47 protein-coding genes and 1 pseudogene (1 of these 48 cut by a window edge) are annotated in these 56,815 nt (G+C 72.0%); 30 read left to right on the top strand and 18 right to left on the bottom strand.

Annotated features, from left to right (window positions below):
• Window positions 1-525, bottom strand: partial view of a Uma2 family endonuclease gene (locus QIY60_RS08485; RefSeq protein ID WP_283141855.1) — the 5' portion only. It extends 42 nt beyond the left edge of the window; 525 of the gene's 567 nt are visible here — the first part of the coding sequence; the start codon lies at window positions 523-525; the stop codon falls past the left edge of the window.
• A 181-nt stretch (window positions 526-706) separates the two neighbouring features.
• On the opposite strand from QIY60_RS08485, the gene QIY60_RS08480 reads away from it, so the two are divergent.
• Entirely contained in the window at window positions 707-2,707 is a 2,001-nt protein-coding gene (locus QIY60_RS08480) for a thioredoxin domain-containing protein (protein WP_283141854.1), read from the top strand.
• A 127-nt stretch (window positions 2,708-2,834) separates the two neighbouring features.
• On the opposite strand, the gene QIY60_RS08475 is transcribed toward QIY60_RS08480, so the two are convergent.
• Entirely contained in the window at window positions 2,835-3,221 is a 387-nt protein-coding gene (locus QIY60_RS08475; RefSeq protein ID WP_283141853.1) for a hypothetical protein, read from the bottom strand.
• A gap of 299 nt (window positions 3,222-3,520) precedes the next feature.
• Between QIY60_RS08475 and QIY60_RS08470 the strand changes: the two genes are divergently transcribed.
• Both QIY60_RS08470 and QIY60_RS08465 read left to right on the top strand, forming a co-directional pair.
• A complete protein-coding gene (locus QIY60_RS08470) occupies window positions 3,521-5,899 on the top strand; it encodes a glycoside hydrolase domain-containing protein (protein ID WP_283141852.1) in 2,379 nt (792 codons plus the stop codon).
• A 31-nt stretch (window positions 5,900-5,930) separates the two neighbouring features.
• Window positions 5,931-6,638, top strand: a complete 708-nt coding sequence (locus QIY60_RS08465) for a hypothetical protein (protein ID WP_283141851.1) — start codon at window positions 5,931-5,933, stop codon at window positions 6,636-6,638.
• Between the two features lie 196 nt (window positions 6,639-6,834).
• Here the strand turns inward: QIY60_RS08465 and QIY60_RS08460 are convergent, their stop codons facing one another.
• The 3 genes from QIY60_RS08460 to QIY60_RS08450 form a co-directional block, all read right to left on the bottom strand.
• Complete coding sequence (locus QIY60_RS08460; RefSeq protein WP_283145860.1) at window positions 6,835-7,425, bottom strand: TetR family transcriptional regulator; 591 nt, start codon at window positions 7,423-7,425, stop codon at window positions 6,835-6,837.
• A 61-nt stretch (window positions 7,426-7,486) separates the two neighbouring features.
• The gene (locus QIY60_RS08455; protein ID WP_283141850.1) at window positions 7,487-9,040 is read right to left on the bottom strand and encodes an MFS transporter; all 1,554 of its coding nucleotides are present in this window, start codon (window positions 9,038-9,040) and stop codon (window positions 7,487-7,489) included.
• A 58-nt stretch (window positions 9,041-9,098) separates the two neighbouring features.
• Window positions 9,099-9,779 carry a hemolysin III family protein gene (locus tag QIY60_RS08450; RefSeq protein WP_283141849.1) on the bottom strand — a complete coding sequence of 227 codons (681 nt, stop codon included), beginning with the start codon at window positions 9,777-9,779 and terminating at the stop codon, window positions 9,099-9,101.
• Between the two features lie 271 nt (window positions 9,780-10,050).
• On the opposite strand from QIY60_RS08450, the gene QIY60_RS08445 reads away from it, so the two are divergent.
• From QIY60_RS08445 to QIY60_RS08415, 7 genes are all read left to right on the top strand, one after another.
• On the top strand, window positions 10,051-11,874 hold the full coding sequence (locus QIY60_RS08445) for a phosphoenolpyruvate carboxykinase (GTP) (protein WP_283141848.1): 1,824 nt from the start codon (window positions 10,051-10,053) through the stop codon (window positions 11,872-11,874).
• A 221-nt stretch (window positions 11,875-12,095) separates the two neighbouring features.
• Window positions 12,096-13,091 (top strand): serine/threonine-protein kinase, encoded by a 996-nt coding sequence (locus QIY60_RS08440; protein WP_349253908.1) that lies wholly within the window; start codon window positions 12,096-12,098, stop codon window positions 13,089-13,091.
• Window positions 13,078-13,533 (top strand): hypothetical protein, encoded by a 456-nt coding sequence (locus tag QIY60_RS08435; protein WP_283141847.1) that lies wholly within the window; start codon window positions 13,078-13,080, stop codon window positions 13,531-13,533. The genes QIY60_RS08440 and QIY60_RS08435 overlap by 14 nt, the downstream gene beginning before the upstream one ends.
• A gap of 106 nt (window positions 13,534-13,639) precedes the next feature.
• A complete protein-coding gene (locus QIY60_RS08430; protein ID WP_283141846.1) occupies window positions 13,640-14,659 on the top strand; it encodes a hypothetical protein in 1,020 nt (339 codons plus the stop codon).
• Between the two features lie 36 nt (window positions 14,660-14,695).
• Window positions 14,696-15,460, top strand: a complete 765-nt coding sequence (locus tag QIY60_RS08425; RefSeq protein ID WP_283141845.1) for a hypothetical protein — start codon at window positions 14,696-14,698, stop codon at window positions 15,458-15,460.
• Window positions 15,461-15,497: 37 nt separating this feature from the next.
• Entirely contained in the window at window positions 15,498-16,262 is a 765-nt protein-coding gene (locus QIY60_RS08420) for a PP2C family serine/threonine-protein phosphatase (protein ID WP_349253906.1), read from the top strand.
• Window positions 16,259-17,422 carry a hypothetical protein gene (locus tag QIY60_RS08415; RefSeq protein WP_283141843.1) on the top strand — a complete coding sequence of 388 codons (1,164 nt, stop codon included), beginning with the start codon at window positions 16,259-16,261 and terminating at the stop codon, window positions 17,420-17,422. Before QIY60_RS08420 ends, QIY60_RS08415 begins: the two co-directional genes overlap by 4 nt.
• Before the next feature lie 326 nt (window positions 17,423-17,748).
• Here QIY60_RS08415 and QIY60_RS08410 read toward each other — a convergent pair whose 3' ends face one another.
• Window positions 17,749-18,126 carry a hypothetical protein gene (locus QIY60_RS08410; protein WP_283141842.1) on the bottom strand — a complete coding sequence of 126 codons (378 nt, stop codon included), beginning with the start codon at window positions 18,124-18,126 and terminating at the stop codon, window positions 17,749-17,751.
• 78 nt (window positions 18,127-18,204) lie between these two features.
• Window positions 18,205-19,416: a pyridoxal phosphate-dependent aminotransferase gene (locus QIY60_RS08405; protein WP_283141841.1), complete on the bottom strand. Its 1,212-nt coding sequence runs from the start codon at window positions 19,414-19,416 to the stop codon at window positions 18,205-18,207.
• A gap of 613 nt (window positions 19,417-20,029) precedes the next feature.
• Here QIY60_RS08405 and QIY60_RS08400 point away from each other — a divergent pair.
• Entirely contained in the window at window positions 20,030-21,913 is a 1,884-nt protein-coding gene (locus QIY60_RS08400; protein WP_283141840.1) for an alkyl sulfatase dimerization domain-containing protein, read from the top strand.
• Here QIY60_RS08400 and QIY60_RS08395 read toward each other — a convergent pair.
• Window positions 21,880-22,134, bottom strand: a complete 255-nt coding sequence (locus QIY60_RS08395; protein ID WP_283141839.1) for a DUF397 domain-containing protein — start codon at window positions 22,132-22,134, stop codon at window positions 21,880-21,882. The two genes, QIY60_RS08400 and QIY60_RS08395, sit on opposite strands and share 34 nt — an antisense overlap.
• Window positions 22,131-22,925: a helix-turn-helix transcriptional regulator gene (locus QIY60_RS08390; protein ID WP_283145859.1), complete on the bottom strand. Its 795-nt coding sequence runs from the start codon at window positions 22,923-22,925 to the stop codon at window positions 22,131-22,133. The genes QIY60_RS08395 and QIY60_RS08390 overlap by 4 nt, the downstream gene beginning before the upstream one ends.
• Window positions 22,926-23,040: 115 nt before the next feature.
• Here QIY60_RS08390 and QIY60_RS08385 point away from each other — a divergent pair, with 115 nt between their 5' ends.
• On the top strand, window positions 23,041-23,466 hold the full coding sequence (locus tag QIY60_RS08385; protein WP_283141838.1) for an ATP-binding protein: 426 nt from the start codon (window positions 23,041-23,043) through the stop codon (window positions 23,464-23,466).
• A 61-nt stretch (window positions 23,467-23,527) separates the two neighbouring features.
• Window positions 23,528-24,754 carry an FG-GAP-like repeat-containing protein gene (locus tag QIY60_RS08380; RefSeq protein ID WP_283141837.1) on the top strand — a complete coding sequence of 409 codons (1,227 nt, stop codon included), beginning with the start codon at window positions 23,528-23,530 and terminating at the stop codon, window positions 24,752-24,754.
• 7 nt (window positions 24,755-24,761) lie between these two features.
• Here the strand turns inward: QIY60_RS08380 and QIY60_RS08375 are convergent, their stop codons facing one another.
• Both QIY60_RS08375 and QIY60_RS08370 read right to left on the bottom strand, forming a co-directional pair.
• The gene (locus tag QIY60_RS08375) at window positions 24,762-26,390 is read right to left on the bottom strand and encodes a D-aminoacylase (RefSeq protein ID WP_283141836.1); all 1,629 of its coding nucleotides are present in this window, start codon (window positions 26,388-26,390) and stop codon (window positions 24,762-24,764) included.
• Window positions 26,391-26,621: 231 nt separating this feature from the next.
• Entirely contained in the window at window positions 26,622-27,893 is a 1,272-nt protein-coding gene (locus tag QIY60_RS08370) for an amino acid deaminase (RefSeq protein ID WP_283141835.1), read from the bottom strand.
• A 135-nt stretch (window positions 27,894-28,028) separates the two neighbouring features.
• Here QIY60_RS08370 and QIY60_RS08365 point away from each other — a divergent pair, with 135 nt between their 5' ends.
• From QIY60_RS08365 to QIY60_RS08350, 4 genes are all read left to right on the top strand, one after another.
• Window positions 28,029-29,174 (top strand): sugar kinase, encoded by a 1,146-nt coding sequence (locus QIY60_RS08365; RefSeq protein ID WP_283145858.1) that lies wholly within the window; start codon window positions 28,029-28,031, stop codon window positions 29,172-29,174.
• Window positions 29,171-29,935: an IclR family transcriptional regulator gene (locus QIY60_RS08360; RefSeq protein WP_283141834.1), complete on the top strand. Its 765-nt coding sequence runs from the start codon at window positions 29,171-29,173 to the stop codon at window positions 29,933-29,935. The genes QIY60_RS08365 and QIY60_RS08360 overlap by 4 nt, the downstream gene beginning before the upstream one ends.
• Window positions 29,932-30,372 (top strand): RidA family protein, encoded by a 441-nt coding sequence (locus QIY60_RS08355; protein WP_283141833.1) that lies wholly within the window; start codon window positions 29,932-29,934, stop codon window positions 30,370-30,372. The genes QIY60_RS08360 and QIY60_RS08355 overlap by 4 nt, the downstream gene beginning before the upstream one ends.
• Before the next feature lie 118 nt (window positions 30,373-30,490).
• Window positions 30,491-31,969 (top strand): gluconate:H+ symporter, encoded by a 1,479-nt coding sequence (locus QIY60_RS08350; protein ID WP_283141832.1) that lies wholly within the window; start codon window positions 30,491-30,493, stop codon window positions 31,967-31,969.
• A 423-nt stretch (window positions 31,970-32,392) separates the two neighbouring features.
• Here the strand turns inward: QIY60_RS08350 and QIY60_RS08345 are convergent, their stop codons facing one another.
• Window positions 32,393-33,745, bottom strand: coding sequence for a M14 family metallopeptidase (locus QIY60_RS08345; protein ID WP_283141831.1), 1,353 nt, complete (start codon window positions 33,743-33,745; stop codon window positions 32,393-32,395).
• Between the two features lie 289 nt (window positions 33,746-34,034).
• Here QIY60_RS08345 and QIY60_RS08340 point away from each other — a divergent pair, with 289 nt between their 5' ends.
• Genes QIY60_RS08340 through QIY60_RS08325 form a run of 4 tightly spaced genes read left to right on the top strand, consistent with a single transcriptional unit; the run spans window position 34,035 to window position 40,188 of the window.
• Window positions 34,035-35,141: a hypothetical protein gene (locus tag QIY60_RS08340; protein WP_283141830.1), complete on the top strand. Its 1,107-nt coding sequence runs from the start codon at window positions 34,035-34,037 to the stop codon at window positions 35,139-35,141.
• Entirely contained in the window at window positions 35,138-35,800 is a 663-nt protein-coding gene (locus QIY60_RS08335; protein ID WP_283141829.1) for a hypothetical protein, read from the top strand. The genes QIY60_RS08340 and QIY60_RS08335 overlap by 4 nt, the downstream gene beginning before the upstream one ends.
• Before the next feature lie 3 nt (window positions 35,801-35,803).
• Window positions 35,804-36,457, top strand: a complete 654-nt coding sequence (locus QIY60_RS08330) for an RES family NAD+ phosphorylase (protein WP_283141828.1) — start codon at window positions 35,804-35,806, stop codon at window positions 36,455-36,457.
• A 17-nt stretch (window positions 36,458-36,474) separates the two neighbouring features.
• A complete protein-coding gene (locus tag QIY60_RS08325) occupies window positions 36,475-40,188 on the top strand; it encodes a CHAT domain-containing protein (RefSeq protein ID WP_283141827.1) in 3,714 nt (1,237 codons plus the stop codon).
• On the opposite strand, the gene QIY60_RS08320 is transcribed toward QIY60_RS08325, so the two are convergent.
• Window positions 40,169-42,061, bottom strand: coding sequence for a caspase family protein (locus QIY60_RS08320; RefSeq protein ID WP_283141826.1), 1,893 nt, complete (start codon window positions 42,059-42,061; stop codon window positions 40,169-40,171). The two genes, QIY60_RS08325 and QIY60_RS08320, sit on opposite strands and share 20 nt — an antisense overlap.
• 158 nt (window positions 42,062-42,219) lie before the next feature.
• Between QIY60_RS08320 and QIY60_RS08315 the strand changes: the two genes are divergently transcribed.
• The 6 genes from QIY60_RS08315 to QIY60_RS08290 all read left to right on the top strand — a co-directional run bounded on the left by QIY60_RS08315 (window position 42,220) and on the right by QIY60_RS08290 (window position 48,151).
• Entirely contained in the window at window positions 42,220-42,744 is a 525-nt protein-coding gene (locus QIY60_RS08315) for a hypothetical protein (RefSeq protein WP_283141825.1), read from the top strand.
• A 61-nt stretch (window positions 42,745-42,805) separates the two neighbouring features.
• Window positions 42,806-44,578 carry a hypothetical protein gene (locus QIY60_RS08310; RefSeq protein WP_283141824.1) on the top strand — a complete coding sequence of 591 codons (1,773 nt, stop codon included), beginning with the start codon at window positions 42,806-42,808 and terminating at the stop codon, window positions 44,576-44,578.
• Complete coding sequence (locus QIY60_RS08305; RefSeq protein WP_283141823.1) at window positions 44,575-44,763, top strand: hypothetical protein; 189 nt, start codon at window positions 44,575-44,577, stop codon at window positions 44,761-44,763. Before QIY60_RS08310 ends, QIY60_RS08305 begins: the two co-directional genes overlap by 4 nt.
• Before the next feature lie 5 nt (window positions 44,764-44,768).
• Entirely contained in the window at window positions 44,769-45,317 is a 549-nt protein-coding gene (locus QIY60_RS08300) for a hypothetical protein (RefSeq protein WP_283145857.1), read from the top strand.
• A gap of 67 nt (window positions 45,318-45,384) precedes the next feature.
• Window positions 45,385-46,950, top strand: coding sequence for an AAA family ATPase (locus QIY60_RS08295; protein ID WP_283141822.1), 1,566 nt, complete (start codon window positions 45,385-45,387; stop codon window positions 46,948-46,950).
• A 154-nt stretch (window positions 46,951-47,104) separates the two neighbouring features.
• The gene (locus QIY60_RS08290; protein WP_283141821.1) at window positions 47,105-48,151 is read left to right on the top strand and encodes an RICIN domain-containing protein; all 1,047 of its coding nucleotides are present in this window, start codon (window positions 47,105-47,107) and stop codon (window positions 48,149-48,151) included.
• Window positions 48,152-48,410: 259 nt separating this feature from the next.
• Here QIY60_RS08290 and QIY60_RS08285 read toward each other — a convergent pair.
• From QIY60_RS08285 to QIY60_RS08270, 4 genes and pseudogenes are all read right to left on the bottom strand, one after another.
• Window positions 48,411-48,701: pseudogene (locus tag QIY60_RS08285) on the bottom strand (GNAT family N-acetyltransferase); the annotation flags it as partial.
• Between the two features lie 270 nt (window positions 48,702-48,971).
• Window positions 48,972-50,078, bottom strand: coding sequence for a hypothetical protein (locus QIY60_RS08280; protein WP_283141820.1), 1,107 nt, complete (start codon window positions 50,076-50,078; stop codon window positions 48,972-48,974).
• Window positions 50,075-50,989, bottom strand: a complete 915-nt coding sequence (locus QIY60_RS08275; RefSeq protein ID WP_283141819.1) for an NAD(P)-binding domain-containing protein — start codon at window positions 50,987-50,989, stop codon at window positions 50,075-50,077. The genes QIY60_RS08280 and QIY60_RS08275 overlap by 4 nt, the downstream gene beginning before the upstream one ends.
• A complete protein-coding gene (locus QIY60_RS08270; protein ID WP_283141818.1) occupies window positions 50,986-52,137 on the bottom strand; it encodes a phosphotransferase in 1,152 nt (383 codons plus the stop codon). The genes QIY60_RS08275 and QIY60_RS08270 overlap by 4 nt, the downstream gene beginning before the upstream one ends.
• A gap of 230 nt (window positions 52,138-52,367) precedes the next feature.
• Between QIY60_RS08270 and QIY60_RS08265 the strand changes: the two genes are divergently transcribed.
• The 3 genes from QIY60_RS08265 (at window position 52,368) to QIY60_RS08255 (ending at window position 54,981) form a co-directional block, all read left to right on the top strand.
• Window positions 52,368-53,693: a tetratricopeptide repeat protein gene (locus tag QIY60_RS08265; protein WP_283141817.1), complete on the top strand. Its 1,326-nt coding sequence runs from the start codon at window positions 52,368-52,370 to the stop codon at window positions 53,691-53,693.
• Window positions 53,690-54,028 carry an ASCH domain-containing protein gene (locus QIY60_RS08260; protein WP_283141816.1) on the top strand — a complete coding sequence of 113 codons (339 nt, stop codon included), beginning with the start codon at window positions 53,690-53,692 and terminating at the stop codon, window positions 54,026-54,028. Before QIY60_RS08265 ends, QIY60_RS08260 begins: the two co-directional genes overlap by 4 nt.
• A gap of 110 nt (window positions 54,029-54,138) precedes the next feature.
• Window positions 54,139-54,981 carry a serine protease gene (locus tag QIY60_RS08255; protein WP_283141815.1) on the top strand — a complete coding sequence of 281 codons (843 nt, stop codon included), beginning with the start codon at window positions 54,139-54,141 and terminating at the stop codon, window positions 54,979-54,981.
• Window positions 54,982-55,031: 50 nt separating this feature from the next.
• On the opposite strand, the gene QIY60_RS08250 is transcribed toward QIY60_RS08255, so the two are convergent.
• Window positions 55,032-56,723 carry a glycoside hydrolase family 18 protein gene (locus tag QIY60_RS08250; protein ID WP_349253905.1) on the bottom strand — a complete coding sequence of 564 codons (1,692 nt, stop codon included), beginning with the start codon at window positions 56,721-56,723 and terminating at the stop codon, window positions 55,032-55,034.
• Between the last annotated feature and the right edge of the window lie 92 nt (window positions 56,724-56,815).

The raw sequence follows: 56,815 nt of genomic DNA, 5'->3' as shown, positions 1-56,815 counted from the left end.
AGCCTTGATCGTGCCGGTGAACATCTCGCCGTCTCTGTAAGCCCTGGTGGCGGGGTCGAGAACGTAGGTGTAGATGATGGGGACGCCGGTGGCGGCCTGTTCGATCCGCCAGTAGAAGGGGATGCCGGCCTTCGCGTACTGGTCCACCTTCACGATCCGGTCGGTGGTCTCCGAGCCGGGCGACACGACCTCGACGACCAGGAGTACGTGTTCGGGGCGAGTGGGGGTGACGTCGATGCTCTCCGCCCGGTAGACGATGACGTCCGGACGGCGGTTGGTGAGCGGGACGTCCTGCAGGCGGACGTCGAAGTCCGTGTCGGCGTTCCAGTCCGGGCCCGCGGCGGCGTCCAGGGCATTGGCCAGAACCCGGGCCAGCCGGTTGTGCCGCTTGGACGCGCTCGGGCTCACGACGACCATCCCGTCCACGACCTCGATACCGGCGCACTGCTCATCGGACCAGGAGTCGTACTGCTCTGCGCTGATCTGCGTGTGCATCCACGCGGGCGCCACCATCTCGGCGGTCATGGTGTGCCTCCTTCGAGGGGCTTCCACATTCCAGCGCTGCTGGGCTCAGCCTATAGTCCGGTGGTCCCGAGGCCTCCGTCTTTGGTGGGGAGCGCTCTCTGTTTCCGTGCGGTTCGGCCGAGCGAGACGGTGTCCGTGCGGTTTCCGCGACAGGGATGGGCGCTGTGAGAGGCTGGGTCGTATGAACCGGTTGGCTGGTGTGACCTCGCCTTATCTGCTTCAGCACGCTGACAATCCGGTCGACTGGTGGCCCTGGACGCCGGAGGCTTTCGAGGAAGCGCGGCGGCGTGATGTGCCCGTTCTGCTGTCGGTCGGCTACTCGGCGTGCCACTGGTGCCACGTCATGGCCCACGAGTCCTTCGAGGACGAGGCGACGGCCGCGTACCTCAACGAGCACTTCGTCAACGTCAAGGTCGACCGCGAGGAGCGGCCGGACGTCGACGCCGTCTACATGGAGGCGGTGCAGGCGGCCACCGGGCAGGGCGGCTGGCCCATGACCGTCTTTCTGACCCCGGACGCCGAACCGTTCTACTTCGGCACCTACTTCCCGCCCGAGCCCCGGCACGGCATGCCGTCGTTCCCGCAGGTCCTGGAGGGGGTGCGGGCCGCCTGGACGGATCGGCGCGAGGAGGTGGGCGAGGTCGCGGCGAAGGTCGTACGGGACCTGTCCGAGCGCGAGCTGGTGTACGGCGGGGGCGCCGGTGTGCCCGGCGAGGAGGAGCTGGCGGGTGCGCTGCTCGGGCTGACCCGGGACTACGACGAGCGGCACGGCGGCTTCGGCGGCGCGCCCAAGTTCCCGCCGTCGATGACGCTGGAGTTCCTGCTGCGCCACCACGCCCGCACGGGCGCCGAGGGCGCGCTCCAGATGGCCGCCGACACCTGCGAGAAGATGGCGCGCGGCGGTGTCTACGACCAGCTGGGCGGCGGCTTCGCCCGCTACTCGGTGGACCGCGAGTGGGTGGTGCCCCACTTCGAGAAGATGCTCTACGACAACGCGCTGCTGTGCCGGGTGTACGCGCACCTGTGGCGGGCCACCGGCTCCGAGCTGGCGCGCCGGGTGGCCCTGGAGACCGCCGACTTCATGGTCCGCGAGCTGCGCACCAACGAGGGCGGCTACGCCTCGGCGCTGGACGCCGACAGCGACGACGGCAGCGGGCGCCACGTCGAGGGCGCGTTCTACGTGTGGACGCCCGCGCAGCTGGCCGAGGCGCTGGGCGAGAAGGACGGCGAGGCCGCCGCGCGCCACTACGGAGTGACCGAGGAGGGCACCTTCGAGGAGGGCGCCTCCGTCCTCCAACTCCCCTCGGACGGCGGCCCGGTGTCGGCGGACGTACGGGACCGGCTCTTCGCGGCGCGCGAGCGGCGCCCCCGCCCCGGCCGGGACGACAAGGTCGTCGCCGCCTGGAACGGCCTGGCGATCGCGGCCCTCGCGGAGACGGGCGCGTACTTCGACCGCCCCGACCTGATCGAGCGGGCGACCGAGGCGGCGGACCTGCTGGTCCGCGTCCACATGGACGACCGGGCCCGTCTGGCCCGTACCTCGAAGGACGGCCAAGTGGGCCAGAACGACGGCGTGTTGGAGGACTACGCCGACGTCGCCGAGGGCTTCCTGGTGCTCGCGGGGGTGACGGGGGAGGGGGCCTGGCTGGAGTTCGCCGGGTTCCTGCTCGACATCGTCCTGGACCAGTTCACCGCCGAGGGCGGGGTGCTCTACGACACCGCGCACGACGCCGAACGGCTGATCCGGCGTCCGCAGGACCCCACGGACAGCGCCACGCCGTCGGGCTGGACGGCGGCGGCCGGCGCGCTGCTCTCGTACGCGGCGCACACCGGCTCCTCCGCCCACCGGGCCGCCGCCGAGGGCGCGTTGGGCGTGGTGAAGGCCCTCGGCCCGCGTGCCCCGCGCTTCATCGGCTGGGGCCTGGCGACGGCCGAGGCCCTGCTCGACGGCCCCCGCGAGGTGGCCGTGGTGGGCCCGCCCGGAGGCGAACTCCACCGCGCGGCACTGCTGGGCCGCGCGCCCGGTGCGGTGGTGGCGGTGGGGGAGTCGGGCGGCGCCGAGTTCCCCCTGCTCGCGGACCGGCCGCTGGTCGACGGCGGCCCGGCGGCATACGTATGCCGCCACTTCACGTGCGAGGCACCGGTGACAGGCGTGGACGATTTGGCGAGGGCACTGTCCTGAGTACGTGACGGGGGCTGGGCGGGGTTGAACTTCCCGCCCAGCCCCGTGCGCTTTTAGGGGCGCGGGGAACTGCGCGACCAGCCACAGACGGCCCGCAGCCGACCGAACCGCCAAGCCGCAGAGGCGCTTAGTCGTTCTTGAAGATCCCGATGTAGTACCAGTCGCCCCGGTCCGGCGCCTGCCAGGCCGGGACCCACTCGTCCTGCGACCCCAGCCAAGACCCGCCGCTCTGGCCGCAGGTCTTGTCGGTCCACTTGCTGAAGTGCATGGAGTCGCGCCACCACCAGCCGCCGAAGCGGGTCTCGTAGCCCGGCGTGGCCAGGCACGCGTGGGCGGGGCGGCCCTTCTGGTCAAGACCGTCGATCTTGATGGACTCGACCTTGCGCGTGTCGTCGTGGATGACGATCTGCTGCCCGTCGGTGCCCGCGAACGCGGTCCCACTGGTCGCGGCGACACCGGCGACGGCGAGCGCCCCGGTCGCCGCGGCCATGGCGAACTTCTTGCCCGTACCCATGAGTTGTTCCCCCTTGGTGAAGCTCAAATGATCATGTGCGGGGAGATCGTACGACACGTCGGGGCATGCACGTACTCAGCCGTAACCGGGTGATCAGTCAGTTATGATCACCGCATCATCGGCAGTCGACGGGGGAAACCGACGCCGAGGTGATGCGGGGAACCAGCTTCCGGAGACCGGTCGGATCGCCATGCCCACCCGGGCCGCGGCCGACCGCGTGACCACGCCGGAACAACTCCTTCCGCCATCAGGATTCACGCACCCCCGAGTCCCGAGCCCCGCTCACCAGAGAGAGAAACATGGCGGACGAGAAGGTCCTTGCTGCCCAGAAGTGGGTCAACGCCACTTATTCGATGGTTCCCGGCTACACGAAGTGCCCCGAGGACGGGCGCACCGGCTGGTCGACGATGTTCTCGCTGACGATGGCGCTCCAGGCCGAGCTCGGCATGGCCCCGCTGGTGGCGAGCTTCGGCCCGGGGACGCTCGCCTCGCTCGCGAAGCGCCCCGACATCAACGCGGCCGAGCCGAACGTCAACATCAAGAAGATCGTCGAACACGCCCTGTTCTGCAAGGGGTACTGGGGCGGTGACGGAACCGGCTCGTACGGGCTCGCCACCGGCAAGTCGGTCATGGCGCTGAAGAACGACGCCGGTGTCGACGCCTCCAACGGCTTCGTGTCGCCCAAGGTCTTCAAGGCGCTGCTCAGCATGGACGCGTACATCTCGTCGCCCACCGGCGGTACCGACACGGTCCGCGCGGTCCAGCGCTGGCTCAACGGCCGCTACTTCAGCCGCTCTTCGTTCTTCATCGGCCCCGCCGACGGCGTGTACTCCCGCGATGTGCAGAAGTCGCTGATGAAGGCGATCCAGTACGAGCTGGGCATAGCCGACGACCAGGCCACCGGCGCGTTCGGCCCCGGCACCCAGGCGGGTCTGAAGAACCACACGGTGAAGGAGGGCGACTCGGGGATCTGGGCGCAGCTCTTCTCGGCGGCGTGCGTGTTCAACTCGCCGATCCCCGACCCCACGGGCGAGAGCAACGTCGAGACGACGTTCCGGAGCACCTTCGACTCGAAGCTCACGCAGTGGGTCAAGGCGTTCCAGGCCTTCTCGGAGCTGGACACGCGGGACGGCAGGGGCGACTACCTCACCTGGGCGCAGCTGCTGGTGTCCACGGGTGACCCCAACCGTTCCACCAGCGCCTGCGACACCCGCTTCCAGATCACCCGCCCGCGCGCCGACGCCCTCTACAAAGCGGGCTACCGCCAGGTCGGCCGCTACCTGTTCGACCCGCCGGGCAGCACACTGGACAAGCAGATCAAGACCGGTGAGCTGGACGACATCTTCGCCGCCGGGCTGAGCGTCTTCCCGATCTACCAGGACAACGCCCGCCGCCTCGCGGACTTCACGTACGAGCAGGGATTCCAGCACGCGCTGAACGCGCACGCGTGCGCCGAGGGCTACGGCTTCAACCGGGGCACCGTCATCTACTTCGCGGTGGACTACGACGCGACGGCGGACGAGATCGCGTCGAACATCGTGCCGTACTTCAAGGGCGTCCAGGCCGGACTCGCCAATCGCAGTGGGCGCTACGTCCACGGCGTCTACGGCTCCCGGAACGTGTGCACGCAGGTCAGCAAGAAGACCGACGCGCGCTACTCGTTCGTCTCCGGCATGTCCTGGGGCTTCTCCGGGAACCTGGGCTTCCCGCTGCCGCCGAACTGGGCTTTCAACCAGATCAAGGAGTTCAAGTTCATCTACAGCGGTGACTCGTTCGACCTCGACAACGACGCGCACCGCGCGGGCAGCGACACCGGCCAGAACAGCGTTCACCAGCAGGTCTACCCGTCCGCCGAGTTCGTCAAGTACCTGGAGAAGCTGTTCCCCCTCGCCCTGCAGTTCACGGCCGAGAAGGGCGACCCGGTCGAGCTGGTCATGCAGTACGGCCGTCAGAAGAAGTACGGCGGCCCCGATTGGGCGGCGCTCATCGGCTGGCCCAACCCCGACTTCATCAAGTTCGCCAACGCGAGGGGCGCGGCACTCCTCCTTGAGTTCAAGGACTCCAACTCCGGCTACATGCTGGACGCCCAGCACCTGCTCGCGACGGCCAACGGCCACTACACGAAGCCGCAGAGCACGAAGAACATCCGCGAGGTCGGCGCCGGTGACGTGGGCGGATGGGGCGGCGACCTCATGACGCTGTACGGCGAGTGGCGCCGGGACATCAAGGCCTACCCCTCCGGATACGACTATGTCCAGGCGAGGTGCGCCAAGCTCGGCGTGATCTCCAGCTTCGGGTTCAACGACCTGATCGAGGACGCCGACGGATATCTGCTGGGCCGCCGGGTCCAGAACGGGGCGCACCTCCTCGACGCCGTCCGTGAGCACTACGGGCAGGGCGAGCGTGACGCCGGGGCCCTGACCCGCTTCCGCGACTTCTTCGAGATGCGGTTCGGCGGCAGCGTGGACAACGTCGTGGCCATGGCCAAGGGGATGCTGACGACGATGAGCGATCCGGTCATCGTCGGCGGCCGCGCGTTCCTGACCCAGATGTCCGGCGGGGACGGGATCAAGCCGCCCGAGCTGCTGGGCGACAAGGAGCTCCTGGACTTCTGCCGGGGCTTCGCCGACGTACTGCACGACCGCGCCCTCCAGGAAGCCAACGCCAAGGGCCTGTAGGTCCGGTACGAGAGTGATGAGGAACCGAACCATGAGTGATGTCATGACGCAGGCGGTACGTATCGACCGCCGCCGCTTCCTGGTGACCGGGGTCGGCGTCGCCGGTGGCGCGGCGCTGGTCGCGGGCGGGATGTCCGGCACGGCCGCGGCCGCCCCGGCTCCGGCCGTCCCCGCCGCCCCGGCGGCGAAGGAGTGGCAGGGGCGCACCTCCGCCAACGGCTGGCCGATCGTCGGTACGGCCCCGTCGCACCGCGTCGAGGGCGCGGGCGGCGTCCACTTCACGGCGCTGGACGGCGACGTGGCGACCGTGCTCACCCACGTGGTGCGCCGCTACCACTACGAGATCCACACGCTCGGCGCGGGCGAGGTCACCGGGCACACCGGCGCGCGGGCGGTGGCGGCGCCGTACGAGAGCAACTGCCTCTCGGGCACGGCTCTCGCGATCCGGCCGCTGCTGTACCCGGTGCGGGCGCGCGACGGGTTCTTCCCGCAGGAGCTGGTGGTCGTCCGCGACATCCTGGCGGAGCTGGAGGGCGTGGTGAAGTGGGGCGGCGACGAGTCGACCCCCAAGGAGTCCCACTTCCAGATCGACGTCCGTCCTGGTGACTCGGGGCTGCGGCGGGTCGCAGCGAAGCTGCGGGGTTGGGACGAGATGCCGGGTTCGGGCGCGGGCACGATTGATGTGCTGGCCCCGGGTCGGGTGCGGGCGGCGAAGGCTTTGGCGGCCCGCCAGCGGTAAGGGGTTGGGGGCCGGGGGTAGCGCCCCTCGGCCCCGGCCCGGTGTTTGTCTGCGGATCGTGCTGGGTTGCTCGCGCAGTTCCCCGCGCCCCTTTTGAGCCCGGTGTTTGTCTGCGGGTGGTGTGTGGCTGGTCGCGCAGTTCCCCGCGCCCCTAACCCCCCTGGAACTGCGCGACCAGCCCCCACCGGCCCGCACTTCAGGTCCGCAGCCCATCCCCGATCGCATTCAGTGCCCGCTCCACCAACCCCGCCAAGTCGTCCTCGTGGTCCCGTTCCGCCCAGTACAGGGACGCCTCGTAGACCGCTCCTAGGATCGCCATCGCGTACGCCCGTACCTCCAGTTCGGACTCGTCGCGGCCCGTGCGTTCCGCGATCACCTGGCACAGGCGGCGGCTGCTGGTCGCCATCGACTGCATCATGCGGGCGCGCAGCGCCGGGACCTGGACGAGGAGTGTCGTCCGCTGGATCGTCTCCTCGTGGTCGTGCTCCAGGATCAGCCGGGTCGCCTCGACCAGGACGTGGCGTACGGAGTCCAGGAACGGCTCGCCCGCCGGGCGGGCGCGCAGCTCGGCGACTATGACCGGGTCGAACTCGTCCGTGAGGACGATGTCCTCCTTCGTGGGGAAGTAGCGGAACACCGTCGACGGCGACACCTCCGCCGCCTCCGCGATCTGCTCGACCGTCGTGGCGTCGTACCCCTGCTCGGCGATCAGCCGGTACGTCGCGCGCCGGATCGCGACGCGCGTCTTGAGCTTCTTGCGTTCGCGCAGCCCGAGCTGCGGCTGCATGTCCTCGGCTAGGGAGTCGAGGGACCGGGTGCGTGGCGTGGCGGCGGACATGTCGACATTCTCAGGCATCCATGGCGTTCATGGCATCAACGGGCACGCCCGCCACGTCCCGCGCGGCCGGTTCCGGCTCCTCCCGACCCGGCAGCAGCGCCGCCGCGAGCAGCGCGGTGACCAGCGCCGCCACCCCGCACACGAGCAGCACCGTGTCCATGCCGTGCACATACGCGGAGTCGGCCGAAGCGGCCAGCCGGGAGTCGCCCAGCTTCGCCGCGACCAGGTGCGCGGCCACCACCGAGTCCCCGGCCCGGTCCGCGACGGGCCCCGGCAGCCCGGCCGTGTCGAGCTTGTCCGTGAACACCCCGGCGAGCAGCGAGCCGAGCAGCGCGATCCCGACCGCGCTGCCCACCTGACGTACGGTCATCAGCAGCCCGGATCCGCTGCCCGCCCGCGCCGGCGGCAGCGTGGCGAGCGCGGCCGTCATCGCGGGCACCATCGCGAAGCCGAAGCCGAGCCCGGTCAGCGACAGCCACAGCGCGGTGAAGCCGTATCCGCTCTCCACCGTCGTACGGCTTCCGAGGAAGGCCGAGAAGGCGAGCACGATCAGGCCCGCGCTGATCGTTCCGCGCGCCCCGAACCGCCGCACCAGCGGCTCGCCCGCCTTGGCGGCGATCATCAGGCCGCCCATCAGGGGCAGCATCCGCAGCCCGGTGCCGAAGGCGTCGTTGCCGAGCACCGCCTGGAGGTACTGGGGCAGGACGAACATCAGCCCGGCGAGGATGAACATCACCAGCGTGGCCGCCAGCGTGTTGAGCAGGAACGGCCGGTGGGCGAGCAGCTTCATGTCGAGCATCGGACGCGGCACCCGCCGCTCCCGTACGACCAGGGCGGCGATCAGCGCCGCGCCGCCGGCCAGCGTGGCGACCACCAGCGCGTCGCCCCAGCCGCGTGTCGGCGCCTCGATGATCCCGTAGATGAACGAGGCCAGACCGGCGGCGGTGAGCGCGGTGGAGAGGGCGTCGACGCGCGGCGAGGCCGGGTCGCTGGTCTCCGGGAGCAGGAAGGCGCAGGCGGCGATGCCGATCGCGACCATCGGGACGTTGATCAGGAAGACCGAGCCCCACCAGAAGTGGTTGAGCAGGAAGCCGCCGATGATCGGGCCGAGCGGCAGGCCGAGCGCGGAGGAGGCGGTGACGATCGAGACGGCCTTGGTGCGCTCCTCGGCGGGGAAGAGCGAGGGCAGTACGGCCAGGGCGAGCGGCATGACGAACGCGGCTCCTATCCCCATGACCGCGCGGGCCGCGATGACCGCCCCGACGCTGGTGGTCAGCGCGCCGACGAGCGAGCCCGCCAGGAAGATCCCGAGGCCGGTGATGAGCATCCGGCGGCGGCCGAAGCGGTCGCCGAGGAGTCCGGCGGGGAGCATCAGGGCGGCGAAGACCACGACGTAGGCGTCGGCCATCCACTGCTGCTGGCCGGTGGTGGCGCCGAGCTGCTGGGCCATCGTCGGCAGCGCGACATTGAGGATCGTCATGTCGAAGCCGAGCACCAGCATGCTCGCGACCATCGCCCCCAGCGCCCACCAGCGCCGTGGATCGGGACCGGACACCTGTGTCATGGCACACCTCCGTAAGAGTTACCGTCAAGTGACAGTAACTCTCAAAAGAGGGTCGGCGTCAAGAATGCTGGTAGGCGACCAGGGAGATGCCGACGTAGTGGACGACGAACGCCGCCAGCGTCAGGGAGTGGAAGACCTCGTGGAAGCCGAACCAGCGCGGCGAGGGGTTGGGGCGCTTGATGCCGTAGATCACGCCGCCCGCGCTGTAGAGCAGTCCGCCGACGATGACCAGGACGAGCACCGCGATGCCGCCGGTGCGCATGAAGTCGGGGAGGAAGAAGACCGCCGCCCAGCCCATGGCTATGTAGCAGGGGGTGTAGAGCCAGCGCGGCGCGCCGACCCAGAAGACGCGGAAGGCTATCCCGGCGAGCGCCGCCGCCCACACCGCCCACAGCAGCACCCGGCCCTTCGCGTCCGGGAGCAGCAGCAGGGTGAGCGGGGTGTAGGTGCCCGCGATGATCAGGAAGATGTTGGCGTGGTCGAGCCGGCGCAGGATCGCCTCGCCGCGCGGGCCCCAGTCGCCCCGGTGGTAGAGGGCGCTGACGCCGAACAGCAGACAGGCGGTCAGGACGTAGATCCCGCAGGCGACGCGGCCCCGGGTCGAGTGGGCGAGCGCGGTGAGCACGAGGCCGGAGACGACCACCGCCGGAAACATCCCGGCATGCAGCCAGCCGCGCAGTTTGGGCTTCAGGGGCCTTGCCGGCGCGAGGGCCGTCACCTGATCAGTCATGTCCCGCATGCTACCTACGCCTCCGTAAGTTACGGATAGGGGCGGCCCGTAACCGTATGCCCCGGCCACATGCACCCCAGATGAACGAGGAGTGGCGAGTGGCGATGCTCACGTGAGAGTGCCCCTGGACATATGGGCGATTGACGCGGATGATCAGATGAGTGCGGTCGGCACCGGATGAGCGCCAGGTACCAAAAGAAGCGTCCGGGTCGCAGCCCCCACGGGGCAACGAACGAAATTCCCCCACAAGGGGATACCGAACCCTCAACAAGGAGCGATCGTGGCGCGCGACATCGCGGCTCCCACCTCTGTCCCGACGAACCACCAGGAGCTGGTCTCCTGGGTAGACGAGATCGCAGCAATCACGCAGCCGGACAGGGTGGTCTGGTGCGACGGTTCCGAGGCCGAGTACGAGCGCCTCTGCGAGGAGCTCGTCGCCAAGGGCACGTTCAAGAAGCTCGACCCGATCAAGCGCCCGAACTCGTACTACGCCGCTTCCGACCCGACCGATGTCGCGCGGGTCGAGGACCGCACCTTCATCTGCTCCGAGAAGGAGGAGGACGCGGGGCCGACCAACCACTGGAAGGCTCCGGCGGAGATGAAGGAGATCTTCGCGGGTGAGAAGGGCATCTTCCGGGGCTCGATGCGCGGCCGCACCATGTACGTCGTGCCCTTCTGCATGGGCCCGCTCGGCTCGGACCTCTCCGCGATCGGCGTCGAGATCACCGACTCCGCCTACGTCGCCGTCTCCATGCGCACCATGACCCGCATGGGGCAGCCGGTCCTCGACGAGCTCGGCACCGACGGCTTCTTCGTGAAGGCCGTCCACACCCTGGGCGCCCCGCTGGAGGCGGGCGAGGCCGACGTGCCGTGGCCCTGCAACTCCACCAAGTACATCTCGCACTTCCCCGAGGCCCGCGAGATCTGGTCGTACGGCTCGGGCTACGGCGGCAACGCGCTGCTCGGCAAGAAGTGCTACGCGCTGCGCATCGCCTCCGTCATGGCGCGCGACGAGGGCTGGCTCGCCGAGCACATGCTCATCCTCAAGCTGACCCCGCCGCAGGGCGAGTCGAAGTACGTCGCCGCGGCCTTCCCGTCCGCCTGCGGCAAGACCAACCTCGCCATGCTGGAGCCGACGATCTCCGGCTGGACCGTCGAGACCATCGGCGACGACATCGCGTGGATGCGGTTCGGCGAGGACGGCCGGCTGTACGCGATCAACCCCGAGGCCGGCTTCTTCGGCGTCGCTCCCGGCACCGGTGAGCACACCAACGCCAATGCCATGAAGACGATGTGGGGCAACTCCGTCTTCACCAACGTCGCGCTCACCGACGACGGCGACGTGTGGTGGGAGGGCATGACCGAGACGGCGCCCGCGCACCTCACGGACTGGAAGGGCAACGACTGGACCCCGGCGTCCGAGACCCCGGCGGCCCACCCCAACGCCCGCTTCACCGTCCCGGCCGGGCAGTGCCCGATCATCGCGCCCGAGTGGGAGGACCCCAAGGGCGTCCCGATCTCCGCGATCCTCTTCGGCGGCCGCCGCGCCTCCGCCGTACCGCTGGTGACCGAGTCCTTCGACTGGAACCACGGCGTCTTCCTCGGCGCGAACGTCGCCTCCGAGAAGACCGCCGCCGCCGAGGGCAAGGTCGGCGAGCTGCGCCGCGACCCGTTCGCGATGCTCCCGTTCTGCGGCTACAACATGGGCGACTACATGGCCCACTGGGTCAAGGTCGGCGCCACCGCGGACGCCGCCAAGCTGCCCAAGATCTACTACGTGAACTGGTTCCGCAAGAACGACGCGGGCAAGTTCGTATGGCCCGGCTTCGGCGAGAACAGCCGTGTCCTGAAGTGGATCGTGGAGCGCCTGGAGGGCAAGGCCGAGGGCGTCGAGACGCCGATCGGCATCCTGCCGACCAAGGAGTCCCTGGACACGGACGGCCTCGAACTGGCCGAGGCCGACCTGGAGTTCCTGCTCAAGGTCGACCCCGAGGTCTGGCGCGAGGAGGCGGCGCTGATCCCCGAGCACCTCAACACCTTCGGCGACCACACGCCCAAGGAGCTGTGGGACGAGTACCGCTCGCTGGTCGCCCGCCTGGGCTGACCCGCCCGCCAAAGACTCGTGGCGGGCTGCCCCGAACACCGCCCTGACCAGTGGGGTCACGACGGTCCGCCACGACATGATCCGCCCCCGGAGCCCCCTCACGGCTCCGGGGGCCGGATCGTTTTCCCGGGATGGTTTTTCGCCGGGGCGGCTGCCGGGAGCGGGTGTTCGCGGGACACTCGGACCCGGAGCGCGTTGGGCCAGTGAGGGGGGCGCGGAGCGTGCGCACACCGGTGAGTGATCCGCTGCGGGTGGGTCCGTACCGCATAGTCGGGCGGCTGGGGTCGGGCGGGATGGGGTGGGTGTACCTGGGACGCTCGCCCGCGGGCCGGGCCGTCGCGGTCAAGGTCGTACGTCCCGAACTCGCCGCCGACGAGGAGTTCCGGCGGCGCTTCGCCCGCGAGGTGGCCGCCGCGCGGCTGGTCGGCGGGGCGTTCACGGCGGCGGTCGTCGACGCCGACCCGGAGGCCGAACTGCCCTGGCTGGCCACGGCGTACGTACCCGGGCCGTCCCTGTCGGAGGCCGTCGGCGCGGACGGGCCGCTCACCGGAGGGCAGGCGCGCCGGCTCGGGGCCGGTCTGGTGGAGGCGCTCCAGGCGATCCACGGTGCCGGAGTGGTCCACCGCGACCTCAAGCCGTCGAACGTGCTGCTCGCCGCCGACGGGCCGCGCGTCATCGACTTCGGCATCTCGGCGGTGGCCGGGGCGACCGGGCTGACCCGGGCCGGGCAGCTGATGGGGACGCCGCCGTACATGTCGCCCGAGCAGATGACCGGCGAGCACGCCGGGCCCGCCAGTGACGTCTTCTCGCTCGGCGGGGTGCTCGTCTACGCCGTCGCCGGGTACGCGCCGTTCCGGCACGGCGCCGGGGTGGCCTACCGGGTGGTGCACGCCGAGCCTGAACTCGACGACGTACCGGGGGAGTTGATCGACCTGGTCGCCGCCTGTCTGGCCAAGCGGCCCGAGGACCGGCCGGGTCTGGACGCGCTGCTCCAGGGGCTGATCGGCCCGGACGCGGACGCCGCGCGGGCGCTCACCTGGCCGCCGCCCACGGTGGCCCGGCGGATCCGGGTCCGCACCGGCGAGCTGAAGGTCCGCCAGGCGTCCGGGGCCAAGGCGTCGCTGCCGTCCTGTCTGCTGCTGCACGCGCAGACGCTGCTCGACGCGGGGCTCAGCGACGCCATGGTGATCGAGGCGGTGGGCCGTGCGGCACTCTGAGGGGACGCCGACGGACGGGAGAGAGCTGGGCGTCCAGTGGCGGTCGCTGGTCCACGGGTGGGCGGCCGGGCGCCATCTGCGCTGCGAGGAGGACACGGTCTCCGTCTCGCTGCGCTTCGACCTCACGGACGCCGGAAGAGCCGTCACCGTCCGGTTCATGACCACCACCAAGCTGCTGGTCGCGTTCATGACGGATGGTCGGTTCCTGCGCGGCGACCAACTGGCGACGGCCGCCGCCGCGGCCAACGCGTGGAACACCGAACAGCTGGTCCCGATGCTGTCGGTGTGGGACGTACGGGGGCCGCGCCCCTGTATCGCCGGGGTCTGCACCCTGCCGCTCAACTGCCGGATGAACCAACCCGAATTCGATTCCCTGGCCGGGGATTGGGTGGAACAGGCGAGACAGATGTTCCTCCGGTGCCACCAGGTGTTCCAGTTGTAGGTGGGGTTAGTGGGAATGGCCCGGAATGGCCAAAACCCTTACGGAAGGGCGCCGGTGCCGTCATATTTGCGATGTGCTTTTCCGGGGGGCGGGGAGGTTTTCGCACATGGGGCAGCTCCGTTGGCCGCGCGCTGCGCGGCGGCTGTGGGTGGTGACCGGGCTGGTGGCCCTGGCCCTGTCGGCCGTGGTCCTTCCGGCCGCCGCCGACGACCGGTCCTGCTCGGGGTCCCTGGCCGAACGGCTGGACTGCTGGGCCGGGCGCGTCGGGGCGCAGGACGCGTCCGTGCTCGTCACCCTGCGCAAGCCGCTGGCGCTCGACGGGAAGGCCGCCGACTGGAAGCTCTCCCAGCGCAAGGCCACGTTCGACCGCGGCCCGCTGGTCCTCATGGTCCCGGCCGGGCACCCGACCGGCGCGGGCGGCACCCTGCTGCTCGTCCTCGCCGGTGACCGGCTCGTCGACCCGGACGCCGAGATCACCCGGCTCGACGACAAGACGGTGGGCGCCCTGCGCGAGGCGGGCGCCTGCGAGGGCAAGCTGTGCGAGGCGGTCGCGGCGGCGAAAGGCAAGGACAAGCCCCTGCGCGGCAAGGAGCTCGTGGAGGCGGGTCTCGCCGCCGAGCTCGACCGCAACTCCGACAGCGTCGGCGGCTCCGGCGGCGGCTCCTCGCTCCTGGTCCCCGCGCTCGGCGTCGCCGCCCTGCTGCTGCTCCTGGTGACCGCGCTGGTCCTCGCCGTACGCCGCTCGCGAGGTCCGCGCCTCGCGTTCGCCGTACCCGCCGCCGGGCGCCCTCCGGCCGCGCGCACCGGCCGTACGGGCACGGCGAGCACCGCCGGCATGGCCGAGGCGCCCGGCAGGCACCGCGCCGCGCCGGGCCGCGACGTCCGCAGGCCGACCGCCCCCGGCCGTGTCGCCGTCGTACGCACCGCGCTGCACCCGCAGGGATACGTCGAGCTCGACCAGTGTCTGCGCCGGGCGGTCTGGGCCGAGCCGGGGACGCCCGCGCCCGCCCCCGGCGCCCGTGTCGAGGTGAGCGAGGGCCGGGGCAAGGACGCCGGGATCCTGTACGCCCACGCGTACGCCGAGAACGGAAGGACCGTCATCGACCGTGCCCAGCACGGCAGTTGACCCGCGAGCGAAGTACCGGGAACGGGGAGAGATCAGATGCGCAGGCAGCAGCCACCCAGGACACTTCCGGCGGAGTACGCCGACATCGAGTTCGAGAACAACGCCCAACGGCTGCCGCTGGTGCTGTGCCTCGACACCTCCAGCTCGATGGCGGGCCCGCCCATAGACGCGCTCAACACGGCGCTGAGCGAATGGACCCGCGAACTCCACGACGACGTCAGCCTCAGCTACAGCGTCGAGGTCGCCGTCATCACCTTCGGCGGCCAGGGCGTCACCGCCTGGCGCGGCGCGCAGCCGCTCGAACCGGGCTCCCCGGTCGGCCCGTTCGTCGCCGCCCACATGTTCGAGCCACCGCGCCTCGCCGCCTCCGGGGTGACCCTGATGACCGAGGCCCTGGAGCTCGCCATGCACGTGGTCGCCGCCCGCAAGACCGAACTGCGCTCCCAGGGCTTCCAGTACTACCGCCCGCAGATCTGCCTGGTCACCGACGGACTCCCGACCGACGGCACCGGCCACATCAGCCGCACCTGGCAGCGGCTGGTCCCGGTGCTCGCCGAGGAGCAGGCCGCGCGGCGCTTCCGGCTGTACGCGATCGGGGTCGGCGGGCTCACCGACCTGGCCGAGCAGGTGCTCCAGGCGTACGCGCCGAAGTTCAACGCCCGGCTCCAGGGCTTCCCGTTCCGCCAGCTGCTCCAGATGATGTCGGCGAGCGCCAACGCCGAGACCAAGGGCGCGGGCGACGAGGTCTTCGAGAAGATCTTCAGCCAGTTCAAGACGCAGCGCCCGGCCTGGGAAGCCTGAGCGGGCCATGGGGGCGCGGGCGCACGGGAGCTGGCGGGTGCACGGACTGAGCGTGGAGGGCTACCGGCACCGCCGGGACGGCGTCGCCTGCCAGGACGCCTGGCGGTGCGCGACGGACGGACCCGTCACGGTCCTCGCGGTCGCCGACGGCGCGGGCAGCAGGCCGCGCTCCGGCGAGGGCTCGCTGCTCGCGGTCCGCCTGGCGGTGGAGCACTTCGGCCGGCTGCCCGCCTCGGGTGCGGACGGCCCCGCCGCGCACCGCCTGCTGCGCCAGGGCTTCCAGCGGGTCGTGGACGACTTCCTCGACCGTACGGGCGAGGCGGCGGGCGACCACGCGACCACGCTCACCGTGGTGGTGCTCGCGCCCGGCTGGCTGGGGCACGTCAGCGTCGGGGACGGCTTCGTGGTGCTGCGGGCCGGGACCGAGGACGGCGAGCGGCAGTTCCATCTGCTGCCGCAGCCCGCCGCGGTGAGCGAGTACAGCAACGAGACGGTGTTCCTCAGCACGCCGGACGCCGCCCGCTGGGTGCGGACCGACTGCGTACGGGACGAGGGCGTCGACGGCGTGCTGCTCTCCACCGACGGCCTGGCCCAGGCCGCGCTCTCCTGGTCGGGAGGCGCCCCGCAGGCGCCCAACGAGTCCTTCGCGGCGGCCGTGCTGCGCTCCCTCGACACGGAGGCGGTGGGATCCGGGGACGAGGACGACCGGCTGGCCGCGCTGCTCAGGTCCGACCGGCTGACCGCGCTCAACGGGGACGACAAGACGCTGCTGCGGGCGGTGCGTACGGGAGGGGGCACATGAGCGAGGCGAACGGCAGCGGTGGCGGGCCGGGCGGGCGGACCGTGCTGCTCGGCGGGGTGCCGGTGGTCCTGGCGGCCGCCCCGCTCAAGGGCGGCGGCCAGGCGGCCGTCTACCCCGTCGAGGGCGACGACCGGGTCGTCGTCAAGCTCTACCGGGACCCGCCCGGCCCCGAGCAGGAGCGGCGGCTGACCCGGATGCTCACGATGTCCCCGCTCGGCGGGCGCCCCACCGACCGCTCCCAGCGGCCCGAGCTCGCCTGGCCGACCGCGCCCGCGCGGGCGCCGGGCGGGGCGTTCCTGGGGTACGCGATGCAGCGGTTCGGCGAGCCCGAACACGTCCAGCTGGTGGGCCTGTTCACGCGCGCCCAGCGCATCCGGCTCTTCCACCAGCGGGCCGACTGGCGGTTCCTGCTTGGCGTCGCGTGGAACCTCGCGTTCATGACGGCCCGGATGCATCACGAGGGCCTGGTCATCGGGGACTTCTCCAGCAGCAACGTGGTGGTCGACGCGAACGGCTTCATCACGTTCCTGGACTGCGACTCGATCGCCTTCACCGACGCGGTCACGGGGGAGCTGTTCCCGTGTCTGATGCATACGACGGACTACTCGGCGCCGGAGCGGCTGGCCGGGGGGCCGGCGACGCGGGCGAGCGACGACTTCGCGCTGGCGGTGCTGGTGTATCAACTGTTGACGGCCGGGAACCACCCCTTCGGGGGTGTCCCGCACGACAGTGCGCCGGAGTCGACGGTCCAGGACAACATCGCGGCGAGCATTTCGTACGTGGTGCGGCCGGAGCAGGTCGTGGTGCCGCGCGGGACCGTGGACCCGTCCGTGCTCCCGCCCGAGCTGCTCGGCCTGTCCCGGGCGGCGTTCGGCCCGGGCGTCCTCGACCCGGCGGCCCGCCCCTCTGCGGAGGACTGGCTGCGGGCGCTGGACCGAGAGCGTTCGCTGGTACGAGTCTGCCCGGATCGCCCGATGCACACGTACGGGTCGCACCTCTCGGGGTGCCCGTGGTGCGGCCGGGCGTCCGTGACCGGCCACGACGTCTTCAACCTCGGCCCGGTCCCGGCCGCGCCGCCCCCGCCGTCGGGGATGCGGACGGCTCTGCTGGTGGGGTTGGTGCTGCTGGTGTTGCTGGTGCTGATCCTGTCGGTGGGATGACCGTCTGCGGGCCGGTGGGGGCTGGTCGCGCAGTTCCCCGCGCCCCTTTTTTGCCCGGTGTTTGTCTGCGGGCCGGTGGGGGTTGCTCGCGCAGTTCCCCGCGCCCCTAGATGCGCCCCTTCGGGGCGCCCTCAAGATTGCCGCGCAGCGGCATTTGAGGGGCGCGGGGAACTGCGCGAGCAAGCCAGCACGATCTGCAGACGACAACGGACCCCTTCAGGGGCGCGGGGAACTGCGCGACAAGCCCCCACCGGCCCGCAGACGAAGGCCGGGCCAAGAAGGGGACCCCGGTCCGCGGACCTCCGCGGCGCGCGGACCGGGGCCGATCAGGGGGCCAGCGCCAGCGCGTGGGCGTCCATGCGCTCCGCCGCCAGGATCGCGGCCGCCGTGTCGGCGCGAGAGGCCGCGACGACGAGGGCGCGGCCCGCCAAAGCGTGCGCGCGGCCGTGCAGCGAGGTCGCAGACGTACCGCGAAGGCCCGCGTGGCGCACCGGCGGCATACCGCCCCGCAGCCGCGCGATCTGCCGCGCTATCGCGTCACCGGCCGAGGCCAGCCCCAGCTCGTCCGTCACCGCGAGCAGCGCAGCCAGATGCCCGGCGAGCTGGATGTCCAGCTCCTCCTCACGCGACCGGTGCGGAACGCGCGCGTCGGCGTCGGCGGCCATCGTGCTGTGCACCGACTTCGTCCGTATCGGCTCGTACATGAGATGGCCTCCTTCGCCGTCGCAGGAGACCATCCTATCTTAGATTCTGTCTAAAGTTGAGCCGATGTCAGCAGCCCGCTACATCTGGCTGTAACCGTCCAGGAAGCTGCCGATCCGTGTCACGGCCCCGGCCAGGTCCTGAGCCGAGGGAAGCGTCACGATGCGGAAGTGGTCGGGCTCGGGCCAGTTGAAGCCGGTGCCGTGCACGACCATGATCTTCTCGGCCCGCAGCAGGTCCAGGACCATCTGGCGGTCGTCCTTGACCTTGTAGACCGCCGGGTCCAGACGCGGGAAGAGGTACAGCGCGCCCTTGGGCTTCACGCAGGTCACGCCGGGGATCTGGGTGAGCAGGTCGTACGCCGTGTCGCGCTGTTCGAGCAGGCGCCCGCCCGGCAGCACCAGGTCCTCGATGGACTGGCGCCCGCCGAGCGCGGTGGCCACGGCGTACTGCGACGGCATGTTGGCGCACAGCCGCATGTTGGCGAGGATGGTGAGGCCCTCGATGTACGAGGACGCGTGCGCCTTCGGGCCGCAGACCGCCAGCCAGCCGGAGCGGTATCCGGCCACGCGGTAGTTCTTGGACAGACCGTTGAAGGTCAGGACCATCAGGTCCGGGGCGACGGTGGCCGTCGGCGTGTGCGTGGCGCCGTCGTACAGGATCCGGTCGTAGATCTCGTCCGAGCAGACGATCAGGTTGTGGCGGCGGGCGATCTCGGTCAGCGACCGCAGCATCTCCTCGTCGTACACCGCGCCCGTCGGGTTGTTCGGGTTGATGATCACGATCGCCTTGGTGCGGTCGGTGATCTTGCGCTCGATGTCGGCGAGGTCCGGCATCCAGTCGGACTGCTCGTCGCAGCGGTAGTGCACGGCGGTGCCGCCGGCGAGCGAGACGGAGGCGGTCCACAGGGGGTAGTCCGGGGCCGGGACCAGCACCTCGTCGCCGTCGTCGAGCAGCGCCTGCATCGACATCTGGATCAGCTCGGATACGCCGTTGCCGAGGTAGATGTCCTCGACGTCGAGGTCGATGCCCTTGGTCTGGTAGTGCTGCATGACCGCGCGGCGCGCGGAGAGCAGGCCCTTCGCGTCGCCGTACCCGTGCGCCCCGGAGAGGTTGCGGAGCATGTCCTCCAGGATCTCCGGGGGGCACTCGAAGCCGAACGCGGCGGGGTTGCCGGTGTTGAGCTTGAGGATGCGGTGACCTGCCGCCTCCAGCCGCATGGCTTCTTCGAGAACCGGGCCGCGGATCTCGTAACAGACATTGGCGAGCTTGGTCGACTGGATCACCTGCATGACGGTCACCTTACGGGCGCGTTTCGGGGGACGCGCGGTGTTTGCGGCCCGGGTCGCCCGGGCGGGCCGTTCTGGGCGGAGCCTCGGCTTCCATCGGAATGCGGTGGTCGGTGTGTGCCGTGGGATTGCCGGGCGGGGGCGGGGTGCGGGCTTGGATTGCGCGCGGGCCGTCCGGGGCGGGTGAGATGCGCCACGGCGCGGTGTTCGTCTGCGGCCCGGTGGGGGCTGATCGCGCAGTTCCCCGCGCCCCTTCTTCGCCCGGAGTTCGTCTGCGGGTGGTCGTGGGCTGGTCGCGCAGTTCCCCGCGCCCCTTAAATGCCGCTGCGCGGCATCCCCTGGGCGCCCCGCAGGGGCGCATTTAGGGGCGCGGGGAACTGCGCGAGCAACCCGCCACGATCCGCAGACGACAACGGACCCCTTCAGGGGCGCGGGGAACTGCGCGACCAGCCCCCACCGGGCCGCAGACGAACACCGGGCCGAGAAGGGCGCACGGCCCGCAGCCGGCATGGCCGGTTCAGCGCGGGGCATTGTCGGCCAAGGCCGACACCCGCACCCTTCCCGCTCGCGCCGCACGGCGTTACGTTCCCGCCCCGCACCCCGAGGAGGCAGGAACATGACCAACGGCAGCAGGACCGCCCACGAGCCCGTCGAGCCGACCCCGTTCGTCGTCCGCAGCAACCGCCCCGCCGAGCAGGGCGTCCCCTCCGACGTCTCGGACTTCCGCAACGCCTCGCAGGGGCTGCTCGCGGCGCCGGACGTGCCCGTGATCCCCACGCGCGACGGCCAGGGCGCCGCCTGGGACTTCGACCGGTTCGACTTCCTGCGGGACGCGGACGAGATCCCGACGGCCGTCAACGCCCGCGTCTGGCGCCAGGGCCGCATGAACGCCATGGCGGGCCTCTACCTCGTCACCCGCGCCGAGGACGGCGGCGTCTACCAGGTCCGCGGCTACGACCTCGCCAACATGACGATCGTCGAGGGCCGCACCGGACTGATCGTCATCGACCCCCTCGGCTCGTACGAGACCGCCCAGTACGCCCTGCGCCTCTACCGCGCGGCCACCGACGACCACCGCCCCGTCAAGGCGATCGTCTACACCGCCAGCTGCGTCGACCACTTCGGCGGCTCGCGCGGCCTCTTCGCGGACCAAGGAGACACCGTCCCCGACGACCTCGCCGTGTACGCGCCCGACGGCTTCCTCGACGACGCGGTCCGCCGCCACGTCGTGGAGGGCCTGGCCACGGCGTGCCTGGTCGACCACACGTACGGCACCCGCCTGGAAGCCGGGCCGTACGGGCTGATCGACAGCGGCCCCGGCCTCACCGTCTCGGCCGGCGAGGCCACCCTCGTACCGCCGACCCACCAGCTCTCCGGCGAGGTCGAGGCCGACGGCGTCCGCCTCGTCCTCCAGCCCGCCGCGGGCCTCCAGTCCCCGGCCGAGATGAACGTCTACCTCCCCGACCGCAAGGTCCTCTACCTCACCGCCCCCGGCCTGCTCGGCGGCCTCGGCGACGTACGCGCCCGCCACCTCGACGAGACCCTGAAGGCCTTCGGCGGGGTCGCGGAGATCGTGGCCGGGGCGTACGAGTGGCCCGGCTGGGGCGACAAGGCCGTCTCCGCCCGGCTCGCCGCGCGGCGGGACGCCTGGGTCCGGCGCCAGAGCCAGCCCTCGAACCGGCCGTTCTACGCCCCCGGCTACGTCGGCACCGCCACCCAGGCCGCCCGCCAGACCTGGCTGCGCCTGCTCGGCCACGAGTTCGTCGCCGCCACCGACGCCGTCGCCGTGACCCCCGCCTCCGCCGCGACCGCCCAGCGGTACGTGGTGGCCCTCGGCGGCGCCGAGGCGGTGCTCGCGGCCGCGCGCGAGGAGTACGACGCCGAGACGCCCCGGTACGAGCGGGTCGTCGAGCTCCTCGACCACGTGGTGGCCGCCGCCTGCGACCGGGCGACGGTGTCGGCGGCGGTCCTGGAGGCCGCGACCTCGCTCCAGGCCCTCGCCCTGACCCAGCTCGGCTACCTCGCCGAGTACGGCCCGCTGCGCAACGCCTATCTGACGGCCGCCCGCGACCTGCGCCCCGGCCCGCAGCCGCCCGGCTCCCGCCCGGTCGTCGCCGACCTGGTCCGCTACGCCAACCCCGCCCAGTACTTCGCCGCCGTGGCCGCCCGCCTCGACGGCCCCCGGGCCGCCGAACTGCGCGACCCGGTCGTCCTGTTGTGGCACTTCACCAACACCGGCCAGTCGGGCGTCACCGTGCTGCGCGACGGCGTCCTCGTCTACACCGACACGCGCGGCGACACGATGCCGCCCGGCGTGGACAAGCCCCAGGCCACGATCACGCTGACCCGCGAGACCCTGGACCAACTCCTCGCCCCGGGCCCGGACTTCGCCGCGAACTTCGACGCGGCGGTACGCGCGGGCCGCGTCCAGATCGACGACCGGACCGCGGCCGACACGGTCTTCGGCTACCTACTCCCGGCTATCCCGGCCGTGAACTGAGCCCAGGCGGAGGCGGGGACGGCGAATGTCGGGCTGTCCCCGCCGAGCTTGGAATCCCGTACGTGGACGGTGACGGTGTGGGGGCAGGTGGCGACTTCGATGCAGGCGCCGCCCTGGTCGTCGCTGTGGCTCGACTTGCGCCAGTCCAGGGCGACTTCTATGCACTCGCTGCCCTGGTCGTCGCTGTAACTGGACTTGAACCATACGAGCTCGTCGCTCATAGCTCCTCCGCCACTTTGCTGATGAACTCCGCCGACTCCTCGACACTGAGGGCGTGCATGCGGATCATGCCATGGCGTTGCGTAAGTTCGCTGACCTTGTTGGGGTCGGCGTAAAGCGCGCTGGTTGTCTGGCCTTCGGCGAATGCGTAGTGCTCGTGATCGGGGCTCTCCAGCAGGACCACCGAGCCGGAGAGGGCAAGTCCGCTGCATCGGCCCATCGGCAGCACCTGCACCGACACGTTCCGCAATGCAGCTGCCTCCAGTACGTGGTGGAGCTGGCGTCCCATGCACTGCGGCCCGCCGACCATGGTGCGCAGCGCGGCCTCGTACATGATGAACCCGAACATCACCGACGGCCGCGCACGCAGTGCGTCCTGCCTGCGCAGCCGTGCGTTCACCCGTTCCTCAACCGTCTCGTCGTCCAGCGGTGGACAACTCTCGCTGATCAGCGTCCGCGCGTACTCCTCCGTTTGCAACAACCCCGGAATGAGCACCGGCTGGTACGAGTGGACCGCGATTGCTTCGGCCTCTTCCTGCATGTACTCCTGCGACCTCGCCGGGAACGGTTCCGGCTTCAGATAGCTGTGCGCGGCCAGCAACTTCCCCTTGGCATCACACAGTTCGTCAGCGACTTGCAGAAGCCGCAGGGTCGGCTTGCGGCGGCCGTTCTCCATCGACTTGACGTACTCGTACTGGTAGCCCGTCGCTTTGCACAGCTCCTCGCGGCTCACTCCCGCGCTCTCCCGCCAGAGCTTTACCTGGTCGCCGCAGTAGCACCAGGCCAGGCGGATGTGAACTCGCCTCGGTCATTGCACCCGCCCTTCTAGGTACACAGCGGGTACAGCAACAGTTTGTACCCACGCTGTCACTCCCAGAAACTATGCCCGGCCCGCCACCGTATGAGCCATGGATCGCACAACTTCCCCCCTCCCGAAGGACGTTCAGTGGCAATTTCCGCGCGGCCCGCGCAGCGTCTCGCGCGCGCGGGTGCTGCTGGCGGAGCAGGCGCACGCCTGGAAGGTGCCCGACGAATTGGCCGAGACGGCCGTCCTGCTGCTCAGCGAGCTGATGACGAACGCCGTCCGGCACGCGCGCGTGCCCGTCGGCCGGGACGTCGTCGCGCGGTGCGTCCTCGGCGGGGACATCTTCCGCGTCGAGGTGATCGACGCGAACGTGGACCTGCCGTGTCCGAGGCCCGCCGGGCCGGACGACGAGTCGGGGCGCGGGCTCGCGCTGGTGGAGGCGCTCTCCGACGCGTGGGGCGCCAACCCCCGACCGTACGGAATCGGCAAGACGGTCTGGTTCGAACTGATCCTCGACGGGCGGCTATGATCCGCTGACTTTCGACGTATTCACAGCATCCGCACATACCCGGGGGGACCACGTGCGTTCCATGTCTTCGCGCCTCATACGCGGCGGGCTCGCGGCCGCCGCCACGGCGGGGCTGGCCGCCACCGTCACGACCGCGCCCGCCCAGGCCGCGAGCGGCTACGACCGCTGCCCGGCGGGCAAGCTCTGCGTGTTCCAGTACGGGGACTTCAAGGGCAAGATGGAGATCATCTCGTCCAGCCGCCCCACCCTGGGCATCTGGAACAACTCGATCTCGTCCCTCGTCAACAACAGCGACCTCTACGTCTCGCTGACCCCGGAGTCCAACTACGAGGGCGAGAGCTACCTCATCGACCCGCACACTCCCCCCAACGACCTCACCGGCGGCTCCTTGGGACGGCGATGGGACAACACCATCAGCTCGATCCGCGTGGCGACCACCAAGTACGAGGCCACCCTGGGCGTGCCGTGGATGGACTGGTTCGTACAGGACCAGGAGAAGCGGCCCGCCGGGCTGCCCGCGGTGGCGCAGTTCGGCGACATGGACAACGACAACCACCCCGACCTCCTGGAGCGCGCGGACGACGGGAGGCTGTGGTTCCTGTCGGGCGTCGGCGACGCCAACTGGGCGACCAAGGGCAAGCTCGTCGGCGGCGGCTGGAACTCCATGACCCAGCTGGTCCGGCACGGCGACTACAACTCCGACGGCAAGGAGGACGTCTACGCCCGCGACAGGTCCGGCGTGCTGTGGTCCTACCCGGGCCGGGGCGACGGCGCCTTCAAGGACCGCGTCAAGGTCGGCGGCGGCTGGAACAGCATGCGTGAGATCAGCGCGGCCGGGGACCTGACCGGTGACGGCCGCCGGGACCTGCTGGCCCGCGACACCGCCGGGACCCTGTGGCTGTACCCGGGCAACGGCCGGGGCACCTTCGGCGACCGCAAGCTCGTCGGCGGCGGCTGGAACGCCATGAACCAGCTCGCCGCGCCGGGCGACCTGAACGGCGACGGCAGGGCCGACCTGCTGGCCCGCGACGGTTCGCGGACGCTGTGGCTGTACCCGGGCAACGGGCAGGGCAACTTCGGCGCGCGCACGAAGCTCCCGTACGCCTGGTCCGCCGACGCGCCCGTCCTCGCCACGGGAGACGTGAACGGCGACGGGATCTCCGACATCATGCGGCCCATGCCCATCGTCTGGCAGCTGCACATCTACCACGGCACCGGCCGCGGCGGCGTCGGCGGCCCGTCGGCGGACATGTACTGGGACACTGCCCCTAACGTACGCGTGTTCTGACGGTACGTCAGGTTGCTGGCGGGGTAGGCGTTCTGCGGACCGCCCGCCCCGCCAGCACGTCCGTGCGCCGGCCGTCCTCGACGACGAACTTGCCGTCGATCAGGACGTACGGGATGCCGGTGGGCAGGGTGCGGGGGTGCTCGAACGTCGATCCCGCCGCGACCGTGTCCGGGTCGAAGAGGACGACGTCCGCGCGGTAGCCCGCCTTGACCAGGCCCCGGTCCGGGAGGCGCAGGCGGGCCGCCGGGCGGGAGGTCAGATGGGCGACCATCTCCTCCAGGGGGAGGACGCCCAGGTCGCGGGCGTAGTGGCCCAGATAGTGGGGGAACGTGCCGTAGGCGCGCGGGTGGGGCTTGGCGCCCTGGAGGATGCCGTCGCTGCCGCCGGTGTGGACGCGGTGGCGCATGATCGTCCGCACGTTCTCCTCGTGGCCCACGTGCTGGAGGATCGTCGAGCCGAGGCCGTCGTCGATCAGGAGGCGGCGGGCGGTGGTCCAGGGCGCCTCGCCGCGTACACGGGCCGACTCGGCGACCGTCCGGCCCACGAAGGGCGCGAGCCCCGGGTCGCTCACCCCCGAGATCTCGACCGTCTCCCAGTCGATGGGCACCCCGTGGCAGCCGTCCGCCCCCACCACCTCCATGGCGTGGCGGATCCGCTCGGCCGTCGCGTCGTCCCGCAGCCGGGCGAGGACCGTCTCCGGCCCGCCCTCGCCCGCCCAGCTCGGCAGCATCGCGGCGAGCGTCGTACAGCCCGGGGTGTACGGGTAGGTGTCGAGCGTGATGTCCGAACCGGTGGCGAGCGCCCGGTCGAGGAGGGCGAGGAGCTCGGGTGCCTTTCCTTCGTTCACGCCGAAGTTCATCGTGGCGTGGGCCAGGTGCAGGGCGCAGCCGGCGGCGCGGGTGAGCTCGACCATCTCCTCGTAGGCGCGGAGGGCGCCGGCGCCGTAGGAGCGGTGGTGGGGGCAGTAGTAGCCGCCGTACCGCGCGACGACCTTGCAGAGCTCGGTCAGCTCGGCGTCCGGGGCGTACATGCCGGGGGTGTACGTGAGCCCGGAGGACATCCCGACCGCGCCCTGCTCCAGCCCCTCGGCCACCAACTGCCGCATGCGGTCCAGCTCTTGGGGCGTGGCCTCGCGGTCCTCCCAGCCCATGGCGTACATCCGTACTGTGCCCTGGGGGATCAGGTAGGCGGCGTTGACCGCGATGCCCTGTCCGTCGAAGCCGTGGTCGAGGCGGTCGAGGTAGCCGCCGACGGTGTGCCAGTCGATGTCGATGTCCGAGCCGTCGCCGTTCCAGCCGGTGATCGCCTTGCGGACCTCGGTGAGGGTGCGGTCGTCGACGGGCGCGTACGAGATGCCGTCCTGGCCCAGCACTTCCAGGGTGACGCCCTGGGCCGCCTTGGCGCTGTGGTCCGGGTCGCGGAGCAGGGCCAGGTCGGAGTGGGCGTGCATGTCGATGAAGCCGGGGGCTAGGGCCAGGCCGTGGGCGTCGAGGGTGCGGGTGCCGGTGAGGTGTGGGGTGCCCTCGGGGTGGATTGCTGTGATGCGGCCGTCTTTGATGCCGACGTCGGCGCGGTGGGGTGGGGTGCCGGTGCCGTCTATGACGAGGGTGTCGCGGATGACGAGGTCCAGGTTCATGGTCCGGTTTCCGTGTGCGGTGGCTGATGTCGCGGGCGATTCCCCCACCCCGCCCCTTCCCGAAAGCCCTCTGGCGGGCGGCCGCGTGGGGGTTGGGGCGGGCTGCTGGGGGCTGCCCCCAGACCCCCTCTTTGTCTGCGGACCGTGGATGGCTGGTCGCGCAGTTCCCCGCGCCCCTAGGGGGTTAGGGGCGCGGGGAACTGCGCGACCAGCCATCCACTGTCCGCAGGGTTAGAAGTACGTACGGATGTAGTCCGTCACCGTGCCGTCCGTCTCCACCAGGGGGATCAGGGGCCACTTGTCGAAGCTGGTGCAGGGGTGGGAGAGGCCGAGGCCCACCCAGTCGCCTACCTCCAGGTCCACGTCCGGGGCCGTGCGCAGCCAGGCGTGCTGGTCGGAGAGGGCGGTGACCTCGATGCCGGTCGCGGGGCGCTCGACGCCGTCCCGCGCCCCGCGCACCACCTGCGCCTCGGGCAGGTCCAGGTCGTACGCCGCGTCCCGCTTGCCCGCGTTCACGAACGCCTGGTCGGGGCCGGGCCGGGAGACGACCTGCGCCCACAGGCGGAAGGCGGGGTGCAGGGCGCCCTCTTCCGGGATGCGGTTGAACGGTGTGACCCGTCGGTACTGGCCGTCGTCGTGCGAGACGTACGCGCCCGAGCGCAGCAACTTCAGTACGGGAAGGGAGAGTTCGGGGATCTCCGCGAAGGTGTCCGCCACCGCGTCGAACCAGGCGCTGCCGCCCGCGCTGACCACGATCTCGTCGAGTCCCGCCCCCGAGAAGCGGCCCGCCTTGTCGAACTCGGAGGCCAGCGCGGTCAGCCTGCGCAGCCAGGCCGCGACCCGCTCCGGGGTGGCCCCGGGGACCTCGGCCTCGTACCCCGCCACGCCCACCAGGCGCAGGGTGCGGGTCGCGGCCACGGCGTCGGCGACCGCCGTGCACTCGGCCTCGGTGCGGGCGCCGGTGCGGGCGCCCTCGCCCGCGCCCAGCTCGACGACGACGTCCACCGGGCGGGCCGCGCCGACAAGGGCCGCGTCCATCAGCTCGACCCCGCGCACCGAGTCCACGTAACAGATGAACCGGAACTCGGCGTCCCGCGCCAGCTCGGCGGCGATCCACTTCAGGGCCGCCGCGTCCACCAGCTCGTTGGCGAGGAAGATCCGCCGGATGCCGAACGCGCGGGCCACGCGCACCTGGTGGGGCACGGCGAGCGTGATGCCCCAGGCGCCGTGGTCGAGCTGGCGGGCGAACAGCTCGGGGGCCATCGTGGTCTTGCCGTGCGGGGCGAAGGCGAGGCCGTGCCGGGTCGCGTACGTCTCCATCAGCGCGAGGTTGTGCTCCAGGCGCTCGGCGGAGAGGGCGAGGACGGGGGTGGTGAAGCCGTCCGTGAACAGGTTCCGGCGCTGGGCCGCCAGCTCGCCGACGGTCAGGCCGTCGGCGTCCGGGGGGAGCCCCTTGAAGCGGTGGTCGACGCGCTCTTCGGCCAGTCCTGCCAGGAACCCCATGGAAGCCTCCCGTGATGCGTTGCACTATATGCAACGCCCGTTGCGTGTGTCGCTTACTGCTGTCTAACATCCGGGCCAACGCCGGGTCAATGGTGCGCCGGGGCGAGGTGCGGGGAGTGTGGGCGCGTGGTGGATGTGGATGTCGTCTGTCTCGGGGAGTCCATGGTCACCTTCCTGCCGTCCCGGCCCGGGCGCCTCGCCGACGTGCCGTCCTTCGCCCGGGGGATCGGCGGCGCCGAGTCCAACGTGGCGTGCGCGCTGGCGGCCGCCGGGCACGCGGTGAAGTGGGTCAGCCGGGTGGGGGCGGACGGCTTCGGGGACCACCTGGTCGAGGCGGTGGGCGCGTACGGGGTGGACACGTCCGGGGTGCGGCGCGACCCCGGTCGCCCCACCGGCGTGTACTTTCGCACCGCCGACGACCGGGCGGCCGGGACGCACGAGGTCGCGTACTACCGGGCCGGGTCGGCCGCTTCCGCGATGTCGGTGGCGAATGTGCCGTGGGGTGAGGTGTGGGCGGGGCGGGTGTTGCATCTGTCGGGGATCACGGCGGCGTTGTCTTCTGGGTGCCTGGAGCTGATGCGTGCGCTGGTCGCGCGTCGGGTCGGGCGTCCGCTGGTGTCGTTCGACGTCAACCATCGGGCGGGGTTGTGGCGCGACGCGACGGGGCCGCGCGTGCTGCTCGAACTGGCCCGGGGTGCGGACGTGGTGTTCGTCGGTGAGGACGAGGCGGAGGAGGCGTGGGGGTTGCGGGGGCCTTCGGCGATCCGGGAGGCGCTGCCGGAGCCGGGTGTGCTGGTGGTCAAGGGGGGTGCGCGGGGGGTGACCGTGTTTGAGTCCCCCACCCCACCCCTTCCCGAAACTCTCCGAGGGAGCGATTCGGCTGCGGACCGTGGTGGGTTGCTCGCGCAGTTCCCCGCGCCCCTAGGAGGGCCCTCCGGGCCCATTAAGGGGCGCGGGGAACTGCGCGAGCAACCCCCACCGACGGACGGCCGGACGACAGCCGTTCCCGCACCCCGCGTCCGCGTCGTCGCCCCCACCGGCGCTGGGGACGCCTTCGCCGCCGGGTTTCTGCACGGCACCCTGCGAGGGCTCCCCGCACGGGAGCGGGCGCGCTTCGGGCACCTGTTCGCCGCCGCCGCGCTCACCGTCCCCGGTGACCACGCGGCTCCGCCGCCCCGCGCGCACGCCGACCGGCTTGCCGCTCTGGACGACGACGCCTGGGGGAGACTTCGTCTCGGCCCCGGGTGGACGGGGGAGGAGCAGGAGGTACGTACGTCATGAGCCAGACCGTCGACCGGGCGCTGAGCATTCTGCCGCTGCTCGCGCAGGGCCCCGCCGACCTCGGGCAGGTCGCCGAGCGGCTCGGGGTGCACAAGTCGACCGCCCTGCGGCTGCTGCGCACCCTGCACGAGCACGGGCTCGTCTACCGCCAGGAGGACCAGCGCTACCGCCTCGGCGCCCGCCTCTTCGCGCTCGCCCAGGAGGCCGTCGAGAACCTCGACGTACGGGAGATCGCGCACCCCCACCTCGTCGCGCTCAACGAGCGGATCGGACACACCGTCCACCTCGCCGTGTACGAGGACGGCGAGGTGCTGTACATCGACAAGGTCGAGAGCCGCTATCCGGTGCGGATGTACTCCCGGGTCGGCAAGCCCGTCGCCATCACCGTCGCCGCCGTCGCCAAGCTGCTCCTCGCCGACCTGCCCGACGCCGAGCGCCGCGCGGTGGCCGACAAGCTCGACTACCCCATGTACACGTCCCGTTCGACGCCGAACGCAGCCGCGTTCCTGAAGGAGCTCGCGGCCGTACGCGAACAGGGCTGGGCCACCGATCTCGGCGGCCACGAGGAGTCCATCAACTGCGTGGGCGCGCCCGTGCGCGGCACCGACGGCCGCGTCGTCGCGGCGATGTCCGTCTCCGCCCCCAACGTCGTCGTCACCGCCGAGGAACTCCTCGGCCTCCTCCCGCTGGTGCGCCGCACCGCGGACGCCGTCAGCCGGGAGTACTCCGGCAACATCCCTGAGAAGGAAGGCAGTTCATGACCGAGAAGAACGAGAAGCCCGAGAAGAACGAGAAAGTCGCTCTTACCCCCGCCACTCACACCGCCCCGCCCGCCAAGTTCTCGCACGGTGTGCGCAAGGGGAACATCCTCCAGGTCGCCGGGCAGGTCGGGTTCCTGCCCGCCGAGGAGGGCAAGCCGCCCACGACCGCCGGACCGACCCTGCGCGCGCAGACCCTCCAGACCTTCGCCAACGTCAAGGCGATCCTGGAGGAGGGCGGCGCCACCTGGGACGACGTCATGATGATGCGCGTCTACCTCACCGACGTCGGCCACTTCGCCGAGATGAACGAGATCTACAACGCGTACTTCGAGGAGCAGGGCCTGAAGGCGCCCGCCTCGGCGCGTACGACGGTGTACGTGGGCCTGCCGAAGGGCCTGCTCATCGAGATCGACGCGCTGGCTGTGCTGGACGCCTGATCTTGCCCTTAGTACGACCGCTCCACAGGCCGCACGGAGCGGCGCCCCGGACCGCCGGGGCGCCGCCCCGCGGTCCCCCACGCCTTGGAACAGCCCTGCCAGCCCTGGGAGTCCTCGCATGTCGTACCCGCTCGCCGCCACCGCGCCCCCGCCGCCCCCGCCGCACACCGGCGGGATCCTCCCCCTCGTCGGCGGCACGACCGGTCTGCTGACCGTCGCCGCCCTGGGGATCGCCCTCCTCCTCTACCTGATCATCAAGGTCAGGCTCCAGCCGTTCGTGGCGCTGCTCGCCGTCTCCATAGCCGTCGGCCTCGGGGCCGGTCTCTCTGTAACCGAGCTGTTCGGTACGGTCCAGAAGTCCGCCGCCGTCTCGACGGTCGAGTCCGGCATGGGCGGCATCCTCGGGCACGTGGCGATCATCATCGGGCTCGGTACGATGCTGGGCGCGATCCTCGAAGTCAGCGGCGGAGCCGAGGTGTTGAGCGCCCGGCTGCTGGCCCTGTTCGGGGAGCGGCGTGCGCCCCTCGCCATGGGCCTGACCGGCCTGGTCTTCGGCATCCCGGTCTTCTTCGACGTCGGCATCTTCGTCCTGGCGCCGATCGTGTACGCGGCCGCGAAGCGGTCCGGCAAGTCGATCCTGCTGTACGCCATGCCGCTGCTCGCGGGCCTGTCCATGACCCACGCCTTCCTGCCGCCGCACCCCGGCCCGGTGGCGGCCGCCGGGCTGTTCCACGTCTCGCTCGGCTGGGTGATCCTGATGGGCGCGGTGGTCGGCCTCCCGTCGGTGGTGGCGGCCTGGGCGTACGCCGCGTGGATCGGCAAGCGGATCTTCGTCGAGGTGCCGCAGGACATGGTGGAGGCGGCGGAGGAGGCGCGGGCGGCGGTGGCGGCGGAGCAGGAGGCGGCGGGGGTGACGCCGCCGGAGAAGCCGGTTTCGTTGGCGACGGTCCTGGCGATCATCGGTACGCCGCTGCTCCTGATCCTGTCGGCCACGTTCTCGTCGATAGCCCTGGACCCTTCGCGCGGGCGCTCGGTGATCGAGTTCTTCGGCAACCCGTTCGTGGCGCTGACGATCGCGCTGGTGCTCGCCTATTACCTGCTCGGCATCCGGCGGGGCTGGTCCCGCAAGTCCCTGGAGACGGTGTCGACGGCGTCGCTCAAGCCGGTGGGGAACATTCTGCTGGTGGTGGGTGCGGGTGGGGTCTTCGGCGCGGTCCTCAAGGCGTCCGGGATCGCGGACGCGCTGGCCAGGACCTTCCACGACGTCGGCCTCCCCGTCATCGTGCTGGCCTGGCTGATCTCGGTGGCCCTGCGGGTGGCCCAGGGGTCGGCGACGGTCGCGATCGTCACGACTGCGGGCATCGTGGTGCCGCTGGTCGAGGGCGCGGACTACTCCCAGGCGCACCTGGCCCTGATCATCATGGCGATCTCGGCCGGCTCGATCTTCGCGTCGCATGTCAACGACGGGGGGTTCTGGATGGTGTCGAAGTACTTCGGCATTACGGAGCGGGACACGTTGAGGTCGTGGACGGTGCTGGAGAGTGTGCTGGCGGTGGTGGGGGGTGGGGTGGCCGCGCTCCTGAGCTTGCTGATTTAGCCCCACCCCGCCCCTTCCCGAGACCCTCCGGGGGTGAGGGGGCGAAAGGCGGTCACCAGGGACTACGCCCCCGGACCCCCGAGCGGGGGCTCCGCCCCGGGTCCCTGGTTTGTCTGCGGGCCGGTGGGGGCTGGTCGCGCAGTTCCCCGCGCCCCTTGAATGCCGCTGCGCGGCATCCGCTTCTAGGGGCGCGGGGAACTGCGCGAGCAACCCAGCACGGTCCGCAGGCGAACGGGGTCTGGGGCGAAGCCTCCGGCAGCCCACCCACCCCTGCCCGGGGTCCGGGGCGTAGCCCCGAAGCGGGGTGCAGGGGCCGCAGGCCCCGCCACGGGGTCCGGGGGCGTAGCCCCCGGGAAACCCACCTCCACCCCCACCCACCCCCGGAGGGTTTAGGGAAGGGGCGGGGTGGGGCGGAATCTCGGGTCAGCCCGTGCAGTACTGCTGTTCCTTGCCGATCGACCGGTACATGCAGTCCGCGTTCTCCAGCAGCTGCAGCACCGCGTCCTTGTTGCGGGACGTCTCGCGCTCGATCACCTCGTCCGGCGGGTAGAAGCCGCCGTTGCCCGACTCGGGATACATCTCGAACGTGTAGCTGAAGATCTTCTGGGTGCCCCAGAGGTAGTCGTCGATCGTGCCGTCCGTGATGTACAGGTCGCTGGACTGCTCCGGCGTATACCCGTTGGACGCCGCCATCTTCCCGCCCACCGCCGCGAACGCGTCGTGGTCGTCCTGCGTCAGCCCCGGCGCCGTGTTGTTGTAGGTGTAGCCGTACGGCCACAGCACCAGCTCGCTGTACGTGTGGAAGTCGATCCCCGCCTTGATCTGCTGCTTGCCGCCCACCACCCGGCTGCGGGCGAAGTCGGAGACGACCTTCACCTCGGGGGCGGACTCGGGGGCCGTGCCGCGGTACGTCTCGGAGCCCCTGTTGGAGGAGGAGCCGCCGCAGCAGCCCCACTTGTAGTTCCAGTTGCGGTTCAGGTCCGTACCGACGTACGAGGAACCGGAGTTGGGCTGGCGGTTCTTGCGCCACGAGCGGTAGGAGCCGGTCGCGATGTCGTACTCGCCGCCGTCCGGGTTGAGGTCCGGCACGATCCAGATCTCGCGGTTGTTCACCATGTTGGTGATGCGCGAGTCCTTGCCGTAGCCCGCCCCGAACTCGCGCAGCAGGTACAGCGCCATCTCCACCGTCAGGTGCTCGCGCGCGTGCTGGTGGAAGGTGAAGAGGACCTCCGGCTCGTTCTCGTCCGTCGCCACGTTGTCGCTCACCTTGATCGCGACGATGTCCCGCCCCTGGTACGACTTGCCGATCACGCGCTTGCTCATGATCGAGGGGTAGGCCGCCAGGCGCTGGTCGATCTCCGTCGTCATCTCGGCGTAGTTGTGGTACCTGGAGTCCGCCGGCGGGAAGTCGAAGGGCTGGGCCTCCACCCCGTTGGTGCGCTTCGACGGTCCCGGCAGCGCCTTGAGCCTGTAGCCCAGCGTGCGCAGGTTCCTCGCCTGCGCCGCGTCCGCGCTGACCACGACCGTGTGCTCGTGCACCTCGTCGATGGCCACCCCGGTCGCGGCGATGGCGGTGCGCGCGGCGGGCGTGGCCGGGCCGTGGATCTCGTACTGGGTGGTGGCCTCGTCGGCGGCCACGTCCGCGCGTTCGCGGGGTGACGGCGCGGGGGACGCGGTGGCGTGGGCGGTCAGGGGTGCGGCCAGGGCCATCGCGAGGAGGGCCGCGAGGCCCGCCGAGCGTCTGGCGGTGCCGCGCGTGCGCGTACGGAGTCGCATGAATTCTCCTGGGGATGTGGAGGTGGGGGTGTTCATGTCGACGTTGCTGTGGGGTGGTTCTCGGCTCGCCTCCCGAGCATCTGCTTATGGCATGTCAGCGTCAAGATGGCTTGTCCTTCATCCGTCCGGGCATAGGTGATATCTCGTCAAGAACCTTTTCGCCACCGCCGGTTCGACCTGGAAGCGACCTGGCCGCGACCCGAGTGCGACCGGCCCCCGGCGGACAATGGGAACCCGAGGACCGGAGCGGGGTTGTGATGCCTGCGCGTGCGGTGCGATTCTTTGCGCCATGCCGCACACTCAACTGCCCGACCACGGGGCGGTCCTCGCGGAGGTGAGGGAAGTGCGGCGGGCCGGGGTCGTCCGACTGCGGGAGCTCCGGGTACCGGCTCTCGCCGCGATAGCGGACGGCCTGGAGGCGGCGGCCCCAGGGGCACCGCACTTCCCCGCCGTCGAGCGGCTGCTGCGGCTCGCGGTCTCCCGCATCGGCGGCGGCACGCTCCAGGAGGCCGCCGAGTACAGCCTCGGGCTCGCCCAGGGCACCCGCGACTGGCCGGCCGCCGACCGCCGCAAGCGCGCCGCGCAGGTCTACGGCATCAGCGTCGAGCGCTTCCGCAAGCATCATGAGCTGATGGTGCTCGGCGAGGTCGCCGAGCAGATCGTCCGCATGGCCCCGGTGGGCCGTACGGTCGTACAAGATGCCCCCGTCGTGATCTTCCCCGGCACCCGCCGCGCGGCACCCCGCCTCACCCCCGCCCACCGGCGGCTGCGGGTCCGGTCCACGCGGATCACCGTCCACGTCCACCCCGCCGACCTGCTCCGCGACGTCGACGTGGTGGTCTCGCCCTCCAACACGTACTTCGCGCTCCCCGAGGCCTACAAGTCCTCCGTCGCCGCCTCGCTGCGCCGCGCGGGCGCCCTGCGCGACCCGGCCGGCGGGCTCGTCGAGGACCGGATACACGACGAGTTGCGGGCCTGGGTCGCCCGGCACGGCAGGCCCGGCGGCGCCGTCGCCCCCGGCACGGTCGCCGTCACCGGCGCCGGGGCCATGGAGCGGCAGGGCGTGCGGCGGCTCTACCACGCGGCCGTCGCCGTGCCCCGGGCCGGCACCAACGACTACGACGTGCTGCCCGCCGACGTCACCCGCGCCGTGGCCCGCGCGTTCGCGCTGCTCGGCGAGGAGGCCGGGCGCCACCGGCCGCCGCTCGCCTCCCTGTGCCTGCCGCTGCTCGGCGCCGGGCGCGGCGGGCTCGCCCCGGCCGAGAGCCTCGCCGCCGTGTGGGCCGCCGTCGAGGCGGAGCTGGCCCGGGGCGCCCGCTGGGACCTGCACTTCGTGGTGCGGCGCGCCGAACGCGCCGATCTGATCGAGCAGTTGCTGGGGGCGGAGATCGCGTGAATCCCTATGCCGTGCTGGCGGCGGCCGCCGCCGAGTGGGACACCGTCGGGCCCCGGCTCGACGCCGACGTACGGGAGGAGCTGGCCGTACTGCTCGCGCGCGTACGGGCCGCCGCCCGGCTTGAGGCCGATCCCGCCGGTACCGCCGAACGCGCCGTGGAGCTGCTGCGCACGCGGCTGCCCGACCGGTTCGGGCCCGGCCGGTTCGCCCCCACCGCGTTCCTGCCCGACGCGGACGAACTGGACGCCACCTATCTGGGCTTTCGCGCCGAGGACCTCGCCGTCCTGCTGCTCGACGGCCACCGGATGGTCGGGCCGGTGCTCGGCGCCGTACGGGAGCGGCTGCTCGCGGCCCCGGCGGTGGACGGCGACACCGTGCTGCGCGCGGGCGGCGACCCGTACGCACCGGGGCTGGTGCGGCTGCGCGGCGAGGGCGGGGTGCTGCGGCTGCCCGCCTTCCAGTTCTCCGAGGGCACGCTGCCCTGGCTCACCGTCCTGGAGGTCAACGAGGTGCTGCGGGCCGACACCGACCCATGGGGCGCCGCCGACTGGTGGCTGTCCGAGAACGCCTGGCTGGGCACCGAGCCCGTACGGCTGCTCGGCACCCCCGACGACCGGCGGCTCGCCGCGACCGCCCGCCATCTCGTCGAGGGGGAGTAGCCCGTGCCGAACTACCAGCCGCCCGCCGCGATGGCCGGGACTCCGGCCAAGGTGACCCTGGCGGCCGGGACCGTGCTGTACCGGGTGCACGCCGCGCGCCGGGCCGGGCACTCCTTCAACCCCGTCCCGGCGCACTGCCTCTACGGGGGCGGCCGGTTCGACTCGACGGGCTGCGACGCGTACGGCTATCTGTACGCCGGGCTCAGCCCGGAGTCGGCGGTGAGCGAGACGCTGCTGCACTCGCTGCCGTTCGACCCGGCCGGGGGCGCCCGCCTGGTGCCCAAGGTCGCGGTGGCGGGGCGGCGGCTGACCGTGCTGCGGCTGACCACCGGGATCGACGTGGTCTCCCTGGTGACCGGGCACGAGCTCGCCGCCGTCCACCAGGACAGCTGGCTGGTCCAGGCCGAGTCGCGGGACTATCCGTACACCCGCGACTGGGCGCACTGGATCCGCCGCCACACCGAACCGTGGGCCCAGGGCTTCCTGTGGGCCTCCAAGCGCGAGCCGGGCGACCGGGCGGTGGTGCTCTTCGGCGACCGCTGCCCGCCGGACGCGCTCGCCGCCACCGCCGACGACTCCGTCGAGTTCGCCACCCCGGCGGGCGAGGAGTGGCTGAACTCCGTCCTGCTGCCCTACCACGCGCGCCTCGCGCCCTGATGAGATCCGGACTCCGCGTGCCCGAGAACGACGACCTGAAGGCAAACCTCAACGAACTGTGGGCCGAGCGGGCCGCGTTCATCGACTCGGACGGGACGGCCGAGGAGCGGCTCGCCCTGCTCGACCAGTCCGTACGCCACCACGAGGCGCTGCTCGACGCGCTCGCGGACGACGCCCCGGAGGCCCCGGAGCTGCACGAGGCGCTCGGGTTCCTCCGCCAGCAGCGGGCGCTGCTCAGCGACGAGGGCGAGGACCTGCTGCTCTCGGCCCGCCACTACGCGGCCGTGCTCGACGCCGCCCACCCCGACAGCGACCTCCCGCTGGTGCGCTACAGCCGGGCCGTCTCGCTGATGCTGCACGGCCGCGCCACCAGGACCCGGACCGAACTGGAGGAGGCGCGCGCCGAGTTCGACACGGCGGCCGGCGAGGCGCGGCGGGCGGGCGGCGAGCGGCCGTCCTGGGCGGAGGACGCCGAGTACAAGCTGGTGCTGTGCCGGGCGCTGATCTGGACGATGTGGCAGGACGAGGCGCAGGCGGCCGCCGCCGAGGCCGAGCTGGGGACCCTCTTCGCCGCCGACCCGGGAGTGGAGGAGCGACTGCTGCCGCAGTACCTCGACTTCTTCGGACGTGTGCTGTACGAGCGGGGGGTCGTCCGGGGGGACGCGGCGGCCAAGGACCGTGGCGTACGGCTGCTGCGGCGCGGGCTCCTGGAGTGGGAGCCGGAGCGGGACGGGCGGCTCGCGGCCACCGCCACCCTGCTCTGCGTGGCCCAGCAGACCCGCTACCGCGACGACCCCGACCCGGAGCGGCTGCGCGACGTGGCGCTCGCCGCCCGCGCGGTGATCGGGGAGGAGGACGCGGAGAAGGAGCTGCGGGACATGGCTGTCCTGATGCTCGGCTGGGCCCGCCAGATGCTCGCCGAGCACGGGCTCGGTGACGACAGCGAGGGGCCGGACGTCTCCTTCGAGGAGGTGCGGAGCGTCTACAAGTCGATGATGGACGGCGTCCAGGACGGCACCTACCAGCTGGACTACGGCGAGGAGGGCTACTTCGCGCTGATCAACGACGCCGCCTCGCCGGACCGCGCCAAGCACGGCTTCGACCACGTCTTCGCCAAGTGGAGCGAGCTGGAGCCCGGCAGTGTCGAGCACACCCGGGGCGCGGCCGCCCTCCTCGCGCACCTGCCGATGTTCGACCCGCACGGCGACCAGGTCACCAAGGAGCAGAAGGACGCGCTGACCCGGGCCGTGCTGCGGCCGGGCCCCGACGACGACCCCGACTGGCGGCGCCGGGCCCACGCCGTGGCGGGCGGCGCGCTGCTCACCGAGGAGCTGGCGGCCGGGGCCGGGGCCCGCCTCGACGAGGTCCTCGCCCACTTCGACAGCGCCGACGAGGGTCCCGGCGTCGGCGCCGACCTGGGCCTGGTGCGGATGATGGCGACCGTGCACCGGGGCCAGATGAGCGGCACCGCCGACGACATGGCGGCGGGCGCGCAGGCCTGGCGGCAGCTGCGCGAGAACCCGGAACTGCCGCCGTACGCACGGCGGTTGATGGACGCCCAGCAGTCCGGCTACGACGCGGCGCAGGCGGCCCGCAGCGGCGATCTGGCCGCCACGGACGGGCACATCGCGGCGCTGCACGCGGCCATCGGCACGCTCGCCGAGGACGACACCTCCCGCATCGAGCTGTGGACCCTCCTGGAGAACGCCCGCTCGGCCCGCGACGAGCTCGCCGAGCGGCTCGGCGCCCCGCCCGCGCCCCCGCTCGCCGGCCGGCCCACCGCCGCCGAACTGCGCCGGGGAGCCGCCCGGTTGAGCCGCGACCACCGGGCCTGGGTGCTCGGCGACGGCGGCATCGCGCGGGTGCGCCGGGCCGGGCTCGCCGGGGACGTGGAGCGGATCCGGGAGTCGCTCGCGCTGATCGAGGAGGGGCTCGCGCTCAGCGACGAGGGCAGCGACAGCTGGCTGCGCTACTCGCACACGGCGGGCAGCGTGTACTGCGGGCTCGCCTCCGGGGAGCGGCTGCCGTACCGCCGCACCGAGCTCCTCGCCAAGGGCATCGGCCTCCTTGAGGCGGCGACGCGGCAGGCCGCCGGGCCCGGGCACCGGCTCTGGGCGCAGGCGGCGCTCGCGCTCGGCCGGGCGTACCGCACGCGCGGCCGGACCGGGGACCGCGCGGCGGGCCGCCGCTACGGCCTGGACGCGCTGCGCGGCCACGCCTGGGCGGCGCTGCTCCAGTCCGGCACGGCCGACGCCGCCGAGGCCGCACGTCTGGCCACGGCCATGTCCCTGGAGGTGGCGGCGTGGTGCCTGGCGGACGGGGCGCCCGAGGAGGCCGTGCAGGCCCTCGACTCCTGCCGGGGCCTGGTCCTGCACGCCGCCACCACCTCTTCCTCGGTGCCCGAACTCCTGGAGGGCGGCGGCCACGACGCGCTGGCCCGGGAGTGGCGCGCCACGGGCGCGAGCGCCGACCTGGTGCCGAGCGCTCTGCGCCGCAAGGCCCTCTCGGCGCTGACGGCGGACGGCACCACCGGGGACGGCGCGGGGGCCGCCCGGCTCCTCGACACGCCCGCGCCCGGCGAGATCGGCGACGCCCTGAAGGCGCTCGGCAAGGACGCGCTGGTCTATCTGGTGCCCAGGTCCGAGGACGGCGGGGGCATCGCCGTCCTCGTCACCTCGCGCGGCGACGTGCACCACGTACCGCTGCCCCGGCTCACCGAGGACGCCGGGCCGCTGCGGGAGTACGAGCCGGCGGCCCGGGCCGCCGGGCGCGACGTCGGGCCGGTGCCGGGCTGGGGCGGGGCCGCACCGGCGCGGCCCCTGCGCGACCAGCTCGACCGGCTCTGCTCCTGGGCCTGGTACGCCGCCGTGCGCCCGCTCTTCGACCTCTTCGTGGTGCCCGACCGGCCCGGCCGGGTGCCCCGGCTCGTCCTCGTCCCGATGGGGGCGCTCGGCCTGGTGCCCTGGCACGCGGCGTGGGCGCCCGACGGCGACGGGGCGCGGCGGCACGCCATCGAGGAGGCGGAGATCTCGTACGCCGCCTCGGCCCGGCTGCTCTGCGAGGTCGCCGCCCGCCCCCGCACCCCGCACACCGGCTCGGCCCTGGTGGTGGGCAACCCCACCGGCGACCTGCGGTACGCGGGCGAGGAGGCCGACGCGGTGTGCCGGGCGTTCTACCCGGACGCGCGCTTCCTCGGGCTGCGCACCGGCGACGGCACCCCGGACGAGGTCGCGCACTGGCTGCGCGAGGGCGGCGACGGCGGGGCCGTGCTGCACCTGGCCTGCCACGCCGCCGTCGAGGAGAGCCGCAGCAGCAGCGCCTACCTCTCCCTCAAGGGCGGCGAGCTGGCCGCCGAGCAGCTCACCGGCACCCTGCGCGGCCAGCTCGGCCTCGTCTTGCTCGCCGCCTGCCGCAGCCATGTCTCAGGCCGTGGCCACAACGAGGCCTACAGCCTGGCCGCCGCCTTCCTGGTGGCGGGCGCCCGCTCGGTCGTCGGCTCGCTCTGGCCGGTCCCGGACGACGCCACCTCCGTGCTGATGTTCATGACCCACTACTTCCTGCGCCGCGAGGACGAGACGCCCGTACGGGCCCTGCGCCGCGCCCAGTTGTGGATGCTGGACCCGGCGCGCGAGCTGCCGCCCGAACTGCCGCCGGTGCTCGCGGCCCGGGCCGGCGCCATCGACCCGGCGGACCTCAGCGCCTGGGCGGGCTTCACGCACCTGGGCCAGTGACGTCCGGCCCCGGCACGACCGTCCGCAGCGCGATCGTGCGCGTCGCCCACTGGCCGGGCCCGGCCGCCAGAGCCGGGCCGACGTCCCGGCCCCCGGGCCCGGCCAGCCGCAGCACACCGTCCGGGGCGCCGCTGCCGCGTGCCCCCGGCCCATACGGATCCCACGCCCCCAGCCGGAACGGCACCGTGTTCAGCTCGCCCTCGGCCACGATCAGCTTGAGCCAGTCGCGCGCGTACGCCCCCGGGCGCGGCGCCCGGGTCGCGGGCAGGCTCAGCTGTAGGGGCTGGCCGTCGAGGGCGTATCCGGTGTGGCCCGGGGCGATGAAGTGGCCGGGGAAGAGGGTGGAGTTGATGGCGTACCGGTCGTTGAGGTCGAGCAGGACGCACCACAGCGGGCGGTCGCCCACGTTGCGCAGCCGGACGGAGACCCACGGCTCGCGCGGCCCGTCGTAGGCGCGGACGATCTCGCCGTCGCCGTCCGGCACCAGCGGCTCCTCGTCGCCCCACGGCACGACCTCCACCCGCACGTGCCCGCGCAGCGGCGAGGTGCGCGCCTCCAGGTCGCGTATGCCGTGCCAGTGGGCCAGATGCGTGAGGCAGTCCGCGACCCGGGCGGTGTCCGCCGGGTCGTACAGCGGCAGCGGCGCCACGAACGGCGAGCCGTCGCGCCGCAGCACCCGCACCTGCCCGTCACCGTGTGCCTCGACGCGGAGGAGCAGCCCGGCGGACTCGGCTTCCGGGCCCGTCACCAGACGTACGACCGGTGAAGTGAGGTGATCCGCGAGCGACTTGGCGAAACCTTCCGGCCCGGCGACCGTCACGGCGGCCGACGCCAGCGGCGTCGAGGTCAGCGCCACCGGATGCACCCGCCCGGCCTCCGGCGCCCACCCGTCAGGGTCCACCAGCGTGCGGTCCGCCAGTACGGCCCGGGCCGCCAGCGAGCCCCCGCCCGGACCGGTCGCCGTGAACTCGGTGCCGGGGCCGCCGGGCAGCCCGTGGACCCGCCCGCAGTCCACCTCCCAGCCGTCCGCCCCGAACCGCAGCAGGTGCGGGCTCGGCGTGCGCGGCGCCCCGCCCAGGAACGGGGTGTCCGCGAGGCCGCCCGCGTCGGCCGGGAACAGCACCGGGTGCTGCTCGAACCGGGCGCGCCGCACCCGGGCGTGCGCGGCGGCGAGCAGCTCCCGGTAGGTGGCGTCCGGGCCCGCCGTGCGCAGGGCGTCGAGCAGCGCGTGGGTGAAGACCCCGCGCCGGACGAGAGGGCCGGACGCACTGGGGTCCTCGGGCGCGTAATCCGCCTCGTACGACAGCTGGTTGAGGCGGCTCGCCGCCAGAAGTACGTGGCCGGGTGCGCGCTGGGGGCCGCCCGTGTCCCGGGGTGCGGCGGGCGGGAGCCAGGACGGGTCGGGCGGGGTGAAGCGCGCGGCCCGTCGTGGATCCCGGGTGCCGCCGCCCGAGAAGCAGCAGTCGAGCACCGCCGCCACGTGCGCGCCGCCCGCCGCGAGCCCGTCCAGGAGCGCGCCCAGGCGCTTGTCGGGCAGCGGCCCGTCCACGCAGACCAGCGCCTGGCTGCGGCCGGTCGCCTCCACGGCCAGTTCCTCGGCGGTGCCCAGGACGAGCTCGGTGCCGTGCCCGGAGAACCACAGCAGCGCCGTGTCGTCGGGCCCGGCCTGCCCGAGGTGGTCGCGGAGCGCGGACTCGACGGCGGCCGTGGTGGCCTCGCCGTCGAGCAGCGTACGGACCGACAGCCGGTCGCCGACGCGGTGTTCGAGGGCCCGCCGGGCCGCCAGGACGTCGTTCACACAGCCCGAGAGCCGGGCATGCCGGGGGCCGCGGTAGGCGTCGATGCCGACGAGCAGGGCGTAGATCATTCGCATGGGCGGGAGTCTGGCAGCAGAACCTGGCCGGAAACAGGTCGTACCCCGGTCGCGGTCCGGGCGCCGGGGCCACAATTCCCGTTCCGGTACCCACGATTGACGCTGACTCACTAGTCTGCCTGAGTCCGCCCGCACGACCCATGATCTCCGGGGGAACCATGGGACCCATCGAACGACCCCGCCGCGTGGTGCAGCCGCCCGCGACCGGGCCCGTCCAGCCGCTCCAGCACGGCGCACCGGCGCGGACCGGCCACCAGCCGTGGCAGCCCGCGCCGAAGGAGCAGACCTCGCAGCGCCGGGGCGCCACCGCCCCGCCCCTGCGCCACGCGCTGTACGGGGACCGCTCGCCGGAGTTGCGGGAGGCGCTGTCGCGCCTCGACGCGCAGGTCGACGAGGCCGCGCGCAGGCAGCTCGCGGACTGGATCCGCAAGGAGTACGAGGTCCAGCACACCGCGATCCCCGTCGGGTTCGTCACCAAGTGCTACCTCGGCGCCCCCTTCGTGGACCACATCCTCGACCTCGCCGGAGCGATCGTGGAGCACTACGCGCCCGGCACCCCCATGCCCGAGCCCTTCACGGCGGGCCGGATGCTGGCCCGCTCCGGCTCGTACGTCTGTGTCGAGGTGTACGGGGACGGGCTCGTGCTGCCCGTGCTGCCGGACGGCTCGGTCGTCCACCCGTGAGCACCCCCGCAGACGCGCACCCGTACACGTACATCTGACGCACCCCGATCGGAGACACCGCATGGCTGACGTCGACTACTCCCTGCACAGGAAGGTGCAGGAAGTCAGCGGCCTCGTCGTCCGGCTCAGCGAGCAGGTGGGAGCCGTGGGCGGCCAGGTGGCCGCCGTCGACGCCAACCAGCAGCGCACCCGCACCGAACTCCAGGAGCTGCGCGACGAGTTCCGCGCCTTCGTCCAGCAGGCCCAGCTCACCGCGAACGTCCAGCGCGCGGAGACCCGCGTCGGCGTCATCCAGGACCAGGTCGACCACGAGTTCGGGCACCACAAGGTGGTGCGCCGCACGGCCGTCGGCATGCTCCAGGCGTTCGACGTGGGCCTGGTCTCCGAGGAGACCGTGCGCGCGGTCAGCGAGCAGCTGATGATCCAGACGCCCCGCTACTGGCTCGCCCCGGCCCTGGTCGCGCTGGCGGCCTGGTCGGCCGACGACCCGGGCCTGTGCGGGCGCGCCGTGGAGGAGGCGTTCCGCCGCTCCTCCCACCGCACCTCGCTCTTCTTCGCCCTGGTGCTGCGCCGCCAGAACCGCCGGGACGAGTCGGTGCGCTGGCTGCGCCACTATCTGCTCGCCCAGGACCCGGCGCACCTCGGCCGGGAGTTCGCGGTCATCCTGGAGTCCATCTCGCAGGGCGCGTTCGGCCCGGCGGGCCGCGAGCTGCTGCGCACCACGCTCGACGGCTGGCGCGAGACGATGCTGAACGACGACGCGGCGCAGCGGGCCCAGATCACCCGCTGGCGCGCCGAGCTCGACTCGCTGCGCCCGGCCGCCCCGCAGGGCGAGTACCCGGTGCTCGCCCAGGTCTCCCCGCAGGGGCCGCAGCTCGCCGGAGTCCTGTCGTCGGCCCGCGTCCAGCGGGTGGCGCACGACAAGTACCGGGCGCTCCTGGAGCGGGAGTTCACCACATCGGACCGCATCGAGGACGCCGTCGACGACATCCTGGACCGGCTCGTCTCCGAGTACGACAACGAGGAGCTGCCGCTGCGGCGCGACCTCGCCTTCAACCACGCCGTCATCGACCACGGCGGCGACCTCACCGCCGCGAAGGGCGCCGTCGACACGGACTCGGCCGCGTACGAGGAGACGCTGGACTATCTGACCGTGCAGACCACGGCCGCGCTCAGCCCGGAGGCCATCGGCACCTCGGTCGCCACCCAGCGGCTCGCGGTCGCCGCCTGCCGGGAGTGGTTCCGCCACGCGCACCAGCAGTTCTCGGCGGACTACCGGGGGGCCGTGCCGCAGGACGTGCAGGCGAGGTTCGGCGGCGCGTACCCGATCGCCGGGCGCACCTTCCAGCTCCCGCCGTGGACCGGCTCGTACACCCAGCCGCTGCCGGGCCTTGAGCAGCAGCTCGCCGCGCACTGGGACACCCACGCGCGCTCCTTCCTCGCCTCCTTCGCCTATCCGCTGGCCCGCAAGGTGACCCCGCTGGCGCTGGTGCTGCTGGGGATCCTGGTGATCGGCTTCGGCATCAGCGCGGGCGTGACGCTCACGGTCATGGCGATCACGGCCGCCGTGTGGGGCCTGGTGATCAACCAGGGGCTGAGCGCCGCCCGCAAGGTCGAGAACGCCGCGAAGACCCTGCTCGACCAGTCCAGGCGCGACGCACTGCACCAACTGCGGGCGGGATCGGCCGAGTTGACCGACTGGTACGAGTCCTACCGCGCCGCCGACGCCGTGGAGCCGCGGCTGCGCGAACTGATCGACTCGCTGGGGGCCGCCCTTGACGGCGCCTCCCCCTTCGACGGCCGTACCGTCCGCAAGGAAGGCAGCAACGCATGACCGTCCCCCACCAGCCCCCGCCGCCGGACCGCCCCGCGCCCTCGCCGTGGGCGGCCACCGCCGCCAAGCCCGGCGAGCGCGTCACCACCCGGCTGCGCCGGATCGTCGACGGCCTGCCCGACTGGTCCCCGCTGCCGCCGGGCGAGACGCTGGTGCGCCGCCGACGCGACCCCGGAGGGCTGTGAGCACGATGTGGGGGCACGGCGGCAACTACCAGACGTGGACGGACCATCTGGCCCGCTGGTCGCGCGGCGAGCGGGTCGACGGGCGCGGGCTGCCCGCGCTGGAGCGGGGCGACTACCACCAGGACACCTGGGTGCGGCTCACCGACCAGCTCACCCGGGCGCTCTCCACCCGGCTCCAGGGCTGGGCGGACGACCTGACCCGGGCGCTCAACGCGGAGCAGGACGAGTTCGCGGCCGCCCGCGCGCTCGTCCAGGCCCGGTCGGGGCTGCACGCGGTGCGCGCCCTGGCCGGGCACCCCTCGCTGACGCCCGAGCTGCGCACCCGGTTCCTGGGGCTCGTCGACGGCCAGATCGCGGACCTCCAGCGGCAGTTGGAGACCCAGCTCGACCGCCTCGGCCGCACCGGCGCGGACCCGCGCTGGATCGAGGCGAGGCGCCGCACCCTGCGCGACAACCCGCTGACGGGCGGCGCGGCGCCCGGCGCGACCGAGGCCCCGCAGCCGTGGGCGTACGACCCGACGGCGACACCGCGCCGCAGAATCGTCACGGACTGATCCGGTCCGAGCGCCCGCTGACCTTTTCGTATACGTACGCAACCGATCCGACCGGAGAAGCCCCCGCATGCCCAACTACGCCGAAAGCCATCGCGACCTCGACAGCTACATCTCCGCCCGGGTGCCGGTCATCGGGATGCGCACCATCGAGCAGCAGCGGGCGCTGCGGCTGGTGCGGGAGGTGGCGACGCACCCCCGGCGCAGCAGCATGCCGTTCTGGATCTACACCCGGGCGACGGGCCTGCGGGACCTGCGCACCAACGCGCCGCTCCAGGAGGACCGTTCGCTCACCGGGGCGATGGAGTACGCGGCGTCGCAGTTCACCGCCCGCCCCAACGCCACGCTGGTCCTGGTCGACCCGGACGACCTGGAGGGCGACACCCCGCTGACCCGGCACATCGCCGAGGTCGCCCGGCTCGCCGGCAACAACTCCGGCTCGATCATCCTGCTCACCGACACCCCGGTCTGGAGCGGACTCCAGCGGCTCGGCATGAGCCTCCAGCTGGACCTGCCGGACGCGGACGAGATGTACGGGGTGCTCGCGGGCTTCCTCACCGACCACCAGGGGATCATCCCGATCGCCTGGAGCGAGGACGACGCCCGCCGGGCCGCCGAGACGCTGCTCGGGGTCACCGAGGCGGAGGCGGTCAACCTGATGGCGACGGTCGCCGCCAAGGGCTCGGTCGACAAGGACGACGTGCCCGCGCTCGCCCAGTCCAAGGACCGCATCTTCAGCGATCTGACGGGCCTGGTGAAGGTCCAGCTCAAGGACGCCGACTACACGGTCGGCGGGCTCTCCAACCTGCGCGACTGGCTGCGGCGCAAGAACCAGCTGATGCAGGCGGACCTGCGCCACACCGAGATCCGGCCGCCGCGCGGGGTGCTGCTCGTCGGCGTCCCCGGCTGCGGCAAGTCGCTCTCCGCCAAGGCGATCGCCGCCGAGTGGAAGCTGCCGCTCTACCGGCTCGACATGGGAGCCATCCACGGCAAGTACCTCGGCGAGTCCGAGGGCCGCTTCCGGGAGGCCCTGGAGACCGCCGACCGGGTGGCGCCGTGCGTGCTGTGGATCGACGAGATCGAGAAGGGCCTGGCGGGCCGGGACGACGGCACGGGCGTGCCGCAGCGGATCATCGGGCAGTTCCTGTTCTGGCTCCAGGAGTCCCGCTCGCGCGCCTTCGTGGTCGCCACCGCCAACGACGTCCGCAGCCTGCCGCCCGAGCTGCTGCGCAAGGGCCGCTTCGACGAGCTGTTCTTCGTGGACCTGCCGGACGCGCAGGACCGCAAGGAGATCATCCAGCTCTACTACCGCCGCTACGTGAAGGCCGAGCCCGACCCCGACCAGCTGGCCCGCCTGATCGACCTCTCCGAGGGCTTCGCGGGCTCCGACATCGAGGGCGCGCTGCACGACGTGGGCGCGGAGGTCTACCTCGGCGGCGGCGCGGAGGCCCTGCGCCCGTCCTTCGTCATGGACACCTTCGCCAACACGATCCCGCTGAGCCGCAACAACCCCGAACAGATCGAGGAGATCCGGGCGTGGGGCCGCGAGCGAGCGGTGGCGGCGGGCCGCACGGCGGGGGCGGCGACACAGGGGGTGCCGGGGCCGGCTCGGCGGATCGTGTTCATGGAGGACTGACGGGGGCCGCGCCTGCTGCCTGGGTGCGGTTCGGCGGGGCTGGGGCGTACCGGGCGGTGGCTTGAAAAGGCCCGGCGATCTTGTGTGCGTCGTGCGTGCTGGGGATCATGGCGCGGCCTGCCGCTGTGGATGCGGTGGGCGGGGAGGAGCGGCTGTGGCCGCCAGTGATTTCGAGGGTGACAAGCCCGAGTTGACGATCGTGTCGTTGGGGCATGCCGGGCACGGCAAGACCACGACGGCCGATGCGCTGAACAGGTGGCTGTGGAGGGCCGCGAGGACGGAGGCTAGGGAGCCGGAGACGACCCCGGGCAGCGGTGTCCGCCGCTTCGGGTACGAGACGTCCCGGCGCCGCTACACCCACCTCGATGCGCCCAGTGGTGACGTTCCGGGCCTGTTGAAGACCGGGCCCGTGGACGGGGCCGTCCTGGTCGTCGACGCAGGGGAGAGCATCATGCCGCAGACCCGGGAACAGGTGAGCGAGGCCCGTGCGGCCGGCGTGCCCGCGATCGTCCCCCTCCTCAACAAGTGCGATGAGATCGATGATCCGGAGCTGCTGGATCTGGTCGAGGGCGAGATCCGCGACCTGCTGAGCCGTTACGGCTACGACGGCGCCAACGCTCCTGTCGTTCGGGGCTCCGCCCGGGGAGCCGCGAACGACGACCCGCGGTGGATCGATACGGCGCGACAGCTGGCCGAGGACCTGGACACCCACCTGCCCCGGACCGGGGTGTTACGGGCGCGGATTCCCGCCCGGGCCCGCCTGGTGGCCAAGCACAGCGGCAAGGTGCTGGATGTCGCCGGAGGCGCCGGGACGAACGACAATGGTGCGCGCATCCACCAGTGGGAGTGGAAGGGCGGTGACAACCAGAAGTGGAGCATCGAGCCGGTCGGCGACGGCTACTACCGCCTCAAGGCCAAGCACAGCGGCAAGGTCCTGGACGTCAGCGGAGGTGCGGGCGAGACCCGCAACGGCGCACGGGTCCACCAGTGGGAGTGGGTGAACGGCGACAACCAGAAATGGCGCATCGAACCCGTCGGCGACGGCTACTACCGTCTGATCGCCAAGCACAGCGGCAAGGTCCTCGACATCGACGGCGGCGCCGCGAAGAACGACAACGGCACGACCGCCCAGCAGTGGGACTGGGTCGACTGGGACAACCAGAAGTGGCGCCTGGAACCCCTCCAGGACAGCGACTGGTAAGCCCTCCCAGGGCACCTGCACCGCCGAATGGTGCGCGGCGGCTGGCGTATAGGCCGCCGCCGACCGCCGCCGCACAGCACCCCCGCGAGCCCGACCCCCCTCGGACAGGCCCTAGTCCTCGTGGTCCAGTGCCAGCAGCATCGCGTGGAACAGGGGGAGCGTTCTCCAGGCGGGGCCGCAGGTCGCCGAGGATGCGCCAGCCCCAGCTCTCGTACAGCGCACGTACTTTGGGGTGGGTCTGGTCGACGAGGAGGGTGGCGCGTTCCTCGGGGCGCGGGGACAGCAGCGCGTCGTGCAGCCGACGGCTGATGCCGGTCCCGCGCCAAGGCTCGCGGACCATGAGTTCGGACAGGGCGTACGTGCGGGTGCCGGTCTCGGCGGTGACGTGGGCGGGCACCTCGGTGAGCAGACCGCCCCACCAGCGGGCGCCTTCGGGCAGCGGGGCGCCGTAGGCATAGCCGACTGCCCGACCGTCGCTCGCGTAGCCGACGACGCAGCTCCAGCCGGGCCTCGCCGACCAGCCGTCCAGTCCCTGCGCGAAGCGCTCCACGGTGGCGAACGGGTGGCTCTCGGCGGCCTGTTCGTAGACCTCGGCATAGACCTCCAGGAGCAGGGGGCGCAGCTCGCGGGCGTGGTGGTGGTCGTAGTGGCGTATGTCGATCCCGCTGGTCACAGGTGTGGTCCTCCTAGGTCGTCAGGGTGCGCCGCAGGGTGGCGAGGCGGCCGCTGATGCGTTGGCTGCGGATGGGGGTCGGGTCGAGGGCGGCGAGCGTGGCGCGGGCGCGGTCCGCGCAGGTGGCTCCAGCCCACCCGCCGCGCGCTAGCGGTCGACCAGTTCGGTGAGCAAGTCGACGTTCGCCTTCACGTCGTGGCCGAGGGTGATCGCGTGCCGGGGCAGCCTGTCCAGGGCCTGGGTGAGGGATGCGCGCTGGACGCAGCCGGTGCCCGCCTCGGGCGGGGTGAGGCTGAAGACGTCCGGGTAGCGGTCCTCGGTGCGGGCATTGAAGTGGTCGCTGTCGGCCACCACGCGTGTTTCGCTCTCGATGCGGGGGGTGGCGGCCGGGTCGATGGACGGGAACAGCAGCCTGGCCGCCCTGCCCTCGGTGGCCAGGGCGAGGCCGAGCCAGGTGACGAGCTGGGACGGGGCGAACTGGGGCTTCAACTCCTTGCCCGAGTCGCTGAACAGGGGCAGTCGGCGTCCTTCGATGAGCGCGTCGGTCACGGCCTGGGCCTGAGTGGGGTGCAGGTGCTCGCCCCGGAGGGTGCGTTCGCGGACGCCGTCGTACAGGCCGAGCGCGTCCAGGAGGCCGAGGCCGACGGCGGCGGCCGCGGGCCACGGCAGGACGTCCACACCGCGCTCCGCACTCGGGCGGACGAACACCCGGTCATTGGCCAGCAGCTGCCACCCGGATCGGGCCAGCAGGAGGGCAGTGGTGGTCTTGCCCGACCCTTTCCCGCCGAGAGCCATGACGGTCAGGCCGTCCTTGACGACAGCCGAGGCGTGCAGGATCGTCCAGCCGTCGACCAGGAGCTTGGAGCGCAGGAGTTCGCGGGCGAAGCGGGCGGCGGCCAGCGCGAGGGGCAGTTCATCGTGGCCGGTGATCCGCAGGTGGCCGGATTCGTACCGGTAGGCCAGGTTGTCCGCGGGCTGGATGGCTGTCACGGTGGGCCCGTCCGCGGCGTACAGCATCGGCGAGTTCGCATAGACGACCTCCTCATGGGGGTGACCGGCGACCTGCCGGGCGATCTCGGCGGTCTCGGCCGGGGCGACGTCGGCGGCCACGACCGGACCGGAGAACGGCGCCGAGGCGGCGCCGGCGTTCCACCAGGGGCCGAAGTAGCTCAGCGCCCAGTCGGTGACCGATGTGGTGTTGCTGGTGACGGTCACCTGGCGGCCGGCGCTGGTGATGCGGGTTGCGTGGCTCACGGAGTGGCCCCTTCCAGGTGGTGCTCGATCAGGCGGTAGGCGGTACGGATCTTGCGGTCGGCAGTGGCGAGCAGCCGCCGCTCGACCGGGTCGAGGTCGGGCAGGACCACCGTGGGGGCGCCGCCCTTGAACCGCAACGGGGTTCCCAGGCAGGTGCCGTCGGGGTTGACGACGGACAGCTCCACCACTGTGTCGGCCAGGCCGAGGGCGGCCCGCAGGGCGGCCAGGACGGCCCCGGCCGGGCCGGAACGGGCCCGGCCCAGACACTGGTTGATGCGGCGCGGCCGGTCCGTCAGTTCGTCGTGGATGGCCCGCAGGGGCACGGCGGTCGGGAGCCCGCCGACCCGGGTCGCGGATGCGCACACCACGGCGGCGTCCCCGTGCTCGCCGATCACCTGTCCCTGGACGGAGTCGACGGGGACGGCGAGGAGGTGGGCGAGGGCGAGCCGGTAGCGGGCGGTGTCGGTCGCCGATCCGACTCCGTACACCCGGGCCGCGCCGGACGCGGCGGCGAACAGCCGGGTCATCACGTCCACCGGGTTGGTGACCACCAGCACGACACCGTCGTACCCCACGAGTCGGCGGCCGAGGGAGGCGATCACGGGGGCGTTGGCGTGCAGTCCGGCCATGCGGATGTCGTGGTCGGCGGTGTTGGTGAACTCCGCCCTCGGGCACACCACCACCGCCTCGCAGGCCCGCAAGGCGGGCACGGTAGTGGTCTCCGCCCGTACGGAGGAGGCGATGACCTCGCGCATGTCCTCCAGATCGGTGACCAGCGCGATGGCGGAGCGCTCGCTGCCGGAGGCGATCAGGAGACGGTCGCACCATCCCGCGGCGGTCAGCAGGGTAGCCACGGTGTGGCCGACGGCCCCGGCGCCGATGATCCCCACCGCGTCGATCCGGCCGGTCACCGCCCGGCCGCCGTCCCGGCGTGCCCGAGGGCGAGCCGCCACACGGCCGGGCCGTCCGCCCGCTCTTCCAGCGCGGCCGAGGCGCGGTCGAGCATCGCGGACACCGCCCCGGCCCGGTCGATGACCTGCCTCGCCTGCTCGGGCAGCGGCAGTCCGGCGGGAGCGGTCAGGTAGGTGGTCAGGATGTTGGCGGTGTCCATCAGCCACAGCACGACCAGTTGCCGCAGCCACGCCGCCCGCGTCTCCCGTTCCATGCTCTGGCCGGCCGCGTCGGCGAACTGGCCGATCCCGCCGAGGACGGCCGCCGTCCCGGCCCCCTGATGCGGGGCGGCGAGCAGGCCGAGGACGAGGCGGGAGACGAGCTTTCCCAGGTCTGATTCTGGGTGTCCCAGCGACATGCCGGGGTCGAGGAACGCCGGGCGGCCGTCCGAGCCGTCGGGGAACACGATGTGCTCGGGCTTCAGGTCGCCGTAGACCACGGCGGCGGGGGCGCCGGTCAGGCGGACCTTCCGCAGCCGGGCCACGACCTCGGCCAGCACCGGCGCGTGGTTGCCGGTCAGCGTCAGGTAGGCGTGGCCGCTGATGCCGTTGAACTTCCGGGCGAACGTGGCGTGCACCGACCGTTCGGGGATCGCGGCCGCCGTCACCAGCGCCGTCACGTCCGCACGGTGCAGGGCGCCCAGCTCACCGGTCACGGTGGTGAGGAGTTCGGCGGTGCGGTACGGGTCCTTCGCGATCAGATCGGCCAGCGTCGGCCCGACGACCGGCTCGGTGAACAGCACCCCGCCCGCGTATCCGGCGATCCTCGGCGCCCGCAACCGGGCCGTGTGCAGGATGCCGTACTGGATTGTCTCCCGTTCCAGCAGACCTCCCGGCGTCGCACTGTAGGCGTCCTGCTTGGCCTTCACAGCCGCCCAGTCGCCCAGCGTGCCGCGCAGGACGGACACGAGCGAGGACCCGAGCAGGGACACCTTCGCGAACATCGGCCGGTCGTCCACGTCGAGCCGCCGGACGTACCCGGTCACGGACGGTACGTGCGGGCCCAGCCCCACCGTCGCGCCCGGCCACAGGGAGTGGGCCGCTTGCTCGATCCGGCCGCTGACGTAGGCAAAGACGTTCTCCGGAACCGGGAAGGGTGCGTTCACCATGCGCTCCTCAAGGGGGAGGTGAGCGGAGGTGCTGATTCGGTCAGTTCCTGTGCCGTTCATGGCCACTCCCGTTTCAGCGTCGGACTCATGACCAACTCCCGGACCCTGTCTGTGCGGGCGTAGTGGGGGAAGGCCGGGTGGTGTTCAGTGAACGCGCGGGTACGGGTCGTGGGGAGGGGCCAGGATGGAGTCCCGCGTAGTCCCGTGGAGTCCAGGAAGGCGGCAACACGATGGCTACGAACCCTGAACTCGCGGACCTGATCCGCCTCGCGTGCGTGGAACGCGGCTGGGGTCCGAGCGACCTCGCGCGGGCCGTGGGGGTCGCCGAATCCGGCGACCCGGCGCGCGTCCACCGCGCCAACGCCCGCCGCTGGATCACCGGGACCAGGACCCCCGACTACTGGTGGCCTCACGTGGCCCAGGTCCTGGGCCTGGACCCCGAGATCAGGGGGACTCGGACCGATACGCTGGGCGTACAGGCATCGGATCCGGAGGACGACACGAAGCGGCGGAACGCGCTGAAGATCGCCGGGTTGACGGTGCTCGACCCGGCGTCCGTTGCTGCCGTCCTGGACCGTGCTGCCGACGAGGTCGCCGAGTTCACCCGGCAGGCCGAGGCGACCGCACTCGGCACCGGCACCCTCGAACACCTCGACTTCGCGATTACCGGCTTCAACGAGGCGTACTCCCTCAAGCCCCCGCACGTCGTGTTCGACGCGGTCATGGACTACCGCCGCAAGGTCGACGCCTTGTTACGAGGCCCGCACACCCACTGCCAGGAACGCGAACTGCTGGCCTGCGCCGGATGGCTGTCCGAGCTGCTGGCCTGGCTCGCCCACGACCTCGGCGACGCCCGCGTCGGCCTCGCCTTCGCCACCGACGCCTACACGCACGCCGAACAGGCCGGACACGGCGAGCTGTGCGGATGGGCGATGGACGCCGCCGCGTCCATCAGCCTCTACGAGCACCGTCCCGACAAGGCCCGCCACGCCGCCGAACGCGGCCTCACCCAAGCTCCCACCACACACCCGCTGTCCGTACGCCTCCATGCCCAGTCCGCCCGAGCGGCAGCGGCCGACGGAAACCACGACGGCTTCACCGTCTCCTTCAACCAGGCACAGGACGCCTACCAGCTGCTGCCGCCCCGCCCCCCACGCCGGTTCGGTATGCCGACCCTGCCTCTCGCGGACTACGCGCTGACCTCCTATCCAGCGAGCGCCCATATCTGGCTCGGCAACGCCGAGCAGGCCCAGCGCGCCGCCGAATCCGCGCTCGCCATCTACCGGACCGCCCCCGCAGCGACCCGGTCCCCGAGCCGCGAAGCGATCGCCCGGATCGACCTTGCCCTGTCCCGTGCCCTGCTCGGTGACCCCGACGACGCCCTCGCCCTCGGCCACCAGGCCCTCGACAGCACGCGCGTGGTGGACTCCGTCCGCAAACGCGCCCACGACCTGGCGGACTTCCTCACCCGCCGCTACCCCCGCATGGACGCGGCGCGGGGACTGACCGAACGCCTCACCGCCCAACCGCAACTCATCCGTGGAGGCGCCCCGTGACCGAGCGGCACATCACCATCCGCAAGCCCTACCTGCGGCTGATCCAGGACGGCACCAAGACGATCGAAGTCCGTGTGGGCTACCCCAGCATGAAGAAGATCACCGCCGGGCAGCTGCTGCGGTTCGTCTCCGGTGACGACTCCTGCCTGACTCGTGTCGTCAAGGTCGTCGAGTACCCGTCCTTCGAGGCCATGGTGGACGCGGAGGACCCGGCCGCCATCGGCGGCGACATGGGCAGCGATGCCCTCATCGCCGCCTGCCGGGAGATCTACCCGCCGGAGAAAGAAGCCCTCGGGGTTCTCGCGATCCACCTGGAACGGGTCCCGGACGTCTGATCCAACTGGCCTGAACTCAACGGTTGCCCACAGGGGTTGGCGCGCCCAACAATGCGCATGACAACTTCAGGAAAACCCATTCCTGAATCCCTTCGGAGGGGAACCCCCACATGAAGAAGCCTCTCGTCGGCGCGGTGCTCGCGCTCCTGCTCGTCGGAGCGGGTGCGGCACCGGTCGTCGCGGCGCCGCACACCCACAGCGGCGCCAAGGCGACGGTCAAGGCGGTCGACTTCGCCGGAACGGTCGCGCTCAGCAACTGTTCCGGGTCGCTGATCCGCACGCCCAACTCGCAGCCGAACGACCCCGCTCTCATCCTCTCGAACGGCCACTGCCTGGAGACCGGATTCCCGGCCGCCGGCGAGGTCATCACCGACCAGCCCTCCTCGCGCAGCTTCTCGCTGCTCAACGGGTCGGGCAGCAAGGTCGGCACGCTGCGGGCCACCAAGGTCTCGTACGCGACGATGACCGACACCGACATCACGGTCTACGAGCTGAGCAAGACGTACGCGCAGATCCAGAGCCAGTACGGGATCGGCGCGCTCACGCTCAACGACCAGCACCCGGTCGCGGGCACCGCCATCAAGGTGGTCTCCGGGTACTGGAAGCGCACCTACAGCTGCAACATCGACGGGTTCGTCTACCGCCTCAAGGAGGGCGACTGGACCTGGAAGGACTCGGTCCGCTACACCTCCGCCTGCCAGACCATCGGCGGCACCTCGGGCTCCCCGGTCATCGACACGGCCACCGGCAAGGTGGTCGCGGTGAACAACACCGGCAACGAGGACGGGCAGCGCTGCACCGAGAACAACCCGTGCGAGGTGGACCAGAACGGCAAGGTCACCGTCCGCTACAAGATCAACTATGCCCAGGAGACGTACACCATCGTCCCCTGCATCGGGACTGGCAATAAGTTCGACCTCGGTCGGCCCGGGTGCACCCTGCCCAAGCCGTAACCGATGAGTTCCCCGCGCCCCCTGTTCACGGGGCGCGGGGAACCTCCCGTTTACGGGAGCGCGTGGACGTGCGGGCCCACCGCGTTCGACCAGGCGTTGCCCGACTTGGCGTCCCAGTTCGTCGACCAGGTCATCGCGCCCCGCAGGCCCGGGTACGTCTTCGACGGCTTGAAGGTGCCGCAGTTGGTGCCGGCCGTCAGGCAGTCGAGGGCCGCGTTCACCACCGACGGCGAGACGTAGCCGCTGCCCGCGCCGCTCGTCGAGGCCGGCAGGCCGAGGCCCACCTGGGACGGGTCCAGGCCGCCCTGGAGCTGGATGCAGGCGAGCGCGGTCAGGAAGTCGACCGTGCCCTGCGAGTAGACCTTGCCGTCGCAGCCGTTCATCGAACCGCTGTTGTAGTACTGCATGTTGACGACGGTCAGGATGTCCTTGATGTTGAGCGCCGTCTTGAAGTACTCGTTCGACGTCGACTGCATGTCGATCGTCTGCGGCGCCATCGTGATGACGAGCTTGCTGCCCGCCTTCGAGGACAGGGACTTGAGCGCCTGCGTCATGTACGTGGAGTTGAGGCCGTTCTCCAGGTCGATGTCGACGCCGTCGAAGCCGTACGTCTGCATCAGCGAGTAGACCGAGTTGGCGAAGTTCGTCGCCGAGGTGGAGTCGTTGACCGACACCGTGCCGTTCTGGCCGCCGATGGAGATGATCACCGACTTGCCCGCCGCGTGCTTGGCGGCGATGTCCGCCTTGAACTGGTCGACGGTGTAGCCGCCCAGCCCGTTGGTGTCGAGGTTGAAGGTCACCCCGCCCGGCGTGCCGGTGGCGTCCGCGAAGGAGACCGCGATGATGTCGTAGTTCGCGGGCACGTCGCTGATCTTCTGGACGGTCGCGCCGTTGTTGAAGTTCTGCCAGTAGCCGGTCACCGCGTGCTTGGGCACGGTGCCGCCGCCCGGGTTGCCGCCACCGCCGGAGGTGGTGCCGGTGACCGCCGCCGACTTGGGCGACTCGCCCGCCGCGTTGGTCGCGGTCACCTGGAACTGGTACGCGGTCGAGGCGCTCAGTCCGGTCACGGTCGCCGAACTCCCGCTCACCGACTGCACCTTGGCGCCGTCGCGGTAGACGTTGTACCCGGTCGCGTTGGAGACCGCGCCCCAGGACAGGTCCACGGACGAGGACGTCACCGAGCCGACCGCGAGGCCGCCCGGGGCCGCCGGGATCGTCGGGGCCGGGTCGCCGCCCCCGCCGCCGTCCGGGCCGAAGACCGAGATGTCGTCGGCGTAGTAGGCGGGCTGGCCGTACCAGCCGTGCGTGTAGACCTGCACGGACGTGGTGGAGGCGCCGGTCCTGAAGCTGGTGGAGAGCTGGTTCCAGCCCCCGCCGGTGCCCGGCGTCCAGGTGGAGACGTCGCCGGTGCCGGTCCCGGTGGCGCCGAGGTACACGTACGAGCCCTGGACCCAGGAGCTCAGTGTGTACGTCGAGTTGGGCTTCACGGCGACCGTCTGGACGCACTGGCCGGTGTCGGAGTTGGACGGGGTCGCCTTGAGGGCGGCGGCTCCGCCGTGCACCGGCGAGGAGACGGCGGCGCCGCTCCCCGCCGTACAGCTCCAGTTGGCGAGCCCCGACTCGAAGCCCGCGTTCTTGGCGTTGTTGACGTCCGCCGCGTGGGCGGTGCCGGTGAGTCCGGCTATGGACAGGGCGCCGGCCGCGGCCACGGCCACGCCGATTCTGCCGCCTGCTCGTTTCACTTGCTGCCTCCGGTGGGGGAGTTGGGAGGTCGGTGGGGAGGTGGGGCGCGCGCTGTGCGGACAAGCTGGTCCAGACCTGCGTACAAACTGGT

Source organism: Streptomyces sp. BPTC-684, assembly GCF_030028635.1.
GTDB lineage: Bacteria > Actinomycetota > Actinomycetes > Streptomycetales > Streptomycetaceae > Streptomyces > Streptomyces noboritoensis.
Note: the sequence above shows the minus strand (reverse complement) of the source record. Positions and strands in the feature narration are given on the sequence as shown.

What these genes read in the sequence shown, in the direction of transcription:
- QIY60_RS08480 (WP_283141854.1), top strand. Translation starts at nt 707, where the DNA reads ATGAACCGGTTGGCTGGTGTGACCTCGCCTTATCTGCTTCAGCACGCT.
- QIY60_RS08475 (WP_283141853.1), bottom strand. Translation starts at nt 3,221, where the DNA reads ATGGGTACGGGCAAGAAGTTCGCCATGGCCGCGGCGACCGGGGCGCTC.
- QIY60_RS08470 (WP_283141852.1), top strand. Translation starts at nt 3,521, where the DNA reads ATGGCGGACGAGAAGGTCCTTGCTGCCCAGAAGTGGGTCAACGCCACT.
- QIY60_RS08465 (WP_283141851.1), top strand. Translation starts at nt 5,931, where the DNA reads ATGAGTGATGTCATGACGCAGGCGGTACGTATCGACCGCCGCCGCTTC.
- QIY60_RS08460 (WP_283145860.1), bottom strand. Translation starts at nt 7,425, where the DNA reads ATGCAGCCGCAGCTCGGGCTGCGCGAACGCAAGAAGCTCAAGACGCGC.
- QIY60_RS08455 (WP_283141850.1), bottom strand. Translation starts at nt 9,040, where the DNA reads ATGACACAGGTGTCCGGTCCCGATCCACGGCGCTGGTGGGCGCTGGGG.
- QIY60_RS08450 (WP_283141849.1), bottom strand. Translation starts at nt 9,779, where the DNA reads ATGCGGGACATGACTGATCAGGTGACGGCCCTCGCGCCGGCAAGGCCC.
- QIY60_RS08430 (WP_283141846.1), top strand. Translation starts at nt 13,640, where the DNA reads ATGGGGCAGCTCCGTTGGCCGCGCGCTGCGCGGCGGCTGTGGGTGGTG.
- QIY60_RS08425 (WP_283141845.1), top strand. Translation starts at nt 14,696, where the DNA reads ATGCGCAGGCAGCAGCCACCCAGGACACTTCCGGCGGAGTACGCCGAC.
- QIY60_RS08415 (WP_283141843.1), top strand. Translation starts at nt 16,259, where the DNA reads ATGAGCGAGGCGAACGGCAGCGGTGGCGGGCCGGGCGGGCGGACCGTG.
- QIY60_RS08410 (WP_283141842.1), bottom strand. Translation starts at nt 18,126, where the DNA reads ATGTACGAGCCGATACGGACGAAGTCGGTGCACAGCACGATGGCCGCC.
- QIY60_RS08405 (WP_283141841.1), bottom strand. Translation starts at nt 19,416, where the DNA reads ATGCAGGTGATCCAGTCGACCAAGCTCGCCAATGTCTGTTACGAGATC.
- QIY60_RS08400 (WP_283141840.1), top strand. Translation starts at nt 20,030, where the DNA reads ATGACCAACGGCAGCAGGACCGCCCACGAGCCCGTCGAGCCGACCCCG.
- QIY60_RS08395 (WP_283141839.1), bottom strand. Translation starts at nt 22,134, where the DNA reads ATGAGCGACGAGCTCGTATGGTTCAAGTCCAGTTACAGCGACGACCAG.
- QIY60_RS08385 (WP_283141838.1), top strand. Translation starts at nt 23,041, where the DNA reads ATGGATCGCACAACTTCCCCCCTCCCGAAGGACGTTCAGTGGCAATTT.
- QIY60_RS08380 (WP_283141837.1), top strand. Translation starts at nt 23,528, where the DNA reads ATGTCTTCGCGCCTCATACGCGGCGGGCTCGCGGCCGCCGCCACGGCG.
- QIY60_RS08375 (WP_283141836.1), bottom strand. Translation starts at nt 26,390, where the DNA reads ATGAACCTGGACCTCGTCATCCGCGACACCCTCGTCATAGACGGCACC.
- QIY60_RS08370 (WP_283141835.1), bottom strand. Translation starts at nt 27,893, where the DNA reads ATGGGGTTCCTGGCAGGACTGGCCGAAGAGCGCGTCGACCACCGCTTC.
- QIY60_RS08360 (WP_283141834.1), top strand. Translation starts at nt 29,171, where the DNA reads ATGAGCCAGACCGTCGACCGGGCGCTGAGCATTCTGCCGCTGCTCGCG.
- QIY60_RS08355 (WP_283141833.1), top strand. Translation starts at nt 29,932, where the DNA reads ATGACCGAGAAGAACGAGAAGCCCGAGAAGAACGAGAAAGTCGCTCTT.
- QIY60_RS08350 (WP_283141832.1), top strand. Translation starts at nt 30,491, where the DNA reads ATGTCGTACCCGCTCGCCGCCACCGCGCCCCCGCCGCCCCCGCCGCAC.
- QIY60_RS08345 (WP_283141831.1), bottom strand. Translation starts at nt 33,745, where the DNA reads ATGCGACTCCGTACGCGCACGCGCGGCACCGCCAGACGCTCGGCGGGC.
- QIY60_RS08340 (WP_283141830.1), top strand. Translation starts at nt 34,035, where the DNA reads ATGCCGCACACTCAACTGCCCGACCACGGGGCGGTCCTCGCGGAGGTG.
- QIY60_RS08320 (WP_283141826.1), bottom strand. Translation starts at nt 42,061, where the DNA reads ATGCGAATGATCTACGCCCTGCTCGTCGGCATCGACGCCTACCGCGGC.
- QIY60_RS08315 (WP_283141825.1), top strand. Translation starts at nt 42,220, where the DNA reads ATGGGACCCATCGAACGACCCCGCCGCGTGGTGCAGCCGCCCGCGACC.
- QIY60_RS08310 (WP_283141824.1), top strand. Translation starts at nt 42,806, where the DNA reads ATGGCTGACGTCGACTACTCCCTGCACAGGAAGGTGCAGGAAGTCAGC.
- QIY60_RS08305 (WP_283141823.1), top strand. Translation starts at nt 44,575, where the DNA reads ATGACCGTCCCCCACCAGCCCCCGCCGCCGGACCGCCCCGCGCCCTCG.
- QIY60_RS08300 (WP_283145857.1), top strand. Translation starts at nt 44,769, where the DNA reads ATGTGGGGGCACGGCGGCAACTACCAGACGTGGACGGACCATCTGGCC.
- QIY60_RS08295 (WP_283141822.1), top strand. Translation starts at nt 45,385, where the DNA reads ATGCCCAACTACGCCGAAAGCCATCGCGACCTCGACAGCTACATCTCC.
- QIY60_RS08270 (WP_283141818.1), bottom strand. Translation starts at nt 52,137, where the DNA reads ATGGTGAACGCACCCTTCCCGGTTCCGGAGAACGTCTTTGCCTACGTC.
- QIY60_RS08265 (WP_283141817.1), top strand. Translation starts at nt 52,368, where the DNA reads ATGGCTACGAACCCTGAACTCGCGGACCTGATCCGCCTCGCGTGCGTG.
- QIY60_RS08255 (WP_283141815.1), top strand. Translation starts at nt 54,139, where the DNA reads ATGAAGAAGCCTCTCGTCGGCGCGGTGCTCGCGCTCCTGCTCGTCGGA.